Here is a 56,726-nt window from a genome sequence, read left to right as displayed (position 1 = left end):
GGTGATGTACATTCCGCCGGTGATAATGTCGAAGCGCCCTGCCTGAAGCCCGGGTATCAAGCCACCCCAATCGGTCACGACTGGCTCGATATTAGTGTATCCCATCGACTTTAGGACGCCGACCGCCAGTGCGTTCGCGAATCCCAGCGGTTCGTTCTTGTCGCCCGGGTAAGCCCAAGGGATTTCGTGAGCAAAGCCAATGCGTATTGGTTTTCCAGCTTTAGCGCTGTCCGTCAGCCCGTCAGCGTGAGCGACGCCGATAAATAGAGCAGCAGTCGCGGCGATTGCAGCCAAGATAGCTTTCATTTTCATCCGTTCCCTCTGTTTTTGGGTTTATGCAGAATTGCCCTACGAGGTATACCATTGCGCCAGAGGGGCCGCAAGGGGATATTCCCGTCCCGTCGAAATTTCCTGCAAATTTGGGCAAATGGCGCCGACTCTGGAAAATTGCTCTTGTCATTTTTCGCGAGTGACGGTACGAGAGGTATACCTATTTCCGATTTGAAAACTGGATACAGCACCCGAGGGCGTCCATGACCTACCTTTCACCCTTTCCAAAAGATGAGCTTGATCGTCGCATACTGAATGCGCGTAAGGCTCTCAAAGAGAACAACCTTGATGGCATCTTGATTGCCGTTCCTGAGAACATTTATTACCTGACCGGGCTTGATCACTGGGGATTCTTCGCCGCGCATGTGCTCGTTCTGAATCAAAGCGGAGAGATGGGCCTCTGCTGCCGCGCAATGGAGCGGATAACGGTAGAGAACCAGGTCCGAAATGCGAGATTCTACGGGCACAAGGATCACGAAGAGCTTTCAGACTACGTCCATCAGGCCATGAAAGACCTGGGTCTGTCGGGTGGCCGCGTCGGGATCGAAAAGCGTAGCCTTTTCCTTACAGCGCGACACGCTGAGCGCATTCAGGATGATCGTTTCGGCAGAACCTGGGTAGATGCTTCCGGAATTCTCGACGACCTGCGCCTGGTGAAATCTCCGCTCGAAATGGAATACACTCGCAAGGCGGCGCATGCAGTTGACCTAGGCACGCTGGCCGCAGTTGACGCGGTGCGCGACGGCGCAACCGACTACGAAGTTTCCGCGGCTTACCACAGCAAGATGATATTGGAGGGAAGCGAGTATCCCGGTTTCGGCCCGTTCATTCGTCCGACCAGTCGCCTAGGTGAAGAACATACCACCTGGCGTGGCGAGGTGTTCCGAAACGGCGATGCAGTTTTCCTTGAAACCTGCGCTTCATATCGCAAGTACCAATCTCCGATGGGCCGGCTTGTCTACGTCGGTAATGCGCCCAAGGGTGTCGAGGAGTCTGCCGAGCTTGCAATTCGCGGCATGAAGGCAATTTGCGAAGCCCTTCGTCCGGGCGCAGATGCGGGTGACGCCTATGAGGCTTGGCATGAAGTGGCGGCGAGCGCCGGCCTTGTTGATTACCATCGCCATCATTGCGGTTACCTTGTAGGGATCGGTTTCCCTCCGAGCTGGACGGGCGGCTCTATGGTGACGAGCCTTTTCCCGAAGTCGACCCGTAAGATAGAGGTCGGGATGGTCGTCCATGCACATTCCTGGTTCACCAACACGCAAGTCGCGGACTATTTCATTTCCAACACCGTGATGGTGACCGAGAACGGCGGGGAGGTCCTCACAAACAAAACACCCGAAACTCTGATCGTCCGCTGATTATCATGGGCCGTCGCTGGCGGCCCTGGTTGAGCAGAACGCTCTTCGCGATCGTTGTCCGAGGATTCTCATGCAGAAACTCACAAAGGCTACGCTAACCGGCATATGCACACAGATGGCATCGCATTGTTGGTCAGACGACGAAATAAATGAGCTGGTCGATCCCCGGCTGGGTATCATTACCGGGTTTCAAGATCTGTTGAATGAGCTTGAACAGCTGAGGAAAATTGACCTGGGGACCACGCCACCGGCTATGAGCGTCCAAGGCGCAGATAGGCATGAGTAACAATATAGCATTTCAAAGCGTCAAGAGCCTGAGCTCGATGCTTCAGCGCGGGGAGATAACCCCAGTCGAGCTTGTGGATACATTCGCCGAGAGGATCGAACGACACAATCCACAATCAAAGGCGTTCATCACGACGACGATTGATACTGCGCGAGAACAGGCGTCACGGCTCTCGCGTGATGATTTGACCGGCTCCTCGTTCGCCGGAATTCCCTACGCCTCCAAGGACCTGTTCGACGTGCAGGGTGTTCGAACGTCGGCCGGGTCGCGGGTCTTCCACGATAGAATTGCCAAAAAGGATGCTTTTGCAATCGCCAAGCTGCGGGCAGCCCAGGCGCTTAGTCTTGGCAAGACGAACCTGCATGAATTCGCATACGGCGCAACGGGCGAAAACGAGGTTTATGGGACGGCTGTCAACGCTTACGATCCGACGCGTCTTGCGGGTGGCTCGTCGAGTGGCTCAGCGGCCGCGGTGGCTTTTGGTCTCGTGCCGGCGGCACTTGGAACGGACACCGGTGGGTCCGTCCGAGCGCCCGCTGCGTTGAACGGGCTTGTCGGCTTTAAGCCTACGATCGGGCGTGTCCCCACTTCGGGAGTGGTGCCGTATTGCTGGACGCTGGATCACGTCGGGTTGATGACGCGCACGATTGCCGACTGCGCTGATCTGCTGAGCATCGTGTCAGGTTATGATCCAGGCGATCCCGCTTCAGTCAATCGGCCGGTTGAAAATTACACTGAAGCGCTTGATCAGGACGTCTCGGGATTGCGCGTCGGTATTCCGAGCAACTTCTACTACGAGCGTGCGGACGACGAAATCCTGGAAGCTCTTGAACGTGTGAAAGAGTATCTCGTCGCAAACGGCGCAATGCTGGTGCCGGTGACATTCCCGGATATGGAACATAGCCGTACAGTCTCCCTCACCGTGCAGATGCCGGAAGCGCTCAGTGCACATTCGGCTTATTTGCAGGAGCGCGGCAATCTCTATTCCGCGGATTTCCGGGCTGGTTTGGCGTTGGGGCAGTGCATTCTGGCGGAGCACTATGTCAAAGCGAAGCGGTTCATCGAGATCTACCGACAGCAGACGAATAGGCTATTCGACCAAGTCGATCTGATCCTTACCCCGGCCACTCCCGAAATCGCCCAGAAAGTGGGCACGGTCAAGGTGACACGAAACGGGGTCAACGAAGCGATCGGCAACGCGATCACTCGGTTCACGACATTTTTCAATATGACCGGTCACCCGGCGCTGACAATGCCATGCGCGATGCATACGCAGGGTCTCCCGATCGCGCTCCAATTGGTGGGCCGGTATTTTGACGAGATGACTGTCTTGCGTGCCGCACACGCAATTGAGCGAAGCGACCAGTTCTCAATTTCGCTGCCGAAAGTAGACGTCTGAGATGGCACATAACGTCCCGAAGATATGGCTTCTCACGACATTCTGCCGAACCTGGAAAGGCTGCGCGGATGCGTATCGCATCGCGTGTGATTGGACCCCGCTTTGACCAAACGACGGTTATTGGCATCGCTCCTGCAAGCGAGCAAAGCGTCCATTTCCCGGCCGCGCTCCTAGAGGGAGAAATATGGTGTTTGCGCTTCTAAAGTACGGCTTTTCAAGACGTTATCCCCAACGCAATGAGATACCGCGCACTCCGGATCTGCAATCCCACTACGACGTCGTCATCATCGGCGGCGGTGGTCACGGAGCCTCATTGGCTTACCACCTGGCAAAGCACCATGGGATCACCAATGTCGCGATTCTGGAGAAGGGTTATCTTGGAGGCGGCAACACCGCGCGCAACACCACGGTGATCCGCTCGAACTACACGGATCAGCGCTCGATCCGGTTCTATGCGAAGGCCCTGAGACTTTATGAATCCCTGGCCAATGAGCTCGATTACAACATGATGTATTCCCGGCGGGGACAGCTCACGTTGTCCCACTCGGACGGCGTTTCGCGTTCGCTTCGCCTGCGCGCCGACGCCGGCGTCTTTTGTGGTGAGGCTAACGAGATCGTTGATCGCCAACAGATCAGAAGCTTGGTGCCTTCGCTCAATCTCGATATCAAGGGTATGCCGATCCTTTGCGGTCTTTGGCACCCAAGCGCGGCCATCGCACGTCACGACGCAGTCGTGTGGGGATATGCCATCCGCGCGTGTGAGCGTGGGGTCGAGCTTCATCAAAGGACGGAAGTCCTGGGGATGGAAGTCTCCGGAAATAGAGTCACACGCCTGCGCACAAATCGCGGGGATGTTTCAGCCGGGACCGTGGTGCAGTGCGTCGCCGGTTACTCCTCGGTCGTAGCGAAGATGGCCGGTTTGAAGCTGCCGATCCGCAGCTATCCACTTCAGGCAATGGTGACGCATCCTGTCAAACCCTTCCTGGATCCGATGGTGTCGTCAACCGCTCTGCATTGCTACGTTTCGCAATCGGCGAGAGGCGAACTCGTCATCGGAGGCGGCTCGGACCCATACGAGCTTTACAACACACGCTCGACCTTGGAGCTCAAGGAAAGTCTTGCTGCTTCGGCGTTGGAGATGTTTCCGTTCATTGGAGAACTCAAGATCTTGCGCCAGTGGGCCGGGATCACCGATATGACGCCGGACTACAGTCCGATCATGGGTCAGGGTCCGCTCTCGAACTATTGGCTGGACGCAGGTTGGGGCACCTGGGGCTTCAAGGCGACCCCCGCCAGCGGATTCTTCTTGGCGAAGGCCATTTCGGAAAACCGCATTCCTGACGAGATAAGGCCATTTCAGTTGAGCCGGTTCCACAGTTTCGATCTGGTCAACGAGATGGGCGCTACCGCTGCAAGCCATTGAGGACCCGAACGTGAAGTTGATGACATGCCCTCTGAACGGGCCACGCAACATAACCGAGTTCCAGTGCCACGGAGAGGTGCATCGGCAACCTGAGCCATCCGGCGCGAGCGACCACGAGTGGGCCGAGTACGTCTGGATGTCCAACAATACGGCGGGCGTGGTGCGTGAGTGGTGGTGTCACACGCCGACAAACTTCTGGTTCCTAGCGGAACGCAACACAGTGACCGATGAGATTCTGGCCACATTTCCCGTTCCGGCAGATGGACCTTTGGGAGAAGCGTCATGAATAGCGCGACGCCACGCAAGGGGCTGCTAATCGACGCATCGACAAAACTCAAGTTCACGTTCGACGGGCGAGAGTTTGAAGGCGTAGCCGGGGATACAATCGCGTCGGCGCTTGCAGCTAACGGCGAATGGATATTGTCACGTTCATTCAAGTATCACCGACCACGCGGTATCCTGACCATGGCCGCTCAAGACGCGAACACGCTTGTCCAAATCGGAAACGAGGTAAGCGTCTTTGCTGATCGTCATCCGATATCGGACGGTCTGGCGGTACGGGCCCAAAATGTTGGCAATTCGGCACGCGGGGATAGCGGGTTCGTCATGAACAGGCTTTCGCGCTTCATGCCGGTCGGATTTTACTATCGAACCTTCTACAAGCCCAAAGGAATATGGGAGAAGGTGTGGGAGCCCATCATTAGGGCCAAAGCCGGGCTGGGTAAGCTCGACGTCACAAAACCCACCGAAGGGTATTACGACAAAGCCTATGGCTGGTACGACGTGGTCGTCGTCGGTGCGGGACCCGCTGGTATGGCGGCGGCGATTGCCGCGGCTGATGCGGGCGCATCAGTCCTGCTGGTGGACGAGAATGCACGGATCGGCGGGGCGCTGAACTATGCGCGACTGGCAAGCGAAAGGGACCTTGTCAGCGAGGTCAAAGGCCACAGCAAAATAGAGATCTGGACCGACGCTATCTGCAATGCGTGGTATGCTGATAACTGGCTGCCGGTAATTCGCGGTAACCGACTATACAAGCTGCGGGCCAAACAGGTCATTTTCGCGACCGGGCTCATAGAGCAGCCGTCACAGTTTCGAAACAATGATTTGCCCGGCATCATGCAGGGCTCGGCGGCTCAACGGCTCATTCGGCTGTTCGGTGTGAAGCCTGGTAATCGTGCAGTCATACTCGCTGCCAACGATGACGCCTATGGCGTGGCGCTTGACCTTCTTGAAGCCGGCGTCGGTCTGGCGGCAATTTGCGATCTCCGTAAGGCCGGCCACCACGGACCGTTGCGTTCGGAGATAACGCAACGAAAGGTCTCAATTCTGGATGGATGGTGCCTCCATGAGGCACAACCGAAAAAAGGGCATTCGCACGTCCGTGGGGTAGAGCTTGCCGAAATCGATGCGGAGGGCACTGCAGGCAGGAGGCGCCGAAGGATCGATTGTGACCTGGTCTGCATGTCCGTCGGGTATGTTCCCGCCTATCAGCTGCCACTCCAGGCGGGTGGCAAGCTCACTTACGATGACGTGGCCGCGCAGTTCACCATCGACGGGCAGGGCAAAGGCGTTCTGCTTGCCGGATCGGTCGACGGATTTTTCGACCTGGAAGGCTGCATAGCTCATGGCGCGGGTCAGGGCTTGGCGGCCGCGATCAATTGCGGCTATCAAAGCAAACGTCGGCCAGCGCTTCCAGTTCGGGATCGAGGTTCCCAAAATCATCCTTGCCCGATCTTCCCGCATCCGAAGGGAATGGACTTTGTCGACTTTGACGAAGACCTTCAGGTCAAGGACATCAAGAACGCCATTGCGGACGGGTACCGCGAGCTTGAACTCGTAAAGCGGTTTTCGACCGTCGGCATGGGGCCAAGTCAAGGCCGGCATGCTGCACTGGCAACGGCAATGCTCGTATCGAAATACACAAATCGGACAATAAGTGAGGTGGGCGTCACCACCGCCCGGCCGCCGGTTACAACGGAAAAAATCGCGATTTTGGCTGGTCGAAAGTTCACGCCATTTCGTCAAACACCGATGCATGAACAGCATACCGCTCAAGGAGCAGCATGGCTGCTTGCGGGAAACTGGCTGCGCCCTGCCTACTATGGTCATGAACGCGATGCCAAGAGGCTCATTGCCGAAGAGGTTGTGAACGCAAGAAACAACGTCGGCATGATCGATGTCTCGACTTTGGGCGGGTTAGATGTGCGGGGGCCCGATGCGGCCGAATTTCTAAATCGCATGTACACGTTTGCGTATGTGAAGCTGCCCGTTGGCAAGACGCGTTACCTGCTGATGACAAATGAGGCGGGCACGGTCATTGATGACGGTGTCGCGTGTCGGCGCGGCGAAAACTATTTTTATGTCACCGCAACCACCACGGGCGTGGATCGAATATACCGCAACATGCTGTGGTGGAACGCCCAGTGGCGCCTCGACGTGGATATCGCGAATGTTACGGCCGCATACGCGGGAGTCAATCTGGCAGGACCCAATGCCCGCAAGGTACTTGCACAACTTAGCGATGACATTGCCTTGTCGCCGCATGACTTCCCATACCTGGCTTACCGTGAAGGGACGGTAGCGGGGATCCCCGCACGGGTGTTCCGAGTGGGTTTCATCGGCGAGCTTGGTTACGAAATACATGTGCCCTCACGCTTCGCATCAGAACTCTGGCGGGCCGTCGGTGATGCGGGGCGAGCTTCCGACATTCGCCCGTTTGGCCTCGAAGCCCAAAGGCTCATGCGGCTTGAGAAGGGGCATGTGATTGTCGGTCAAGACACTGACGGCATGACCACGCCTGAAGAGCTCGATATGAGCTGGGCAGTCGCCAACTCGAAGCCGTTTTTCATTGGAAAGCGCAGTTTGGAAATCCGGAACAAGACGTTGTCGAGCCGAAAGTTGGTCGGGTTTGTGCTCGACCGGATGCCGACGGCTGGGCTCCAGGAGTCTAATCTGGTTGTGAAGAATGGATCCATAGTAGGGTTCATCACCTCAATCGCTTTTTCGCCGAGTTTGGGACAAGTCATCGGTCTGGCCTATGCCGACCGCTCGGACGCCAATCTTGGAAGCCGAATTGTGCTGCGTGCAAGCGACGGAAGCGAGCACCATGCGCAAGTTGCTTCCCCTCATTTCTACGATCCGGAAAATCTACGGCAGGAGATGTAAGGTGGGCGCCATTGCTAGAAGTCCGTTCGCTCACCGCTTGACCGGCGCGAGCCAGACCCCGCAGAACGAGAATGTCGTCATCCGTGACCTGTCGACGCTGCCGCGGATCGGCTTCAAGGGTAACGGGACAACGAAATGGCTGAGCTCAAAGGTCAGCGCTGTCCCGCACGCTCCCAACAAAGCCATCACCCTGTCCGATGGCTCTCTCATCGCGCGGCTCGGTAAGGAAGAGTACCTCGTCCTGCCTGACCCCGACGCGGTAGGTAATGTGTGCAGCGACCTGGAGGCAAGCTGGAATGCCGACGACGCCAAGGGTGAGCTTCGAATAGGATACCCGCTTCCTCGTGCTGACAGCCATAGTTGGCTCTGTCTGGAGGGCAGGTGTGTTGCGCGAGTGATGGCGAAGATTTGCGGTGTGGATTTGCGCAGCGATCGTTTTCTCCAAGGTGAGGTCCTACAAACGGTCGTAGCGCGGATCAGCGCGGTTTTGATCCGCAAAATGAACGACGGGCCCTACGGCCTGCACATGCTGACTGATTTCGCCTCGGCCGACTATCTATGGGATGTGCTCCAGGATGCTTCCACTGAGTTTGGCGGCGGCTTTTCTTGGAAACGGGAGGATCTAAAATAGCAACTTATCACTTCAATTCAGACAACGGCGCGCCGGTCTGCGAACAGGTGATGAACGCGCTAGTCAACTGCAACCGAGGCGTCGAGGTGGCCTACGGAGCAGATCGATTCACCGCAACTTTGGCACAGGCCTATTCGACCTTTTTTGAGCGTGAGGCCTTTATTTTTCCAGTGCCTACGGGCACCGCGGGCAATGGTCTTGCGCTTGGCGCCATCACGCCGCCGTATGGCACGATCTTCTGTCACAAGGGCTCCCATATTGTGACGACCGAAGCTGGCGCGCCCGAATTCTATAGCGGTGGTGGCCGCATGACCTTGCTGGCAGGTGAGCACCACAAGATATCGCCTGCCACATTGGAGGACGGCCTACAACGTCACGGTATCGGCAACGTGCATCATATGGCGGTCAGCGCACTCAGCCTCACCCAAGCCACGGAAGCCGGAGTCGTTTATGAACTGGACGAATTACGAGCGCTGAGTGCGATAGCGCATAAGGCAGGCATGAAAGTCCATCTTGATGGGGCACGCTTGGCGAACGCTATAGTGCATCTGGGCGCAACGCCGGCCGAAATGACCTGGAAGGGTGGAGTGGACATTCTCACCTTCGGGACCATCAAGAACGGAACCATGAATGCGGAAGCGGTGATCACCTTCGATCCTGAAATCGCAAAGATACTGAGCTTCATGCACAAACGCGCCGGGCACCTGTGCTCAAAGATGCGCTACATATCAGTGCAGCTCTTGAGCTACCTGAAAGATGAGCTCTGGCGCCGAAATGCTCTGCAGGCGAACCGGAACGCCGCACGAATAGCAGATGCTTTAAGACCGTGTCCGGGTGTTGAGCTGGTTCATCCAGTGCACATTAATGAGGTGTTCGCCATTCTGCCGCCGAGCCTTCTGGAAGCACTCCGGGACAAGGATATCAACCTAAGGCCGTGGAGCTTTCCTCGCAAAGGTCAAGGCTTCCGCATGGTGATGTCCTACTGCGACAGCACAGAGCAAATTCAGCGATTTGAACAGGTTTGCCGCGAGCACGGACCTTCCAAGGCTTAGAGCCCACCCCGGGTTCACCCGCTGATTGCGCGATGTGATCAACGAGCGGCAACGAGAATTTACTAGCTCCTAGTTGGAAAGCAGCGCGATGCTCGAATATGAAATGATTGTTCATGCCGCCCGGGTTCTCGAGGGCGTAACACGGGTTACGCCTTTGCTCGAATCCGAACTTCTCAATCGCCGTCTTGGTTTCCGCTTCCTCGTAAAAGCCGAGTGCTTGCAGCGTACCGGATCGTTCAAGATTCGTGGAGCTTACGTCAAGATCGCGTCGTTGAGCAAAAAGGAGCGCGCGGCGGGTGTCGTGGCCTTTTCATCCGGCAACCATGCTCAAGGGGTGGCTGCCGCGGCTGCGGAAATGAATGTCCCATCGACCATAGTCATGCCGCAGGATGCACCGGCCGTGAAACTGCGCAACACTGCCCAGTATGGGGCCAAGGTAATCACATATGATCGCGCAACCGGCGACAGGGCCAAGATTGCACTAGATGTGGCCGAGCAAACGGGGGCGACGTTGATTGCCCCCTATGATGATTATGTTTTGATGTCGGGGCAGGGGACCGTTGCACTGGAAATCGTCGATCAACTGGCGAAACTGAAAACGTCCGCAAACGCTCTGGTATGCCCCGTTGGTGGTGGAGGGCTGATCGCTGGCATCGCCACCGCCATGGCAGAGCTGTCCCCGGCGACCACTATCTCCGCGGCTGAGCCGGAACATTTCGATGACACCAGGCGATCGTTGATAGCAGGCGAGCGCGTTGGAAATGGACCCGGGTACAACTCGATCTGCGACTCGATTGTAACCCAAATTCCAGGTGAGAAGACCTTTCCGATCAATCAGAAACTTGTCTCCCACGGCTGCGCAGCATCGGAAGCTGACGTCATTTGCGCGATGCAACTATTGGCGGATGAGATGAAGATCGTTGCCGAACCCGGTGGAGCAGCTGCGGTTGCCGCGGTCCTGCGGCACCGCGAAATGTGGAGCGGCAAGACGGTCGTTGCAGTGGTATCCGGGGGGAACGTGGACCTGAGCGCCTGGCGCGAATTTCTGAATGGGCCTCCTGCCGCCGCTGGATCGCATCGTTGTCCTGATCGGGTGCAATAGGCCGCCCGAAAAGCCACAAGCCATTTTAGCGGCCAACTTCCCGCTTCACAAAGACCGGGACCCTTCCCGAAAACCTGTAAAGGCAACGAATGACCACTTTTATCTTGACGGCAACGTGTCAATCAACGCGAGGAATAGTAGCCGCCATCTCCGGTTTTCTCTGCGAAATGGGCTGCAATATCGTCGATAGTTCGCAATTCGACGATCTCAGCACTGGTCGCTTCTTTATGCGCGTCTCCTTCATATCAGAGGAAGGGAAAGGAGCCGAAGCGCTTGCCGAGGGGCTAAGGCCGATCGCCGAAAAATTTCACATGGAAGCAGAGCTTCACATCCAGACGCAAAGGATGAAAGTGCTGTTGATGGTCTCGGCGTTTGGGCACTGCCTCAACGACCTTCTGTACCGTTGGCGGATCGGGGCACTGCCGATCGATATCGTCGGCGTCGTCTCGAACCACTTCGACTACCAGAAGGTAGTGGTAAATCACGATATTCCCTTCCACCACATCAAGGTGACGAAGGAGAACAAACCCCAGGCTGAAGCGCAGCTCATCGATCTTGTCGAGCAGACGGGTACCGAGCTGATCGTTCTCGCCCGCTACATGCAGGTTCTTTCAGACGCAATGTGCCGCAAGATGTCGGGCAAGATCATTAACATCCATCACTCCTTCCTGCCGAGCTTCAAGGGAGCTAATCCCTACAAGCAGGCGTATGAGCGCGGCGTGAAGCTGATCGGTGCCACGGCGCATTATGTGACGCCGGATCTTGATGAAGGGCCAATCATTGAGCAGGACACGGTGCGCATCACGCACGCTCAAAGCGTGGAAGACTATGTCTCAATGGGCCGTGATGTTGAAAGTCAGGTCCTGGCACGCGCGATCCACGCCCATATCCATCACCGCGTCTTCATGAACGGCAACCGCTCTGTCGTCTTCCCGGCGAGCCCAGGAAGCTACGCATCGGAGCGCATGGGTTAAATTCGGCCCCGCCTGAGGGCGCCACTTTTCGTGAGAGGGACCGTCCACAGCCTATTTGCCTGCGATTCATGCCTCGCGCTGGGCTGTGCCTCTTCCTGCGCTGCAGAATGCGCCTTTATTGCTGATGCGGCGATGCTGTTCGCCAAAGAATCGTCGGTTCAGAAATAAACGTGCCCAAGAGGGAATGTCGTTCCACATGCTTGAGAGATCGCCCAGCCCATCCGGAAATCTTCCAGCACAGTCCAGATGAGCAGGCGTCAAAGGTCTTGATTCCGACACCCGATTGTATCGCAATGGTGGGCCTGGATCGGGGCGGAAAACAGTGTCGTTCCTGGCGCATTGTTCGAGCGAACAATTTCGCTCCTTAGATTTCGAACTGTTGCTTGCATCAAGCGATCTCGTGGGAGGTAACGAAATGGGGGCGGGCAGTCTTATCCCAAAGAGTGAATTCATCGGACTTGAGAACGTGACCCACCTGGCCGCGGGTGGTGAAACGCCGGTTCTGATCAGCAATGCTGCAGCGGTGACACGATTTATGGTCGACAAGGGTGTTGGCATGCCGGGGCGCGATCGAATGTTTGCGACCGCGACCAGGGCAAGGGAGCGCCTGGCCAGCCTCCTCGGCGCTAGATCGCAGGAGATTGCGCTCCTGTGGAACGCAACTGCGGGCCTCCACGCGGTCGCTATTGGAATAGACTGGCGTCCGGGCGACAACGTCGTCGTCGGTGCAAGTGAATTCGCATCTCTTCTTCACATTTGGCAGGCTGCTGGGATCGAACTGAGGAGAGTTGGGGCCGGCCCTTGCGCCACATTAGATGAGGTTGCCGATGCGGTGGATTTACATACACGAGCAATCGTAGTCAGTCACGTTAGCTACCTTACCGGAGTGCGAAGCGATCTTGCTGCTCTAAGAGAGATTGCCGACAGGTGTGGAGCGCGGCTCGTTGTCGATGCATCGCATTCGCTCGGCGTCGTTCCTGTAGACGGTTCGCTTTGCGACGTCGTTGTTTCCTGTTGCTATAAGTGGCTGCTGGGAACGCATGGGGTCGGAGTGTTCTTCGTAAACTCCAAACGATGGCACCAACTCGAACCAAAGGCAGTCGGTTGGAACTCGGTTATCCACGAGGCGGACTGGCGCCAACGGACCAGCTTGCACTTGAAGCCTACAATAGAGAAATTCGAAGGAGGCAACCCCAGCTTTATGAGCATCTACTATCTTGAGAACGCGCTGGTAACGCTCGAGGAAATCGGAATCTCCAGGATTGAATCGCATGTTCTTGAGCTTGGCCGAGCGCTGCTTGACGGGCTTAATCGTTTGGGCGTTGATCAGCTCACACCTGCGAGACCAGCGGAAAGGGCCGGCAATATATCGATTGCAACGCCCCATTCCGAACAATTGGAAGCGCGGTTGCGCGAGCGCGGAGTTTTGACCTGGGGCGGCGATGGGCGACTGCGCATCTCGGTCCACGCCTACAACGACCTGGCAGACGTGGATCGCGTGCTGGAGGAGATAGAGGCGCTTGGACTATTTTCCTAAGTGTCTATCGATGGGAAGCGCGTCCTTCGTTCCTCTCACGCATATAGGTTCGCATAGGCGCTCGGCCTTAGCCAGAAGACCAAGCTCGCCGAGGCGATCCGGTACACGCTCTCCCGATGGGAAGGACTCACACGATTCCTCGATGATGGACGCATCGAGCTCGACTCCAATACCGTCGAGCGGTCGATCCGCCCAATCGCAATGCCTGATTCATTATGCTGCTCCTTTTTTAATGGCGGAAAACAGGGATTTCTGGTCTTGGTCGGTGACGCGACACGGGCCTTTAGTGAGCGATGCGGGCGCAGGTGCGGCGTTCGGCCTTCCAGGACTTCGCCTTGTAGTGGGTCTCGGCATAGCCGCGCAGCAATGGCTTGCGCTCGAGCGCGCGGCAGGTGCGGATATCGTCGGAGATCTGGACACCGGACGCTGCTCATGAGGCTATGCGTGACCTGATCCGCGCCCGCGAGGCTGCGGTGAAGGATCGAACCCGCAAGCGGCAGGAGATTCGATCCTTCCTGTTGCGACATGGCAAGATTTATCCGGGCTTGAAGGCCTGGGGAACGAAGTATCTCAAATGGCTGCATGGACTGAGTTTCTCATACCGCAGTCAGCAAGCTGTCCTGCAGGAGTTGATCCTCGCAGAGTCGCAGTGCCGGGAAAGAGTAGCACGCCTGGAAAAGGCAATCGAAGACGGCCTGCTCGACTGGCCACTCGCGCCGGTAGTCGAACGCTTGCAGGCTTTGCGTGGGGTCCAGCTCATTTGTGCGGCTACCTTCATGGTCGAAATCGGCGATGTACGCCGCTTTGCCAACCCGCGACAACTGATGGCTTATCTGCTTATCTCGGACTTGTCCCCTCGGAGCGCTCGACCGGGGACGCCGTGCGACGGGGCGGTATCACAAAGAATGGGAATGCCCGAGTGCGCCGCGTCTTGGCCGAGAGCGCCTGGACTTAGCGCTATCCGGCCAAACTGTGGAAAAGGAAATACTTCGAAAGCCGCCACATGCCTGAAGTCGTGCGAGACATAGCGTGGAACGCACAGGCGCGCTTGACCAAGCGCTACAGGGCCCTGATCGCGCGTGGCAAGCGCAGCACCGTGGCCGTGACCGCAATAGCTCGGGAACTCGCTGCTTTCATGTGGGCCATCGCCCGAGCGGATGAGCAGCAGGCAGGAACCTGATCCTCGGTCGCAACGAAATAATCATCGCGCCTATCGGCGGGGACGTGGCATTGAATGGGGAATTCCCGGCACCGCTTTGTGGCCGGCAATGCCGACGCCCGTTGTAAGAGAGGACCAGCCCCGGACGGATACATGGACATGCGGTAACCAACCCGCGCATCAGAGCTTGTTCACCTGCGTCCCAGGCCACGTCTCCACCGATAGGCGCTCAATCAATGAGAACCCGACCGAGCAAATCGGTGTCGGGTGGATTACTGCGCAGATCGCGCCTTGCAAAAGGACATCAGAGCGGTGCGCCAAGGCACCTTTCCCGAAATCGTCTTGATGGTTAAGTCGCTCGTTGGTCGGCGCGCCGGCGCCGATCACTGTGGGTTGTAATGGGTGACGTAGTGGAGTTCGCAAACTACCTGGCTCTCTTTTGTCGCAAGCGTTACAAATTTTCGCTGTAGTGCCTGCAGGAACGGGCAAGTAGATGCCAAGCCATTCAAACAAAACCGATTTTTGATCTGGCACGACTTTTGCTGTTTGGACGGTGCTCGTAACTCCTAAAAAATAATTGGAGAATGTCCATGACCAAACCCGATCTCGACGACAGGCTTCGCGCGCAACGCCAATCCTTCGACAAAATACCTGTTGTCGATGTAGGGCCGCTTCTGGATAACAGCGACGTTCTGGGCGTGGCAAAGGCAATCCGCTGGGCCTTTGCGAACGTTGGCTTTATGTACGTAAAAAACCACGGCCTGCCAGCACAATTGGCGGACGATACCTTCGCGCAAGCCCGCGCGTTCTTCGACCAGCCGCTTGAAGAGAAGATGAAACTTCACATGGTCAATTCGGGAGTTGCATTGCGCGGTTACGTGGAGATTTTTGGCGAAAACACAGATCCGACGAACACAAAAGATTTTAAGGAGTGTTTTGACATCGGCCCTGAACGATCTACCCTTGAGCGCCCCTTCTTCGGTCCGAACCAGTGGCCGTCGGCGCTACCGGGGTTTCGTGAGACTGTATTTGCGTATCACCAGGCAATGAAGGACTTCGCGACAGAACTTCTAAGAGGAGTCGCGCTGAGTCTCGACCTTCCCCGGGATTTTTTTGATTCCAGGGTAACGGATCCGATTACCTATCAACGTTTGCTTCGCTACCCGACGCAGTCGGGGCGGGTGGAGGAGAAAGTCATTGGCATTGGCGCGCACGTCGATTACGGAAGTCTCACGATACTTACCCAGGACAGTGTCGGAGGGCTCCAGGTCATGAATCGTGAAGGGGTCTGGGTTGAAGGAGTGCCTATTGCCGGGACTTTCGTCATCAACATCGGTGAGCTTTTGCAGATACTAACCAACGACCTGTACATCGCCAACTTTCATCGGGTGGTGAACACGTCCGGGCGGGAGCGTTATTCGATACCGTTCTTTATCGACGCAGATTATGATGCCTTGGTAGAGCCGCTTGAGAGGTACGTGTCTCCATCGAACCCTTCGCGCTATTTGCCCGTCACCTGCGGAGCGCATAAATTCAAACGGTTCGTAAAGACCTTTCCACATCTGGAAAGGGTGGGCCTTGAACAATGAGGAGAGGGTTTTGAGCTCCATCGGCGGATCTTGCATGGCGGCGACGAGCAGCCACAAAACACTACGGCTGAACCAGTTGAGTATATGGTGAAGTTGCAGCCGGCCGCGGCTGGGAATGCGTTGACTACGTCTCCCTGCCGCCCGTCAAGGTAGCTGCGGCCCATGCGTCGCTCGACTTTGATATGGCCGCTGACGGCTTGATGGCGGAGCGGCGGTGCATTTAGCGCTTGATGGCCGGGGTGATGCGGCATTTCTAGCCGTTGGTCAAGACTCCAAGTTTTGACTCTGCGGCCCGTAATAGCTGAGATAGACGGCGCCGGCAGGGGCTCGGCTGATCTCGTTGCCGATGGTCCATTCGGGATGACGAGCGTGTGCGGCCATGACCTGCCACGGTTAATTCCCTCGATCTGAAACTAAATTTAGTGTTCGACCTCGATTGAAGGACGAACTGATGAAGAGAAAGCGGTTTACGGAAGAGTGGATCATCGCGGATCTGCGCGATCATAAGGGCTGCGCCAGCGGCACCAGCTAATGGTTTATGTTGATGGCCTGATCAGAACCGCGTGCGTCACGCCGTAGCGCCAAATATACTGGCAGTTACGTTATCGTACATAGTTCGCTGGTTATTTTGGAGATATCTTTTTGAACAGATACAACATTACAGAGGTTCCGGAATTAGTAAATCAGAGCCAAAACAGCGGCCGAATGACAAAGACCGATATTTATCATGCACTACGGCACCGGATCTGTTTTCTCGACAACCAGCCCGGCTGCCGGTTGAACGAGCGCGAGCTCGCGGCTGAATTCGGAGTCAGCCGCACGCCTATGCGTACCGTCTTGCAGCGCCTCGAGTACGACGGCCTTATAGTAAGCCAGCATGGAACCGGAACGGAGGTTACATCCATCGACCTAAGTTCGATCCGCGATATATACGTCGTCCGAATGCGACTGGTGGATGCTATGGCGGAGTCCGAAGCGCTTCCTATTACTAGCCAAACTCTTCGAGACTTCAACGAACTAGAAGAATCTTGCCGTGCGCTTCTTCATCAGGGAAATAAGCGGCAGTTCGCCGACATTATCATTCGTCAGCATGGTATCCTCCATGGCCTGAGCCGCAACGCACCCCTTAGGCATTTTAGCGACATTTTGTTTTTTCGGTCGGCACAATTCTGGTTCCAATTGCTCGAACGGATGGACTTCGCGCGACAGGTTAGTGATTTGCTGAATGAGCTTCGTATGATCCGCACCGCCCTTGAATTGCGGGATGTGCGGCTGGTCGCGACCATTCACAAGGCGCATCTGGCAATAGTTCTATCACGATTAAATACTATGTATAGCGGTAAGGGTGAATTCTCCAACGCCTGAAGGCGGTGGCTTCAGGTTACGACTTAAAACCGGATCGGCCCGCCCTTGGGCAGTTGAGGCGGACAGGGAACGAACTCACGTCAGATTGAAGGTGTCGTCGCGCTTGGGTGGCAGTTGGCTCTCCTAAGCGGGCCTTCCAATTGTAAATCGAGGCATCGCTCACCCCGTGCTAGCGGCACACATCCGCGACCGAAACGCCGGCTTCCGATCATGCGAACTCGTCCGGACCGCGCCCTGCACCGAGCGCTCGCCATTCCGTGGGGGCTCAGCCTTAGGCAGCCGACTAACGGAAGTCTTTTTCGTCAACCCACATACGACGAAGTGTGACCGCCATCCGAGCGCGACCTTCGCACATCGGCACCCGTCCGAATGAACATCCTTAGGAATGCCCGTCTGACGCCGCTGCGTCGAGAGGAAACGGCGCTGTCGGTCATAGAAGGCAGCCTTTCCAAGCCCAGGCGGCGGTCACGGCGAAGGTCGTGGCGCGTTGGGTCGAGCGCTATAAAACTGAAGGCCGGGCCGGCATGTCCGACCGCTCGTCGCGGCCCAAGCATAGCCCTAGATGCCACCGAGCAGGGATCGTCGAGCGAATCGTGGCGCTGCGGCGTCAGCGCTTCGCCGGCCAGCACATTGCGCATGAGGTTGGCGTTTCGCCAGCGACGGTGAGCCGGGTGCTTGCACGCGCCGGCCTTTCGCGATTGGCGGACTTGGAGCCGGCCGAGCCGGTGGTGCGCTACGAGCGCGAGCAGCCAGGCGAAATGATCCACATCGACATCAAGAAGCTCGGCCGCTTCAAGCGCGTCGGCCATCACGGGTGATCGCAAAGGCCAGAGCCGCGGCGTCGGCTGGGAATTCGTCCACGTCGTCATAGATGACGCCTCGCGCATTGCCTTCTCGCAGATACTGCCGGATGAAAGAAAGGAGAGCGCCGACGCCTTCCTCCAGACGGCGCTCTCCTATTATGCCGCTCTCGGCATCGCCGTCGGCCGCGCCATGACCGACAAGGGCTCCTGCTACAGATCCAGGGCCTTTGACAAGGCTTGCCGCAAGCACGGCCTCAAGCACGTCAGGGCCAAACCCTATACCCCGAGAACCAAGGAGCAGGCATCACGATGCACCTTGTTGGAGTGGTTGAGCGACGATTAATCTGGGTGGACGACCACTATCGACTGCCGGCGCCTTTTTCGAGTCTGACGTTGCCCGGCGGTTCGTACAAGTATCGAATGTTGGTGGCGTATCGATGGGCTTGAGAATGCCCTTTCGCCCGAGTTGGTGAACGGTCGAGGCGCACACGCCTAGCCGCGGGGCTATTTCTTCGCCGGTCAGCATACCGCTTTCCCGCAGCCGTTCGTACCAGTTACCTGCGCTATTGGTACGGCCACAACCGCGACGGCTCGCCACGAGCCGCGGACCACCTGATTCGCGGCTGCGGACAGCGGCGGTGCTACAGCGACGCCCTTACGCGCTTTAGCCCTACTTGATTTGGTGGCTCCCCAAGGGAGGAAGGCCGTGATTTGGTTGGTTGTAGGGGAGGACCATTCGAGCTTCCCCCCTAAAGAGACAATAACAGACGCGGTATGGAGATGGACCTATGAAACTCGCTTCCGGATATAAGGCTTTTTGGGAAGCCGCCCACAAGAACTACCCGGATCAAACGAAGCCGGGTGGAAATCTTGATTGGATAATCGAAATTGGCAGCGTTGTGAATGCTGAGTGTTCCGACCGCTTTGCAAAGCCATCGGCACGAGGATGGAACTCGTATTTTCATGCAAAGCTTTTTCCTGACCGATCTACAAAAGTTGGGGCCTTGGCACAAACGTACAAAGGGTTACTCAATGTCAAGTCCCCTTTTGATCTACATTTGTATACGAGGCTTATTTGGGAACTTCAGCCGCAGACAATTCTGGAACTTGGTTCGCTTCAGGGCGGCAGCGGACTGTGGTTTGCTGATCAATTGTCTGTGTTATGCGAAAACAAAGGTCAAGTTCATTCTTTTGATATTAACACAGAATGTATCCACCCAGACGCAAATCATCCAATGCTTAAATTTCATCAAGTCGATCTCTCAAACGTTGCCAATTTCGACGAAAATCTTTTAATTAATCTGCCTCATCCGTGGCTTGTAATCGACGATGCACATGTACAGGTATTTCCAGTATTTTCCTACTTGGGACAATTCCTTGTATCTGGAGATTATTATGTGATTGAGGATGACCCAATGCGTGCAGATAAAGAGATTCTCGATGGCTTGGAGTTGGTCGAGAAATCTGGATTTCTAATTGATACTTATTACACCGACGCGTTCGGGACCAATTTAACTTGCGCTCCGAATGCATGGCTTCGAAAGTCGTAAGGCTGGGCTGATAGGTTGCCGGGTTAACAAGAGACCATGCTCTTCATTTTTTGCGTGGCAGGGTTTGGCTTTGGCTCGGCCCAGAGAGCACGTTCATTGAACCCGGAACCGGTTAGCGGATAGATCGGGATAGGGAATGGCTTGCGGCGCCGCCCCTCACACATCAGCGGGCATACGGGTCGGCACCACGCGATAGCAGCTTGCGGGCGAGCGCAACGATCATCGCCATTCGCGTGCGGGTCCGACCGTCAGCAGCGCGCTCCCGGTGCCACGCCAACCAAGGCGCTCTCCTTCTGGAAGACAAGAAACCGCCAAGCCAGTTGGACCATGCCCCTGCGGACGCGGGCATTGCCGGCACGCGATGATCCGCGCTGGTCGACGTGACCCCCTCTCGTCAGGAGATCCGGTAAGCTCGGCGTAGCGAGCGACAGCAATATCTGGTGAACCAACATGTCGGCCGTCTCAACGCCGACGGCTGGTTCGTCAGTGCGATCCTGGACCGGCCAAGCGGCCGAGTGGGGCAGAAATCCGCTTCCCCCTGCGCCGCCTGGTGCGGGCGATCCGGAGCAATTGGCCGAACTCCCGGATCCTGATCCGGGCCGATAACCGGTCCGCAGGTCATCGACTGGTGCCGCGCTAACGATGTCGACTTTATCCTCGGCCTGGCGCCCACCACGACCTTGAGCAAGCATGTCGCGGACCTGGAGACCAGCACGACAGCGCGCTTCGAAGGGTCGGCGAAGATGGGCAAGGTCCGGAGGTTCAAGGAGTTCATTGACGGCGCCCCCGGCTGGAGCCGCGTCGAGCGCATCATGGCGCGGGTCGAGGTCGGCGCCCAAGGTGCCGATACCCGACTTCATCGTCACCAATCTGGCCAGCGTGCCTCGAGGGCAATAGCGGTCGGCTGCGCCTTCTCGAAAACTTCACCATCTCCTTGCGCGAGAGCTTCTTGCGAAGCACAGGCTGCTCGCTCGAATTCACGCCATGCAATTGAAAAACGTTCTTTGACGCATCCATACCAATTCGGGTAATCTCTTCCACGGACGGTTTCCCTCGATTGAGAACTGCAACGAACTCAATCTGGCACATCGCGATGCCGTTGGAGCCGTCCAACCCCAACATGTAAGGAACTGTGGGCGGTTGGTGACGGAGGCTCTCTGAACGGGCCGCAACCGCGCCACAGAAAGTGCCCGTTTGGTAGGTCGCAACGTGACCGCCCCTCCTCAGTTCCTCATGCTCTCCTGATAAGATCGCTGAGCACCGAAACGCGGCTCAGCGCAAGGCTCACTAGAACTTGCCGGTTTCCCTGACCACTTCGAAGGTTGCGCGGATGTGGTCCGCTACTGCCTTGACCGGAGCGCTGGCATCCGGCGCCACTACCATGGCGAGATTGTAGGTGCCGATATCCGGCATGCCATCCTTCGGGCAGAGCTCGACCATGTCGTTGCCGAGGAAGGATTTTGGCAGCGGCGCGACGGCAAGGTCGGCCATGATGGCGGCGCGCTGGCCGGCAGTGTGCGCGCTCATATAAGCGATGCGATAGTTGCGGCCCTCGCGGCCAAGCGCCTCCAGGGCGCCGGCCCGCCAGGCGCAGCCTTCTTCCCACAGCGAAACCGGCAAGGGTTCGCGCAGATGCGCGCAGCCGCCCTTGGCGCCGGCCCAGACGATCGGCTCAGTGAGCAGCACCTCGACGCCGAGCGTACTGGTCTTGTATGAGTTGGTGAGCAGCGTGATGTCGAGTGCCCGATCGTCCATGCGCCGGCGCAGGTTGACGCTCTGGTCGATGGTGACGTCGACCGCGATGGAAGGATGCGACTGTGCGAATCGCTTCAGCACATGCGGCAGCACACGTTCGCCATAATCGTCCGGCGAGCCGAGCCGCACCACCCCGACAATGTCTGGAATGATGAACTTCGACACCACCTCGCGATTGATCGACAGCAGCCGGCGCGCATAGCCGAGCAGCATCTCGCCATCGGTGGTCAGCGTCACCGAACGGGCGTCGCGCGCGAACACCGAGCGGCCGAGAATGTCCTCCAGCTTCTTGATCTGCATGGAGACGGCCGACGGCGTGCGGAACACGGCATTGGCGGCCATGGTGAAGCTGCCGGTCTCGGCAATGGCCACGAAAGTGCGCAAGACATCGAGATCGAGTAGCGGCAGTGGATCATTGAGTGGGGCGTTCATTGGGACCAGACTTCAATTTTTCTGATGCGAACGGTCATTCCGTTTCGTTTGATTGAACGTCGCTTTGGGAGGATAGTCAACTCCATCGAAGGAGCAGGCATCGATAGCGGCCATGAAACGACCACGGCACAGACGAGCAATAAACATGCCGGCCCGCCGCGACCCAACCTGAAGGAGAATGAAATGTCTATCCTGTCATCCCTTGGCCGCCTTGTGACCGAATTCAGCGCAGCCCGTGCCCGCTACCAGACCGAGCGTGCCATCCATTGGTTGCCGATCGAACTGCAGCAGGACATCGGCTGGCCCGAAGCCGCCAACACCAGGACAGGTGCACGCAGGTGGCGTTGGTTGGAGCGCAGTAAATCGTGCGTACTGGCTTAAGGCAGATTGCTATCAACCTGGAGGAGAGGAGCACAACGACTTGTGCTCAAAGCCGCCGGAAAACCAGATGTATGACCGCCCAGCTAGCAGAGCTTGACGCTGAACCAATTCCTGGAAAGGTGGCGGGCGTCGACAGCTAGGCGCCGGTTGTCGAGTATGCGACGCAATGATTTCGGCTGGGCTCTCGCCGCAATCGCATGTAAACCATTGATAGCAATGGAGAAAAAATCCCATGCTGTTTCTGCGCGGCTGGCACGACTTTTGAAGCTCCTTCGTCGCGGCATGGCTACCTGTCGGGATCACATCGCGATCAAAGGAGCGAAGGAAGGAAAGCAGCATGTCAGATCCGTGTCAGATAGTCGGCTGTGACCCCAAGGCCACTGGGCAGTCAGGGGAATGATGGCGCCATCAGGTGCAGGGCGCGCCAACATTCAGGGGGCGAAGCATGATTTCGCGGCAGCCTATAATTCCAGGTGGCCGCACGCCTATTTTCGCGCGCATCTGTCCTTAGACTATGTGATTCCAGATCGGGCCAAGCCCGTTTTCGAAAGGATCTTCGCCGATTATCGACGCGTTCGAAAGAAAACCAAGTTGAAGATTATCGATGTCGGTTGCTCCTATGGCATTAACGCCGCCTTACTCCGCACCGATCTCAATCTCGACGATCTGTATGCTGCCTATCTGAGACCTAGCGGATCGCTCTCGCGCCGGCACGAGATCGAGCATCGAGCCTTCTTTCGCAATCGCGGCCTCCGTGACGACATCCAGTTCGTCGGCGTGGACCCATCGTTCCGGGCTGTTCGCTATGCGCAAGTTCTGGGCCTGCTGGAAGCCGGTATCATGGCTGATCTGGAAACCCGTGACTTGACGGTCGAGGAACGCTGCGATCTCGCGGGTGCGGATATCGTCATCAGTACAGGCTGTGTGGGTTACGCCACAGAGCGAACATTTGCGAGCGTGTATGAGGCGTCGGCGACGTCACGCCCGTGGGTCGTTGCCTTCGCAATGCATCCCTTCAGCTATGACAATATCGCAATGGCCCTTCGGGATTTCGGACTGGAAACCAGGCTTGTAGACCGCTTCAGACAGCGCCAGCGCCGCTTCTCGACAGTGAGGGAACGTCGGGCCATCCTAACCGCAATGACCAAGCTCGGCATGGAGGATCGCTTGGAGCGCACGACTGGCTATATTTACGCGTCCTGCCATATTTCCGCACCGCCTAGCGAATTGGTCTGAGCCCTGTCAACGGGCACGAGCGCTAGTTCAGCATATTCTTGCAGGTTCACGCTCCTCTCCCCACGAACCTGATCGGTTATACAATCGATTCAACCGGCCGCCCAGTCCTCGACTTATCCTCGGGGTCAAATCGACCAACGGACAGTCCATTCGGAGGCGGAATTTAGGTTCAGATGTCAACAATTCCAAGTTTCAATGCTTTTACAACCGCAGCCGTTCTGCTGGTACAATTCAATTTGTTCATAGCCTTTTTTATATGGAAGTTGACAGTGTTTTCGGAAATGCCGAGTATTGTTCCTATTACAAAGGAGGACCTCCCCCTCGAAATCCAGATGATACACTCCTTTTCTCTTGCAGATAGACAATGAACTTCTTGGTCAACGCGCCGAGACGCCTCATATTTTTCAATTACAAGGCGGAAATTAAATGCAGACAACTCCAAGTATTTTACAATTTTTCTCGGCATGTCGTAGCTCGAGCTTTGAGCAAAGCTCATCATGGCCAACTTTCCGTTGGGACCGTGTGATGGAACCGTAACGCCGGCCCTCAGGCCAAACATGGCAGCCTCGTCGAAAATTACGTCGTTCATCTTCAGTGGTAGTAGCATCATCGTACACGTCCTTCCAATGAAGGGCACCGAGTCGCTGTCGGATTTTCTTGATGATGGGATCTATCTTGTAATACCCCATGTCGAAATACCGCTTCTGCCATTCGTTAGGATAATTTAGCATAATCGTTGGATCGCGGCAGAGCTGCTCTAAGGTTTGTTGGCCGGATGTAAGAGGGCGATAAGCGATCCAAGGGCAGTTGAGATTTTGCGCAAAAGCAGCCAGCAGATCGAATATTTCTTGAGGTTGAGCAACACCATTCGTTCGGTCGAGATATCGACAGAATTCAACCCCGGCACCTTCTTAGCGGTGTTCGGGAAAGGCATTGTTGGGGCACATGAAAACTGTTCTGACACTCTATTTCGGCGCTCCAACTACATTTGTTGTGGCTCCCTACGTGCGATCAAACGACCGTCCCTCGATGGAAAAGGTCGCAATGTTTTGTCAACGCCAACAAAGCGGTCGCTGGAAGATGTTTTGTGCGCAATCGGTCGGCGTTCTTTCCGCCGCCCAACGAGGGGAGTTCAAAAGTCGTGCCAACGCGGCTCGGTTAGTGGAAGCCGAAACGCGGCCTTACGCCGCCGCGCGCTTCGAAACCATTTCCATCAGCGCGTGCGGGCGTTCGATACGGATATGACGTGGCGTCACCGTTACCAGCCCTTCCTTTTGGAAGCGCTTCATCATCATCATCACCCATTGGCGTGTGGAGCCGACCATGATCGGCATCAAGCTCGCCGCCGGCCATCTGCTTGCGCCAGGCATAGAGCTGTGACGGAGCTACGCCGAACGCCTCCGCGACCTCGGTCACCGACGACCCCGCCGCGCTCGCCAGGTCGACCAACGCGCGGTTCTCGGTGCAACTCCACAGCCTTCGTTGCCGCACGCGCCCGCGCACCGTTGTAAGCTCTTCGGCCGCCGCGGCGCCGCTTAATTCGGCGACCATATCGCCCGTAGCATGTTCCAATGTCATGGCTCGAAAACTCCATGTTCATCGGCCTATTGCAAGGTGCCTTGGCGCATCGCTTACCCTGAAACAGCATTGCCTGCATCTGCTTCACAGCGACAGGCGAGGGGATACTTTGCCCCGGCTTTCTCCCTTGGGCTTGTGAGTGAGTGTCGAGGCAGTCTCGACAGTCGCCATCCGGCCTGGAAGATCACAACGGGTTCATGAACTTGGGAATCTTTAGACTCCGTATTCGTCCTTAGAATTGGCCAAGATCACAGATTGGGCCGATGACCCAATGCCTGTCGCAGGATGAGGAAACTTCGAAGCTCGTACTTGCGCGACCTGACCATACGAAAGAAGTCGCCCGAGAATGCGATGTGATGGCATGTGGACCCGATTCCCGGAACGCTGGTCGTCAATATCGGCGCAGTGCTCGAACTGGCGTCGAATGGCTATTTTGCGCGCGACCGTGCATCGGGTCGTGACGCCGCCGCCGGCGTCCAGGGGCTTCCGTTCCGTTTTTCTTAAGCGCGGCGGGAATGCGACCATGCCGCTTCTGAGCCTGCCGAAAGAATTGGCGGCCGAGGCCCGCGGACCGGCAAGTGGTCGGGGCACTGTTGTTCCGACATGTCGCCTGAAAAGCCGACTGCGTTCGTATGCCGATGTGGCACGCCGGTACTATGCCAATGTTCAGGTTTGCGGTCGGAGCACGAATCTTTCCCGTTTCGCGCTTTCTTTGGAATGTCATCCGTCGCCAAAGCCGTGAAATGAGCGCAGAAAGGCAAAATCGTTCGGCGGTTTTCCTCCCATTCCGCTAAACGGTGTTCCCCTCTGAAGGCTTTGACCTTCAGCCGGCCGGGCCCATTCGAGCCCGGCCTTTTTTGTTCGACGGGCTGCTTTGTTCAGATCTGCTGGAACGCGTTTCGCTGGGTCGGTCTTTCGGAAACAAGACGGTTTGCATTCGCAGCCGGATGTTACTTACGCGTCATGCGAAATCTGGCGGTCGACCCAGGATTGCCAAGTCCGCTCGCTTCGCTAAATTGAGGCGCTAGAGCAGTCCAATCGGGAAGCCATTCTCGGAGCCCAAAGGATGGCCGTAACCTCTAGATATCCCGCCCAAACCCCTAATGGCCCAGCGTTACGACATAGAGAAGACGCCCGAAGGCACGTGGGACATTATCGACGTCTTCACGGGGCTGCCAGTCGTCGAGGTGGGCGTCCCTTTAATCGACATGCCTATCGAAGAGGCCGACGACTTGGTCGACCTTCTCAACTGCCGCGACAGGACACGGCGGGGCGATATTCAGGCTCTCTCGTAAGTGGCAATTTCATCAACCATTCCTTTAGCCAGTTCGACGCGGTCTCGAACATCAAATTGATTTCGTTCACGCAGAGGACCAAGATCGGATGTCGTTGGCGTCCTTTGAGGGTGGGTCGCATGAGCATCGGCTCAGTTCTTACGGCAGAACAGGCCGGGCGATGCTCCGCCAAACCACCTGCCGCATCATCCTTCTCGGCAAGCCAGCTAACCCGGCCATACAGGCGTCCTGAGAGGGCACGTCTCCTTCAATACCGGTCCTGTTTCCACTTATGCGGGCCACCTGAGGAGTTGCTCAGCGGCACATTGAATTTCCGATTTTTTACGGTGTTGTCTGGTTCGTCGTCCGCACGCCGGCATGGCCGAAGAGGCGGGCGCCATCGGCGTCCGCCTTCAATGTTTCTGTTCAGCTATTGGGCTTCGGCAGGCCGGGCGGGTTGGTGCGCGACTGGTCGATGGCTTCGGCGGTAAGCTCCACTTCTTCAGCACCTCGCCATATTTGCCGCGGGCGATCAGCTCGTTGATGGCGAGGGTGACGGCAGCCGAATGAAATTCGGATCGGAGCGGTCGCGAGACACTGCATCGCGTCGTGCGTGACGAGCACGGCGGTGGTGCCCTCGTGTCGGACGATCCGCTGAAGCTCGTCCTGCAAGCGCAGCCGGGTCAGCGGGTCAAGGGGCCCCAGCGGCTGGTCGAGCAGCAGAAAGCGCGGCTTCGTGACGAGCGCACGGGCGATTGCCACACGCTGTGCCATGCCACCAGACATTGGGCGGGATAGGCTTTGGCGAATGGATCAAGGCCGACGAGATGCTGCCGCAATCGGAGGATCCCACGATGCTGACGAACTCGCCCTCGTCGACTGCAAGATGGATGTGCGACAGCGCCTGGACCTGACGGCCGGCGATACTGAACCTCTTGCTGACGTCAGCAATCTCCAATGCGTGGTTTTGGCCACGTCCCCGTTCGGAAATGGCGACAGGGCCGCTCATGGGATCCTCCAGCGCAGAAAGCGATGCTCTAGGGAGCCGGCGATGACGTTGAAGACGACGCCGACACCACCGAGGAGGAGAATTCACAGCAGCAATAGATCCATGTGGAACAGGCAGCTTGCGACGGTGGTGGCCGAGCTGCTCAACATCGCACCAGGTATCGGCGGCCGCATGAACGAGGGCCAGCACCATGCAGATGGTCACGAACGAGTTCGTCCCGTTCGGCGGCACCCAATCGGCGTTGGCGCAGCACGCCGCCGCGAATTGCCCTAGACATTGAGCCAGGGCAAAAGCCTATGCTCCTGGAAAACGATCGAGCGGTCGAGACTCGGCCGTTCCACCCTCGGTCCATCGACCCGGATGTCGCCGTCGTAATCAGTGTCGAGGCCAAGCACGAGCCGCAGCAAGGTGGACTTGTGTCCAGGCATAGATCAGAGCGGCATGAAGGCCGGTGAAGATTTGCGGCAGCGCACCTGGAATGGCGATGATCCGGGCGAAGTCGAACCAGCCGAAGGTCAGCACGTCGGCAAGCTCGCGATAGCTGCGCGGGATGCCAGACACGCCTTGCCAGGGGTTGATCAAGGTCGGCTGGAAGGCCGCCAGCGCGATGAAGACGCTTTGCCGGCCTCGCCTCCGCCGAACCACACGAGATGAGCGATTATCTGGGGTGTCAAGTTGCATTTGCGAACTCTTTGCGCTCGGCATTGCTGATCGGCGGCGAAGGAGTGGCCGGACGGAGCGCGGATCGCCACGATCAAGTCTGGCCGGTCTGCGCCCGCGGTTTGCCGCCAATCGGACGTTACAGCCAATGCTAATGAGGTGTCACCACGCCGATTTTCTCACCGGTCTGGAAAAATCGAAAGATAATTCCTTATCTCTATAGATTTGGTCGAATATCGTCCGATCCCGACTTGGCAAGCGGCCATTCGCTTGGTGCAACAGGAGATCGACGACGTGGCAAGAATTTCGGTTCTCGGCATATCGGGTGGCGTAAGTACGCCATCGCGCACGACTGCGGTGGTGAGCGCGCTGGTCAAGGCAATCGCGCAGCGCACCCCGGCAGACACCGGCCTGATCGAAATCACCGAAGCGGCGCCCTCGCTGTTTGTGGCGCTATCCCGCTACGCGCTCGGCGCGTCCGGCGAAGCGATCGTCCAGCGTGTCGAGAAGGCCGACCTGCTCGTGGTCGGGACGCCTGTCTACAGGGCTTCCTATACGGGCGCGCTCAAGCACCTGTTTGACCTCGTCGACTATCGGGCGCTGGCCGGCAAGACCGTGCTGCTCGCGGCGACGGGCGGAAGCCCATACCATGGCCTGGTTCTCGAACATCAGCTCCGGCCATTGTTTGGCTTTTTCGGCGCCGTCACCGTCCCAACCGGCGTCTACGGCGCGCCCGATGATTTCATCGATGCCGAAATCGTCGGCGCGGCGATCATCGAGCGCATCTCACGGGCCGCCACCGAAGCGGTCTCCTTGCTTAATTCCAGTCATGCAAACACTGCCGTCGCCACGCGCGTCGGCTGAGCCAATCAAAGGGGAAACGACGACATGACCTCGCATTCCGACAACCTGAAATTCGCCTACTGGGTCCCGAACGTCTCGGGCGGCCTTGTCATCTCCAACATCGAGCAACGGACAGGCTGGGATATCGACTATAACCGCAAGCTTGCTCAGATCGCCGAGGCCAACGGCTTCGACTACGCGCTGAGCCAAATACGCTTCACGGCCGGCTATGGCGCCGACAACCAGCACGAATCCGTATCGTTCAGCCACGCCTTGCTTGCGGCGACCACAACGCTGAAGGTCATCGCGGCGATCCTGCCCGGCCCATGGAATCCAGCGCTGGCGGCCAAGCAGATAGCCACCATCAACCACCTGACCAATGGCCGTGTAGCCGTCAATGTCGTGAGTGGCTGGTTCCGTGGCGAGTTCGCCGCCATTGGCGAGCTGTGGCTCGACCATGACGAGCGCTATCGCCGCTCGGAGGAATTCATCCGTGCCTTGCGCGGCATCTGGACCGAGGACAATTTCACGCTGAAGGGCGACTTCTATCGCTTCACCAACTACTCGATGAAGCCGAAACCGATCGATCCCCAGCCGGAGATCTTCCAGGGCGGCTCATCGCGCGCCGCTCGCGACATGGCGTCTCGTGTCTCCGACTGGTATTTCACCAACGGCAATACGCCGGACGAGATCAGGAAACAGGTCGACGATATCCGCGCCAAGGCGAAGGCCAATGGCCACAAGGTCAAGATCGGCGTCAACGCCTTTGCCATTGCCCGCGAAAGCGAGCAAGAGGCGCGCGCCGTGCTGGACGAGATCATCGCCAAGGCCAATCCGGAGGCGGTTCAGGGTTTCGCCGATCAGGTCAAGAATGCCGGCAAGGCCTCGCCGGAAGGCGAAGGCAACTGGGCGAAATCCTCCTTCGAGGATCTTGTCCAATACAATGACGGCTTCCGCAGCAATCTCATCGGCACGCCGGAACAGATTGCCGAACGCATCCTCAAGCTGAAGGATGCCGGCGCGGATCTGATACTGCTCGGCTTCCTGCATTTCCAGGAAGAGGTCGAGTTCTTCGGCAAGCGCGTCATCCCTCTGGTGCGCGAACTGGAAGCGGCGCGCGACAGGGAGCTTGTCGCCGCGGAATAGGACAGGCACGGCCTTCGGGCCGCTGCCAGCACGCCTTCAAAATCAGGGACGTTTCATGATTGGTGCTTCGCTGGGAGCCGCCGCATACGAGCGCGCGCCCGAAATTTCCGGCATTCTTGCTGGTGCTGGTCCCGTCGAGGACACGCGCCCGGCGCGCCTGTCGGCAAAGGCTGATGCGATCCTGGCGCTGGGCGGGATCAGCATTTCCTTTGGTGGCGTCACGGCACTGCGGGATGTCGACCTCGAGGTCAAAAGCCGCGAGATTCTCGCTGTGATCGGTCCCAACGGCACCGGCAAATCCTCGCTGATCAACATCATCAGCGGCCTCTATCACGCCGATCAGGGCAAGATCGCGATCGATGGCCAGTCCTTCTCCCGGGTGTCGGCCAGCCGTCTGGCACGGCTCGGCGTCGCGCGCACCTTCCAGAACTTGGCACTGTTCGGTGGGCTTTCAGTGCGCGACAACATCGCGTCGGGCCGCGTCCACACCCGGCGCGCCAGCTTCGTCGAACATATTGCCGGTCTGCCGCGCGCCCGGCGCGAAGATGCCGCGATCGCTGAAAAGGTCGACCAGACAATCGCCTTCCTGCATCTCGAGGCCGTCGCCGATCGCCTGGTCGCGACGCTGCCCTACGGCCTGCAGAAGCGGGTCGAACTGGCGCGCGCGCTGGTGGCCGAGCCGAAGATCCTGCTGCTCGACGAGCCGATGGCCGGCATGACGGCGACCGAGAAGGCCGAGATGGCCGGTTTCGTGCGCGCAGCGCGCGACCGGCACGACGTCACCATCATCCTGATCGAACACGATATCGGCGTGGTCATGGGGCTCTCCGACCGCCTCGCCGTGCTCGACTACGGCCGCAAGATCGCCGACGGGACACCGGCCGAGGTCAGGGCCAATCCGGCGGTGATCCGGGCCTATATCGGCACCGCCGAAGGCGAAGATGGCGAGGGCATCTGATGAGCTACTATGATTTCCTCTTCCTCATCGAGGTGCTGGTCGGTGGCTTGCTCTCAGGCGTCATGTATTCGCTCGTCGCCATCGGTTTCGTGCTGATCTACAAGACGTCGGGCGTGCTGAACTTCGCGCAAGGGTCGATGGTGCTGTTCGCCGCACTCACCTTGGTCAGCCTCGTCGAACGCGGCATCCCGTTTGCGCTTTCGCTGCTCATTACCTTCGCGGTCATGGTTGCGCTGGGCTTCACCATCGAGCGAACTGTGCTGAGGCCGCTGGTCAATCGCTCGCCGATGACGCTGTTCATGGCCACGCTTGGGCTGTCCTACATCATTGAGGGCGCTGCCCAGTTGGTGTGGGGCACGCAGGTGCACGGGCTCGATCTCGGCATAGACGACACGCCGTTCGAGGTCGGCGGCATCTTGATCTCGTCGTTCGATCTTCTTGCTGCAGGCATTGCCGCGGCGATGGTCGCCGGCTTGAGCGCATTCTTCTATTGGACCCGCATCGGCCTAGCGTTTCGCGCCGTCGCCGACGACCAGTTCGCGGCGCTCGCCGTCGGGCTGCGGCTGCCCCGGATCTGGGGAACGGTGTGGACGGCCGCGGGGTTCGTGGCGCTGGTCGCGGGGCTTTTGTGGGGCGCGCGCCTCGGCGTCCAGTTCTCGCTGTCGCTGATCGTGCTGAAGGCGCTGCCGGTGCTGGTGCTTGGCGGCTTCGATTCTATCCTCGGCGCCATCGTCGGCGGCCTCATCATCGGCGCCAGCGAGAAGCTCGCCGAGGTCTACCTCGGACCCTTTGTCGGTGGCGGCATCGAAGGCTGGTTCGCCTATGCGCTGGCGCTGGTCGTCCTGCTGGTGCGCCCCTCCGGCCTATTTGGCCAGAAGACTGTCGAAAGGGTCTGACCGATGGCTGTGCAAGCGCTCGATGCCGCAAGGCTTCCAATCGACTGGCAGAAATTCGCGCTGCCGGCCGCCCTGATTGCCGTCGCCTACGGCCTGATCCCAGCTTATGCGTCGAGCTATCTCGTCGAGGCGATCCTGTTGCCGTTCCTGGCGCTCAGCCTGGCGGCGGTCGGCCTCAACCTTTTGACCGGCTATTGCGGCCAGCTTTCGCTGGGCTCCTCCGCCTTCATGGCGGTCGGGGCTTTCGCCGCCTACAATTTCAACCTTCGGGTCGAAGGACTGCCGCTGGCTGCAACCATGATCCTGGCCGGGATTTCCGCGGCCGGCATCGGCGTCGTGTTCGGATTGCCTAGCCTGCGCCTGCGCGGCTTCTATCTCGCCGTCTCGACGCTCGCCGCCCAGTTCTTCGTGCAGTGGGCGCTGACCAAGTTCGGCTGGTTCTCCAACGACAACCCATCCGGGGTGATCTCGGCGCCGCACCTTGCCGTCGCCGGGCTGTCGCTCGACGGCGCGACAGGCCGATACCTGCTCTCGGTCACCACAGTCATCGTGCTCACGGTGCTGGTCTGGCGCCTGGTCAACAGCGCGACCGGCCGCAATTTCATCGCCGTGCGCGACAACGAAACCGCCGCGCGGGTGATCGGCGTCCCTGTGCTGAAGACCAAGCTGCTGGCGTTCGCCATCTCGTCCTTCATCATCGGCGTCGCCGGCGTGCTGTGGGCCTTCACCTATCTGCGCACCGTCGAGCCGGCCGGCTTCAATCTAGACCGCTCGTTCCAGATCCTGTTCATCATCATCATCGGCGGGCTGGCCTCGATACGCGGCGCCTTTCTGGGGGCGGCGTTCATCGTCGTCTTCCCGCTCTTCCTGTCCCGGCTCGGCGCCTTCCTGTTTGGCGGCCTGTTCGATTCGGGTGTGCTCGAGATGAGCCAGCGCATCGTGCTCGGCGCGCTGATCATCATCTTCCTCATCGCGGAACCGAACGGTCTGTCGGCCCTCTTCGACCGCCTGAAACGACGGATCGGCTCAAGGTCCAGCTGAGCGCCGCTCGACATCCTCTCACGGACCACAACCTCAGGAGACGCAATCCATGACCTTCTTCAGTCACCTACGAAAAGCGGCGACCGCCACGGCCTTCGTCCTCGGCGCGACGGCGGTTCACGCCGACGAACAGTATTTTCCCCTTCAGAGCTACCGTGTCGGCCCTTACGCCGCCGGCGGCACCGGCTTCTTCGGCGGTTTCATCGACTATCTCAACCTGATCAACATCCGCGACGGCGGCGTCAACGGCGTCAAGCTGACCTGGAGCGAAGGCGAGACGCAGTATGAGGTCGAGAAGGGTGTCGAGGTCTACGAACGGCTGAAGAGCAATCCCGGTATTGCCGCCTGGAACCCGCTTTCGGTCGGTATCGCCTACGCCATGATCGACCGCATCACCGATGACAAGGTGCCGCTGATCACCATCAACCACGGCCGTACCGACACGACGGACGGGCGCGTGTTCCCTTACGTCTTCCCGCTGCTGCTCAATCCCTACAGCGAGACCTCCGGCATCGTGAACTACATCGCCTCCAACGAAGGCGGCCTGGACAAGCTCAAGGGCAAGAAGATCGTGGTGCTCTATCACGGCTCGCCCTACGGCAAGGAGACGATCCCGATCTATGAATTGCTTTCGCAGAAATACGGCTTCGAGCTGTCGCAGATCGAGGTCCCGCATCCCGGCAACGAGCAGCAGGCGCAGTGGCTGACGATCCGTCGCGAGCATCCCGACTATGTCGTGCTGCGCGGCTGGGGCGTGATGAACCCGGTCGCCCTGAAGACCGCCCAGAAGACCGGCTTCCCGGCCGACCACATCATCGGCAATGTCTGGTCGAACTCCGAGGAGGACGTCATCCCCGCCGGCGACGCCGCCAAGGGCTATACGGCCATCACCACCCAGGCATCGGGCGAGCAGTATCCGGTGGTCCAGGAGATCGTCAAAACGGTCTACGACGCCGGCAAGGGCAACCTCGAAGACAAGAGCCGCATCGGTTCGGTCTACCACAATCTCGGCATCGTCAACGGCATCCTCAATGTCGAGGCGGTCCGCATCGCGCAGGCCAAGTTCGGCAACCGCACGCTGACCGGCGATGAAGTCCGCTGGGGCTTCGAGCATCTCAAGCTCGATCCGGCGCGCGTCGAGGCGCTCGGCGCCAAGGATCTGTTCCATTCCATCAACGTCTCCTGGGACAATCACGAGGGTGATGGCTACGTGACCTTCCAGCAGTGGGACGGCAAGAAGTGGAATGTCGTTTCCGACTGGATCGCGCCCGACTGGAAGCTGCTGCGCCCGATCATCGAGAAGTCGTCCGAGGCCTATGCCAAGGAAAAGGGCATCAAGATCCGCACGGCCGAAGATGCCGAAGCGGTGGTCAGCAACTGAGTTTCACGATCTAGCGGCCGGCCCATTGGCCGGCCGCTCCATCCAGGCGCCAAGTGGAGTCATCGATGTCCAATCCGGAAACCTCGATCCTGTCGGTCACCCGCGTGGAGGCCGTCTACAACGGCGCCATCGCCGCCCTTCACGGCGTCGATCTGTCAGTCGGCAAGGGCGAGATCGTCGCGCTGCTCGGCTCCAACGGCGCCGGCAAGACGACGCTTTTGCGGGCCGTATCCAATCTCCTCCCGGCCGAGCGCGGCGCCATCACCTCCGGCCGGATCACCTTCGAAGGCGAGGATGTCTCCAGGGCAAGCCCCTCGCATCTCGTTCGCCGCGGCCTGGTCCAGGTTCTCGAGGGACGGCACTGTTTCCGCTCGCTAACGGTCGAGGAGAACCTCTTCACCGGCGCCCTCGGGCGCTCGTCCTCCCGCGCTGGCGTCAAGGCCGACCTCGACCGTGTCTATGCGCTCTTCCCCAGGCTCGCCGAGAAGCGGCGAACCCGGTCCGGCCTCACCTCCGGCGGCGAGCAGCAGATGACGGCGATCGGCCGGGGTCTGATGTCGCGGCCGAAACTCTTCGTGCTGGATGAGCCGTCGATGGGGCTGGCGCCGTTGATCATCGAGGAGATTTTTTGCGCTTTGAAGCGGCTCAACCGCGACGAAGGCCTGTCGATCCTTGTCGCCGAACAGAATTCGGCGGTTGCGCTGAAATATGCCGACCGCGCCACAGTGTTCGAAAATGGAAAAAGCGTGCTGGAAGGATCGGCTGCCGACCTGCGCCAGCGCGACGAGATCAAGACCTACTATCTCGGCGGCGCGCCGCTCCCATTGCAACACCTTCCCCAGGAGACAGCAGCATGACCGTCCAATCCAAGCAGCCGTCCGACGCGCGTGTCGCCGTGCCTCCGGTCGAACGCCCCTCAGCCAGAGCGCATGTCGTCAAGACCGACGCCGAGGCGATCGCCGTGGCGGAAAAACTGGCCGCAGACTTCGCCAAGGACGCCTCCAGGCGGGACCGCGAGCGCATCTGGCCGAAGGAAGAGCTCGATGCCTTCTCGCAGAGCGGCCTGTGGTCGATCAACGTGCCGAAGGCCTATGGCGGACCGGAACTCTCCTATGTGACGCTGTCGAAGGTGATCACCATCATCTCGGCGGCCGATCCGTCGCTCGGCCAGATTCCGCAGAACCATCTCGGCGTCGTCGCCGCCATCCGCACCGTCTCTGACGAGGCGCAGAAGAAGCTGCTCTTCGCCGAGGTTCTGTCCGGCACGCGGTTCGGCAACGCGTTCTCCGAATTCGGCTCCAAGCGGGCGGCTGATTTCGAGACGAAATTCGTCGACGCTGGCGACCACGTCGTGGTCAATGGCCAGAAATTCTATTCGAGCGGCGCGCTGCTCGCCCATCTGGTGCCGATCGTGGCGCTCGATGACGAAGGCCGCGCCTGGTATGCCATCGCCGACCGCGGTGCGCCCGGACTGACGGTCATCGACGACTGGTCGAGCTTCGGCCAGAAGACGACGCTGTCCGGCACCGTTCTGCTCGAGAATGTCAAGGTGCCGAAGACCCATCTGGTCCCCGGCTACAAGGGCTATGACCGGCCGACGGCCGACGGCGCCATCTTCCAGATCATCCAGGCCGCGGTCGATCTCGGCATCGCCAAAGCGGCGATCGACGAGACCGTCAACTTCGTGCGCACCAAGTCGCGTGCGTGGATCGACAGCGGCGTCGATCATGCCTGGCAGGATCCCTATACGATCCAGGCGATCGGCGACCTCCGCCTGCGCGCCAATGCGGCAGAGGCGGTTCTGGACAAGGCCGGCCTTGCGGTCGATCGCGCTGTGCTCGACCCCAACGAGAAGACCGTCGCGGAAGCGCAGATCGCTGTGGCGGAATCCAAGATCCTTACCACAGAGATCGCCATCAACGCCACCAACAGACTTTTCGAACTCGCGGGCACGCGCTCGACATTGGCCGAGCACAATCTCGACCGGCATTGGCGCAACGCCCGCACCCACACGCTGCACGATCCGGTGCGCTGGAAATACGCGATCCTCGGCAACTACTACCTGAACGACGTCAATCCGCCGTTCCATGCCTGGAGCTGAGCGAGACGCCGTCAAGTCATAGAGGACTATTCATGAGCATTGCCATCCCCGACAGGATCAAGGTCCTGTGGTTTCTCCCGACCCATGGCGACAGCCGCTATCTCGGCACCTCCGAGGGGGGCAGGGCGGTCGATCTGCCCTACCTCACCCAGGTCGCCAAGGCGGCCGACGCCATCGGCTACTACGGCGCGTTGCTGCCGACCGGGCGCAGTTGCGAGGACAGCTGGGTGGTGGCGTCGGCGCTGGCGCCGCTGACGCAGCGGTTGCGCTTTCTTGTTGCCGTCCGTCCCGGGCTGCAGTCGCCGACGCTCGCGGCGCGGATGACCTCGACACTCGACCGCATTTCGGGCGGGCGCCTGCTCATCAACGTCGTCACCGGCGGCGACCCGGTCGAGAACAAGGGCGACGGCATCTTCCTCAGCCATGACGAGCGCTATGAGCTGACGCGGGAATTCCTCGATATCTACAAGGCGGTGCTCAGCGGCGAGACCGTCGCCTTCGAAGGCAAGCATTTCCGCATCGAGGATGGCAGGCTGCTGTTCCCGCCTGTGCAGACGCCGCATCCTCCGCTCTATTTCGGCGGCTCGTCGGAGGCAGCCAATGCGGTCGCCGCCGAGCAGATCGACAAATATCTGACCTGGGGCGAACCGCCGGCCGACGTCGCCGCCAAGCTCAACCATGTGCGCGGCCTTGCCGAGAAGGCCGGACGCCAAGTGAGTTTCGGCATCAGGCTGCATGTCATCGTTCGCGAAACCAATGACGAAGCCTGGGCCGATGCCGACCGCCTGATCAGCCGCCTGGACGACAAGACGATCGCCGAGGCGCAGAAGGTTTTCGCGCGCATGGATTCGGTCGGCCAGTCGCGCATGAGCCGGCTGCACGGCGGCAGCCGCGACAAGCTGGAAATCAGCCCCAACCTGTGGGCCGGCGTCGGCCTGGTGCGCGGCGGCGCCGGCACCGCTCTGGTCGGCGATGCGGCGACGGTGGCGGAGCGGATCGACGAATACCGGCGCATCGGCATCGATACCTTCATCCTGTCCGGCTATCCGCATCTAGAGGAAGCCTATCGCTTCGGCGAACTGGTGCTGCCGCTGTTGCCGCTCGATCACGAAATCTCGACGCGGCCGACGACCGTCAACATGGGGCCATTCGGCGAGACAGTGGCCGGCGACCATCGGCCGTCGTCGCTGCGCGCGAGCCAATCTTGAGCGCCAGAGAACCGATCATAGCGATTGTTGGCGGCGGCTTTTCAGGCGCGGCGACCGCCTTTCACCTGGCGCGGCTGCTGCCGGCCGGCGCAGCCGATATCGTGGTCGTCGAACCCCGCGAGGAGCTCGGTCATGGTCTGGCTTATTCGACGGCCGATCCGGCGCATCGCATCAATGTGGCGGCGTCGAGGATGACCCTGATCTCCGGTCACAACAGCCACTTTGCCGATTGGCTGGAGCGGACCGGCGCCGTTCTGAATGACGCCGAGGCGATCACTGCCAACGGCGCTGCCTATCCACAGCGTCGCGTTTTCGGCCGTTATGTCGAATCCCACCTTCAGCCATTTTTGCAAAGCAGGACGATTCGGCACGTCAGATCCGCCGTCGCGTCGGTCGAGCGTAACGGCGACGGATATCGCCTGATCCTTGCCGACGGCGGAACGCTCGCGGTCGATGCATTGGTTGTCGCAACGACTCATCCGCCGCCAGCCTTGCGCGCTATGGCCGGCGCCGCCGGTCTGGTCGCCAATCCCTATGACCTCGAACGACTGGAAGCGATCGAGCGCGACCACCATGTCCTGGTCGTCGGCACCGGGCTGACCTCGGCGGACGTCATCGCCACTCTCGACCGCAGGGGGCATCGCGGCAGCATCACAGCACTTTCGCGCCATGGCTACCGCTCGCGCAGCCATGCAGCCTCGCGTGGCGATCCGATCGGCGATTTCACGACCCTGCCTTCACGCAGCGCGGCGGCACTGTTCAGGCGCATCCGGGCCACGATCCTTGATGCCAAGCGTCAGGGCGAAGACTGGCACCCGGTGCTCGATGCCGTCCGGCGTCAGGGACAGGCCATCTGGCAGGCCTTGCCGCTAGCCGAGCAGCGCCGCGTGGTGCGCCATCTTCGTGCGCTGTGGGATGCGCATCGCTTCCGCATCGCGCCACAGATCGCGGCCGTGCTTGATCGCCGCGTTGCCGAGGGCAGGCTTGCCTATCGCGCCGCGTCGATTGTCGGCGCCGAGCAGATCGACGGGCGCATTCGCGTCGGGCAGCGGCCTAGGCGCGAACGCCGCCTCCTCGTCGAGACTTTCGATAGCGTGATCGTGACGACCGGGCCGGCGCATGCCGATATCTTCCGGACCAACACGGCGATTGGCGCGCTCCGACAGTTGGGCCTGGTCCGGCTCGACCCGATTGGTCTTGGCTTGGAGACCGATCCGCAAAGCCGTGCGGTCGGCACATCCGGGCGCCCGACCGACAGTATTTTCGTCGGTGGGCCACTGGCGCGCGGCAGCGTCGGCGAATTGATGGGAATTCCCGAAGTCACCGCGCATGCCGAGCGCATCGCCGTCGAAATTCACCAATGGTTGGGATACCAAACGGCGTTGCGTCGCAAGGCGTCGTGAAGTTGCAAACACGATGAGGCTATCCAGATGACACTGACCGAACGCGTTCCCTTGGATGAAACCCGGGTTCCCCTGAAATTTGCGATGCGACATTTGGCCGGAGCCGTGTCCGTCGTCACCGCGGGTGTCGGCGACGAACGGACGGGCGCAACCGTTACCACCGCCCATTCCTTGTCGGTCGAACCTGAGGTGATGGTCGTCAGCATCAACCTAAGTTCGTCGACATGGGCCGCCATCAGCCGGCATCGGCACTTCTGCGTGAACGTACTGCGCGCCGACCAGATCGCGATTGCGGATCGTTTCGCCGGACGCGGTGGCCTGAGGGGGGCGGCGCGTTACGAGGGCGCCCGCTGGTCTAGCCTTACAAGCGGCGCATTGGCACTCGACAGCGCGCTCGCCGCGGTCGACTGTACGGTCGAGGACACGATTATTCGCCACAGTCACGCGCTGATCCTCGGCAGCGTCCGGCATGTGGTGAGCGGAGAGCCCGGCCCGGCGCTGATCTATCATCACGGCGCATACGGATCATCGTGAGCTTGTTGGGTTCGGCTCCTTTCAAACAGCTTGATTAAGCTAAACCGCGCGGAGCGATGTAAAGCGCCATCAGCCTGGCATTGGGCCACGGCGCGCCATCGCGCGAAGGGCAAGGTCGAAACCTTCGTCCACCTAGTTCACGATCCGGCCACTCAAGTCGTATCCAGGCAGACGTCGGGATAGCGGGGCAGGAAGAACTGGATCGGCATGCGCGACACCTTGCCATCCGGGTGGTCTGCGCCCTCGATCCTTTCGTCAGCGAGTGCGTTGAACGGACCTACGACAGCGGCGAGCCAGACCAAGAGGGTGTCATGCACCCTGTCGTGTCGCCTCCGAAACTCGTTTACCCGAAGCTCGCTCGATCCGGCGGTCGAGCCAACCGAGATCTTCCAATTTGAACTGAGTTCCCCGCAGCCCCGGCTGCCATACCGCTCTTGTGGCGGACGATGTGATCACGTCTGCCGCTGACAAGAGCAGGGTATTGCCGCCCGTTCTCCCTCATCCGGCGAACAATTCCCTGTAACCGGTCGTCACGATCCAGTTCGCCCGATCGAGATGGCTTCGCGCGGCTTTCCGGGCGCGCTCTGGTTCTTGCACCGGATCGATGCCGAGGACGACCTGCGCCATCTCCTCATAGCTCGCATTGTCAGCGGATGCATCCAAGAACCTCAGATAGGTCGTGAAGTGCTCCTTGTCGTAGGCGGTCAGGCTGTCGGACCAGGGGACTTCGTCTTTAAGACCCGGTTCAACGTCTGGGTATTTCATCACGATATCGGACTCCGGAACCAAGTAATCGGAACTTTTGTTTTCGACGAGCTACCTAAGCGGATGGAAACATCGTCCCCAAGACGACATTCCGATCATCATCCGCAAGTGCCCGCTCGAGGCGATAGCACCTTCTGGGCAATTCAACTCCAGGTTAAGAATGAATTGCAAAAAGCTCAAGACCGTCCGGCTGCACATCGGTTTCAGGCGGACTGCTCGGCCATCAATTTCACATTCCCAAAGAAAGGATGGCGAAACAGAAACCGCCCGGTTTCGAGATCACTGACAAGTTCGACCCAAAGCTTACGACCGAGACGCGCGTCGCAGCAGGCTGCCGTCATGCCTGAATATGCGCCAAGCACCGCGGCACGGTCGCCAACTGTCGAGCAGCATGGATACGGACTTGCAATAACCGAGATGGATCGCATCGCGATTGGTTGGCCTTCCCGCGACAGCGGAAAGCCTGATAGAGAAAAGGCCATGATATCCATGATGCGGGGACTTCGCGAGCCGCGGAATATCGACGTCGACACTTCATGGGCGTCGCGAAACATCTTCGGCGCTTGCGTCGAAGTGGATCGGGATGCCAAAAACCAAGCTTCGCCCCAGTCAAGAGGCAGCCGACACTGAGCAACAACACGCGCACGACGGCGGATGCAGCGCTATGGTCCTCGGTGCCGACGAGCATCGCGATAGTCCTGCCGGGCTGTATTTGCTTCCAGCGCCAACCGCCACTATGAAGCAACCCTTCGCTGACTGTGTTTCACGCCGCCTGGAGAGTTTCATGACAGAAGAAGCCGACAATAACATGGACAACCTCATCGAGCTCACCGCCGATGTCGTCTATGTCTCCAACAATCCGATCCCGGTGGGGGATCTCCCTGCCCTGATCGCTCAAGTGCACGCGGCACTGAAAGGGACGGCCGGAAGCGTCTCCGCAGAAGAGCCGGGGGTCCTTAAGCCTGCAGTCCCGATCAGGAAGTCGGTGACACCGGACTACATCATCTCCCTTGAGGACGGGAAGAAATTCAAATCGCTAAAGCGCCATCTGTCGACCCACCATGGGCTGACGCCGGATGGATATCGGGCCAAATGGGGCCTGCCGGCGGATTATCCCATGGTCGCGCCGAATTATGCTGCCGCGCGCTCGGCTTTGGCCAAGACGATGGGGCTCGGCCGCAAACCGAAAGCGCCGGAAGCGCCGGCGCCGACGAAGCGAACCCGCAAGAAGGTCGCAGCTTGATTTCGGCAATCGAGATTCGTTCTGGAGCGTTGCAGCCATCGGCTTAATCTGCGCGTCATATAAAAAGGCTTCAATGCGGCCGTAGCGCTTCAATTCGCTGGAATCGCTGGCCGGCGGGCGCAAACGCCACGCGATGTCGTTCACGCTGGGTCGTCGGGACAGAGCCTGGATCGAGAGTTGATTATGCGGCGCAACTTCGCACGCGGATATTTCTGGAAATGCAACGATAATCGCGGCCTTTGGCGCTCTCCACATAGTAGCAGGCAACATTGAACGCTGTCCGTCGAAAGTTGCCCCGGCCGAGCGAGGGATAGTCGCGGAAGCGTTCTATGTCCTCTTCGCCGATCGCTCGGACCTGTGACTACCGCATGTCCGGGCAAGAGGCTTCCATTGGCGAGGGAGGGCGGCAAGAACCTCGGACTGTTTCGATATAGAACGGTCCAAAATTTCGCGAGCGCCGAACTTTTCCGACCGGATCCGCGCCAAAGAAAAGGGCGGCATTGCTGCCGCCCTTCCGAGATTGTTGAGATGCGTGGATTAGAAATCCATACCGCCCATGCCGCCGCCGCCCATGCCGCCAGGCATGCCGCCAGCCGACTCCTTTTTCGGAGCCTCCGCGATCATGGCTTCGGTGGTGACCAGCAGGCCGGCGACCGAAGCCGCATCCTGGAGAGCCGTGCGCACGACCTTGACCGGATCGACGATACCCATGGCGATCATGTCGCCATATTCGCCGGTCTGGGCGTTGAAGCCGAAGGTCGGGCCCTTGTTGTCAAGGATCTTGCCGGCAACAATCGATGCTTCCGCACCGGCGTTCGAGGCGATCTGGCGGGCAGGAGCCTGCAGCGCGCGACGCACGATGGCGATGCCGGCCGTCTGGTCGGAGTTGGCGCCGGTGACGGTGATGGCCAGCGAAGCGCGCAGCAATGCGACGCCGCCGCCGGGCACGATGCCTTCTTCGACGGCCGCGCGGGTCGCGTTCAGCGCATCATCGACGCGGTCCTTCTTTTCCTTGACTTCCACTTCCGTCGCACCGCCGACGCGGATCACGGCAACGCCGCCCGCCAGCTTGGCGAGACGTTCCTGCAGCTTCTCCTTGTCGTAGTCCGAGGTGGTCTCCTCGATCTGCTGCTTGATCTGGGCAACGCGGCCCTGGATCTCTTCCTTCTTGCCGGCGCCGTCGACGATGGTGGTGTTCTCCTTGGAGATCGACACCTTCTTGGCGCGGCCGAGCATGTTGAGGCCGACATTCTCGAGCTTGATGCCGAGGTCTTCGGAAATGACCTGGCCACCGGTGAGAATGGCGATGTCTTCCAGCATGGCCTTGCGGCGATCACCGAAGCCCGGCGCCTTGACGGCAGCGATCTTCAGGCCGCCACGCAGCTTATTGACGACCAGCGTGGCCAGGGCCTCGCCTTCGACGTCTTCCGAGATGATGACCAGCGGCTTCGAGGTCTGCACGACAGCCTCGAGGATCGGCAGCATGGCTTGCAGGTTGGAGAGCTTCTTCTCGTGGAGAAGGATGTAGGCGTCTTCCAGATCCGCAACCATCTTCTCGGCGTTGGTGACGAAGTAGGGCGAGAGATAGCCGCGGTCGAACTGCATGCCTTCGACGACTTCAAGCTCGGTCTCGGCGGTCTTGGCTTCCTCGACGGTGATGACGCCCTCATTGCCGACCTTCTGCATCGCTTCCGCGATCATCGAGCCAACCGAAGCATCGCCATTGCCGGCGATGGTGCCGACCTGAGCAACTTCTTCCGAGGTCTTGATCTTCTTGGCGTTCTTGATCAGCGTCGCGACGACGTCGGTTACCGCGAGGTCGATGCCGCGCTTGAGGTCCATCGGGTTCATGCCGGCGGCAACCGCCTTGTGGCCTTCGTGGACGATCGACTGCGCCAGAACGGTCGCGGTCGTGGTGCCGTCGCCGGCGATGTCGTTGGTCTTCGAAGCGACTTCGCGGACCATCTGCGCGCCCATGTTCTCGAACTTGTCCTCAAGCTCGATTTCCTTGGCGACGGTGACGCCGTCCTTGGTGATGCGCGGTGCGCCGAACGACTTGTCGATGACGACGTTCCGGCCCTTGGGGCCGAGCGTGACCTTCACTGCGTCGGCGAGGATGTTGACGCCGCGCAGCATGCGCTCACGGGCATCGCGGGAAAATTTTACGTCTTTGGCAGCCATTTTTTACTCCTGGGCATTTCGCCCGAAATTCAGATTGGATGGTGCGGGTGAAAGGCGGCAGCGTGTCAGCCGATGATGCCCATGATGTCGGATTCCTTCATGATCAGAAGGTCTTCGCCATTGAGCTTGACTTCGGTGCCCGACCACTTGCCGAACAGGATGCGGTCGCCGGCCTTGACGTCCACCGGGACGAGCTTGCCAGCTTCGTCACGAGCGCCCGAGCCGATGGCGATGATCTCGCCTTCCTGCGGCTTTTCCTTGGCGGTATCTGGGATGATGATCCCGCCGGCGGTCTTCGCTTCGGACTCGACGCGGCGAACGACCACGCGGTCATGCAGCGGCAGGAAATTCGACTTTGCCATTTTTGGATGTCCCTGGTGCTGTTGAACGGTTCTCCGTTGCCGGAGCGTGGTTAGCACTCGCCTGTGGCGAGTGCTAACGCGACCGTGAGATAGGTAGTAGGTTCGTACTAGTCAAGACGGAATAGGGACGGCCGAGGAGCAAAAGATTTGGAATCGGCGCGGAAGCAGCAGGCCTCTTTATGTCAGGAGAAAGCTCTTTCTGCATCTTTGCTGCCAGTAGCTCGTCCCCTCCGGCTCAAGACATCTCCGCCAGCGGCGCCTGCCTGGTGTGGCCGGAGGGAAGGGCCTGAACGGCAGTTCGCCCAGTGACTTTTCGGCGAAGAGCGCCGCGCGGATATCCTCCGGGTCGGCGCGCATCAGGAAGCAGATCATGCTGCTCTGACCCCTGAAAACTGGACTGTTCGAAAGTGGAGCTTTCCGCGGTAGCGTCCCTTGGCGGGGAGGAGCGGAGAAGGCATCGAAGTTTTCGGACGCGCAGAAGGCGTTTATTTTGAAGTAGGGAGCGGACGGGATTCCTGTCGCGGAGATCTGTCGGCGGGCGGGAATCAGCCAGACGACCTACTTCAACTGGCGAGGTTGGCCGGACACGCCGCAGCCGGGGCGCGCGGCCGCAAAGGAGGCAGGAAATTCGCGCTCGCCAAGACGGATATTCGCCCCGCGCAGTCTGCTATGTGGCTCAATGCGACACTTCCGACCCCGATCTCTGCTAAGAACTCGGGATTGAGCGCGTCATCTTAAACCGATATGTCGGGCCCAAGGGTGAACTTAGAGCATGCGGAAGCGAGTGCTCGGTCATGCCTGAAAGTACTGACGCATTGCTCAACATCGTAAAGACTAAAAGGCAATAGTGGCAGCCGTGTTAAACAATCGGCTCCTCGAAGGTAAAAAAACGTGCAGCACGAAAATCCTCATCCGTCCGTTCCAACGACGCTCGCCCCGCTTCGGAACCAGGTATTTCGTTCGATCTGGATATCTACACAGATATCCAGCCTGGGATGGCTCGTGCAAACAGTCGCCATCAGTTGGCTCATGGTCACCATTTCGGCTTCGGATCTGTTGGTCGCGCTCGTGCAGGCCGCATCCACATTACCGGTATTCTTCCTCTCAATCCTCGCGGGAGCCATCGCCGACAACTTCAGCCGCCGATGGGTGATGTTTGCGGGGCACTGCTTGATAGCATTGGCATCAACGACGCTGATGGTTTCAGTGGGTCTGGGATTTGTCCATCCTTGGCTGATACTCGGATTGGGTTTCCTGGCTGGCTGCGGCTTCGCGTTAACTGATCCGGCCTGGCATGCGTCCGTGGGCGATATCCTCCACAAGCGCGACATTCCGGCTGCTGTGACACTTATGTCTGTCGGATACAACATTGTGCGCAGCGTTGGTCCGGCTTTGGGGGGCGTGATCCTGGCCTTCTTTGGACCGCTGGCCGCTTTCGCTTTGGCCGCGCTGAGTGATGTGGCGCCTCTAAGCGCAATATGGCGCACCAAATGGCAAGTTCGCTCTTCGCCTCTCCCTCGTGAGAGAATGACGATGGCGATTCATGACGGAGTGCGCTTCACGGTGATCTCCCTGGAGATCAGGTCGGCGATCGCCCGTGCAGCCCTTTTCGGCTTGGCAAGCATCTCCATCCTCGCGCTGCTGCCTCTCGTCGTCCGGGACAAGCTGGCAAGCGGGCCGATCGTCTACGGTATTCTGTTGGCCGGCTTCGGCATAGGCGCTTTCATCGCGGGCATGAGCAACGGCTTCCTGAGGCGGATCACGTCTCAAAACAGGCTGGTGGCGTTCGCCTCTGTCGCTTGCGCAGCATGTTGCCTTTCACTGGCACTGACCTCGTCGGTCGCTGTGGCAGCAATTTTTATGGCGCTCGGGGGCGCGGGTTGGCTGATCACCTGGACGGGCATTGACGTGTCGGTGCAGTTGGCAAGCCCAAGGTGGGTAGTCGGCCGCACGCTCTCGATCTACTACGCCTTGAGCGCTGGCGGTATGGCCGCCGGCAGCTGGATCTGGGGGTCCGTCGCGCAGAACTACTCCTTGACCTGGGCTTTGGAGGGTGCCGCGGGGGCTCTGTTGCTGGTTGCAGCAGCGGGGATACTGTTGCCGATACGTCCATGGGAAGAAACGGATCAGGAAAGTTCGGATTTTCCCGCACCCGAGCTGGCACTCGATCTGAAGCCAAGGAGTGGCCCGATCGTTGCCAAGGTCGACTATTTCATATCCGAGAAGAATATCGACGCCTTTCTCGGCTGCATGCGCACAAAGCGGCACGCTCTTAGCCGTGCCGGCGCACGAAACTGGACGCTCCAACGAAACCTTCAAACGCCTTCGGTTTGGACAGAGACATTCCGCACGCCCACCTGGATGGACTTTCTGCGTCTGAACCATCGGCTCACGGCCGCGGATAAGGAAGCAGACGAACATCTTCTCGCGCTGCATGATGGCGAACTCCCTCCGCACACAGTGCTTTCGATCGAACGAACGACCGAGGCAGCTCGTACCCGCTCAACAGTCTTTTCTCGTCCCCCGAGGTGACGTCGTGATGAGCTGTTAGCCGATGAACAGACGCGATCACCCCTGGGCTTTGGCCTTAACGCGCGCCAGTGAGCGTGACACGCACTAACGTTTGATCTCGAGCGTTGCTGGCGGGCTCATCTCGAACCTGCCCTGTTGGGCCGACCTCGCTGAAGCGAGGCAGGGCCATAACCGCGAGCTTCCCAGTATTTGAGTTCGCGTTGAAATGGTGCGCGTTCGACGGCTGGGCCTGCTTTGTCGGCGAAATGTCTGATTTGACTGGCTTAAGCCAATGCCGCTCGTACCACACAAAGGCTGTGGGAGAGGCCCTTGTTGCTGACCTATCAAATCGTTGATGTTTTCACGCGAACGCGGTTCGGCGGCAATCCGCTAGCAGTGGTGCTCGGTTCGGACAACTTGACAACTGATCAGATGCAGGCGGTTGCACCGGAGTTCAACTCCTCCGAGACGAGCTTTGTCTTGCAGCCGGCCGATGCGCACCACACGGCTCAGGTGCGTATCTTCACGCCGACGCTGGAGGTGCCGTTTGCGGGTCATCCGACTATCAGCGGGGCTTTCGTGCTGGCCGGTGCGGGCAACGGCGCCAAGGGGAAGAGTTTGTGTCCGAGGAGAAAGCCGGCTGGTTCATGTAGGCATCGTATGGGACGGTGTTCGCCAGCTGAAGACAGCCGAGGACCTGGTCGCCGAGAGCAGGGGTGCATCGTTGTGTCTCGACATACGCGGCCAAATGCATCGCCGCCAACGCCTCGATCCGGGTGTTGCGGCGCACGGGACGGGAAAAGCGCAGCACCCAATCGGAGTGCGTCTGCGCCATCAGATTGGCAAGCTCGATGCTTCGCGCGGAGGCCGTCACCAGATGCAGCGCCAGGTTCTGGCTGACCTTCGGTTGCGGGGAGCGAAGCAGGGAAATGTCCAGCACGGCAGCCAATCCGCCATTGGTGTCGAAGATCGGCGCGGCAGTGCAGGAGAGCGGCGTATGGGTCGTATCGAAATGGCCAGTCTGATGGATGGTCATCGCCTCGCCGGTGCTGATGCAGGAGCCGACGCCGCATGTTCCGGTGCGGCTTTCCGACCACTCGGAGCCGAGATAGAGCCCCGCCGAGCGCAATTGTCCATGAAGAGCGGATCGCCGAGGAAGTCGACGGTTACGCCCTTTGCGTTTGCCAGGAGCAATACAATACATAGTTCTGGCCCGCCACCTGCTTGAAAAGCGTTTCCAGGCCGCTACGGGCGATCGCGATCAGTCTTTCGGACTGCTCGCGATGTTCGCGAAGCTGTGTTTCGGGAACGATATAGGCTTCCGCGGGCCGGGCTGGGCCAGCCACGCGTCCTCCTCCCAGACAAGGCCTACTCGGCCCGAAGCTGATGAGGTGGAACGGCCCTTCTCAAACGGCATCGAATGCCTAACGTGGTCGTGTTGAAACGCCACAAAAAGGAAGGACCGCCCCATGGAGAAGATTACCACAGTCGGGCTTGATCTGGCCAAATCCGTTTTTCAAGTTCATGGCATAGCCGAAGAAGGACCCGTGATTGTACGCCGTACACTGCGTCGGTCGCAGGTTCTGGACTTCTTTCGCAAGTTGCAGCCTTGCCTCGTGGGTATGGAAGCTTGTGGCAGCGCGCATTATTGGGCTCGGGAAATTCAGGCCCTGGGTCATACGGTTCGGATGATGCCACCCGCATACGTGAAGGCCTACCTCAAACGCAACAAAACCGATGCTGCAGACGCTGAAGCTATCTGCGAGGCAGTCACGCGGCCGACCATGCGCTATGTTCCGGTAAAAACACAGGACGAGCAGGCTGCCGGAATGGTGCTCAAAGCGCGAGATTTGCTTATCCGCCAGCGCACTCAAACAATCAATGCCCTGAGAGCTCATCTTGCCGAACTGGGCATTGTCAGGGCGACCGGTCTGGTCGGAATCGTCCGCCTTGCCGCCATAGTACGCGACGACAGTGACCTGAGATTGCCGGGTGCAGCGCGAATGGCTTTGGAAGAGCTCGTTGAGCAAATCGAGACCGTGACGGCACGCATTGAAAGGCTCGATCGAAAAATCCTTGAGGCTATAAGAAAAGATGACAACGCCCGACGCTTGACGGCGATCCCCGGCGTGGGTCCGATCATTGCGGCGACCGTCCGGGCAGTAGTCCCTGATCCTGCCGGCTTTAAAACCGGTCGGGACTTTGCTGCCTGGATTGGGTTGACACCACGCGCACATTCCAGCGGAGGAAAAGAACGGATCGGTTCGATCTCAAAGCGCGGAAACCAGCAATTGCGCACGCTGCTTGTCGCTGGAGCAACGTCGGTCCTCAAGCTCGCCCGTCGTGGCCTCCAGGCATCACCATGGATAGCGGCGATGATATTGCGCCGCCCGTTCAAGGTTGTCGCGGTCGCTCTCGCAAACAAGATCGCGCGCATCATCTGGGCTCTTCTCGTTCACGGCGATAACTATAGAGGAGCGAAGATGATCGCCCAAGCTTAGGTTTTAGAGCTTTCTGGCCAGTCGGTCGGAGAGGCAGGCAAGGTGCCAATTGTGATGACCCAACGGGACGACATCCCGAAGCAAATCAGACCGCAAAATCGCAGGCGCGTTACAGCGCGAGAAGCTGATTAGGCGATTTGCTCCGCGGATCTCATCGTGACCGTGGCTGCCAGAAAACAGGCCGGACATATGACTGCACCGTCCATATTTGGGAAATACATGAGGAAATATCTTGCCAAGCGGGCCGTTCCACATATGCGATTTTGGCCAACTTGCGGAACAATCGGAGAACTTCACGGCTTGCTCTCCTCGGGTTGGAGGAGCATGGCGACATTTTCGGGGGCAAATTTGAATCCTCTGCGGTCGGGAATTCGCTCAGCGGAGATCGAGTAGCGTGGCCGCTTTGGATCGATGCCGTGATCCGGAACCGTTCGCTTCCAGTGCGGAACTCGCGTCCGAAGTCCGAAGGGGCCAATCCGAATTGCTCTGCGAGAAGGGATGGTTCCGCAGCCACCTGGCTGCATTATCGACGCTGGGGTCGTCCAGAATGTCGACAACCGAGCGACGCTCGAGATCGACCATGATGGTCCCGTATCGTGTCGCGCGTCGCCAGCTCCAGTCATCGATGCCAACCACCCGGATCTCGGAGGCGCAGTGAGCAACCGCGGCATCACGCTTCAGTTGCCGCAGGATGGTGTCGTCGCTGACCGGCATGCCGAGCCGTTGCATGAGGCGCTCGCCAGGACGGCCGCCCGTGCTATGGCCGAGCAGGCCGACAATCTCCACGACCCTTGTCGTCCGGCGCGCATAAGGGGAAGCAACCGTCGGCAGTCGGTCGGTGAACGTTTGTCATTCACATTTCTCATGTGCGCATCGCCAGCGGCTCAGCAGGAGCCTCACCGTCACAGCCTTACCCTGGACCGGAAGGTCCTGAAGGCTGCGGCTGGACCACCCATGCCGATTTCGGCTTCGCCGTCCGCAATCGGGGCAAATGCCGATCGCTGGTCCGGCAGCGGAAACAACCCAACTGTCATCATCAGTGAGCTCGACGCCCAGAACTTTGACCCCTGGGCCGGGCGACCATTTTGATTTCGTTCGCATGCCCGCCCATTAGCGATCTTGCCGCTAACAGCCGATGAACCACACAAAGTGAGAGCCAACTCGCAAGGGCGCTGCGGGAACTGTGCAGGATCGAGCGATCCATATTCATGATTGAATGGTACTCAAGCCCGGCACGCTGCCAAGCCGGCCTCAACAAGGGCGAAGCAGCACACAAGCTCAAGCGCGCCGTGTTCTTCCATGAGCGAGGCGAAATTCGCGATCGTTCGTTCGAGAGCCAGGCGTTCCGCGCATCCGGACTCAACCTCGTCGTCAGCGCGATCGTACACTGGAACACGGTCTATCTCGACCGCGCGGGCCACACAGTTGAAACGAGGGGGGCGAAACATTCCAGATAGCTGTTGAAGCATATCTCGCGCTGAGTTGGGAACATATCAACCTGACAGGCATCTACACCTGGGACACCGAGCATCAGATGCCCGAAGGCTTTCGAACCCTTAGGCTACCGACCCCAACCCGGCGAGCCATGAGTCCACAGGGATCGTATGCGCCGGTTTCCGCACTATGGCATAGTTCACGCTCTGTTCCCCGTTAGCGTACGAGATTTCGCACTGCTCTTGTTCTGCCCCCATTCTGTTGCTCCGAAATGATTTTTCCGCTTGGCATGTTACATGCTTGTCATCGACAAACGCGCTCACACTGAGCAGAAATTGTCCATGACCACACAAAAACGGACCATTCCGGTCTGCGAGGCTACTCATGTGTAATCAGGCTGTTAACAGCTTATGGCTCGATCGTTAAATTGGCTGCGTCCACCTAAACAGAAGGACTCAAAAAATGACTTATCCCGTGGGTTCGCCGTCGGATGGCTCTCTGAAAGAATCTATCGAAGCAAATGGCCATCATAATCCTCGATTTCATGGCATTGATCACATAGCTTTGGCGGTTCATAAACTAGACGACGCTATCGACCTGTTTCAAGATGTCCTTGGTTTTAAGCTTAGGCGGCGATTGCATATAAAAGGTAAGAAGACTGGGATGGTGTGTGCGGACATGGTTCGGAACGACATGTGCTTTGTGCTTTGCCAAGGCACAGAGCCAGAGTCGCAGGTGTCTCAACTTGTCCAAAACTACGGGGTTGGTCTAGCTCATGTTGCATTATCTGTCGACGATGTGTCGGCGGCGGTCAATACGCTTAGAGCGCGGGGATTGTCGTTCGACACGACTATTATTGAAGGACCTGGCCTAACACAAGCATTCTCTTCTCGATGCGCTAATACGGGGATAAGTTTTGAACTCATCCATCGGAACGGAGAGGAAGCATTTCTTGAAGACAACGTACAAGAGCTTTTCGAGCAGCTTGAGCAGTCGGGAAAATACTGATCAAAGAGGTGTGGCCCCCCGGGTTTCGCGATCCGACTTCAGGCGCGCCCGCCGGCCTACCAGGGTCCCGCAAGACTGATCGAAGGTGGCATTCCAACTGGACGAAAGGAAAGCGTCACCTGATCTGCGCCAGGCACGGTGAGCTGCCACTGAATTTCATTCAGCGGCGATCCCCGACCTGTTACGCCGTGGGCGCGGGTTGAGCAATCGGCGAGGACTTCGATCAGCGTACCTCCACCGCCCGGATCGCCACGGTATCACCTTTAGAGCTTTCTGGCCTGATCCTGGCATCGTCCTGTCCGACAACCCGCCCGCGCGCGACAAACTCGAACCTTCCTCAGATGCTTACGTCCAATGTCCGACAATGTCGGACACTAGTCATCTTAGTAGCGCCACGTAATTGTTTCGGCACGATTTTTCCTTTGGCACGGCACTTGCGTGGACATGTGTATCTGGGTCGCGGTTGAGGAGAAAAATCCAGTCAGCTCTAGGTGTGCGTGGACGCAGGTTGCCAGCTTCATAGGGTGCGAGTCCTCTCGCTTTGAGAGGCGGCTCAGCTTCGAAGACATGCACTCAGGCGCGCAGCATGGATTCATCAATCAAACGATGGGTGCTTTTTGATCAGCTTGATCATTCTGGCGAATAAACCGTGAAAATGCGTGAGCCCTTGGGCCTCAATGATGTCGTCGCTCTGAGACTGGTGTGGTCCTCAGCTCGCCGATAGTCCTACGCAGGGTTCGATGTTGGATCACAGATCGCAATGTTCAGTTATGAATTTTTTGAACGAAGTCTCGAGTGCGTTTCCCTCGGCAGTCTCGCTGGCGTCTGGCAGACCCAGTGAGCGGTTCTTCGACAAGCTCGACCCCCAGGTGCTGTTGAATGCGCTAGTGGTATATGAACGCTATTCAGCTGGCGGTCACGGGGGCGGGCAATTATTGTCGCACTTGCTGCAGTATGGACGAACCGCCGGCATTATCGGCGAGCTCGTTGCGCAACAGGTCCGGTCTGATGATGGGGTTCCCGCGAGGGCGGATCGCGTACTGATCACCTCAGGATGCCAGGAAGCGCTCGCACTCTGCCTCGCCGCGCTGTGCCCTGAAGCTGCGGATGTGCTCCTAGTCTGCAATCCCACGTATATTGGTGCGACCGGTGCAGGTAAGGCCGCAAGGGTCGCCGTTGCAGCATTGTCCAACTCAGCGCCTTGCGTTGCAGAGGCAGTCGAACTCGCCGTCCTACAATTGCGCCGGAATGGTCGGAGGGCCCGCGCTCTATACCTCATTCCCGATTTTGACAATCCGACCGGGCGCGTCCTCGATAAGGCCTCACGATGCGATATCCTTCAAGTGTGCGCAAGAAATCGGATTATCGTTCTGGAGGACAATCCATATCGGCTATTTCGGTATGAAGGTGATGAGATCCCTCCGATGGCCGCTTTGGATGAGGCAGGAAGTGTTATTTACCTGTCCACATTCTCCAAGACCTTGAGCCCAGCTCTCCGCGTGGGAGCTGCGATACTGCCCGATACAATATTTGGAGACGCGCGCGCTTGCCGGGCACTTTGGGAAAACCTGGTCCAGCTCAAGAGTTTCATTACCCTCAATACAAGCCATATTACACAAGCGATTGTAGCGGGACTCTTGATGGAGCAGGCAGTAAGCTTGCGTGGCTGGATTCGCCCCGCGCTGGATTGGTATCGTTCAAATCGCGACGTCATGGTGCGTCAGCTGGACAGTGTGTTTTCGCCTTTCCCCGAGCAGATACGATGGAATCGACCCTCTGGCGGCTTTTTCCTGTCTCTTGATCTTCCTTTCAGATTTGGCGCGGACAGCGCGGACGAGTGTGCAAGGTGTTACAATGTCATTGTTATGCCGATGAGCTTCTTTGCGTTGGATAACTCTCAAGACTGCCGGATTCGATTAGCATTCAGCGCGGTTACTCCCGAGCAAATCCGAACCAGTGTGACAGGTTTAGGCCGCTATGTGGCGCGGCGGTTGGGGAGGGAACTGCCCAGCTTAGTGGATGGACTGGCCGAGGGATGAAGATGGCACCTCACTCTTCACCGGAGCGCGCAAGCGCTTGCGAACCAGGCGATCGGGATAGGCCACAACCTGCAGCGCGATCAATCTCCTCCAGCGTCTTTGTTGGCAATGGTACGCTTGCTATCAGCTGCGCGCAGCTGGCAATGGAGGTGGGCCACGACATTCGCGTAGTGCTATGTGGCGACGCTATATTCGCGGATTGGGCGGCTCGCGCCAATATCCCGTGTATTGCGAGTGTTGACGAGCTCTGCTCTCTTCTGAACGCGGAGCCGGTGGATTGGATTTTCTCCGTTGCCAATCCGCTTATATTGCCACCGGGCGTGTTTGGGCGAGCGCGACAAGGTGCTTTCAATTTCCACGACGGTCCACTGCCACGGTATGCAGGAACTCACGCGACGTCCTGGGCGCTGCTGGCCCAGGAGAGCGAGTATGCCATCACGTGGCATCGTATCGATGATGGTGTTGATACGGGTGACGTCGTGGTCCATCGCCAAGTGCTGATTGCGCCCACCGATACGGCACTGACCCTGAACCTCAAATGTTATGAGGCCGCTGTCGAGGGATTCCGCGAGCTTCTAACTGGTTTGGCGAAGGGAGAGCTTACCGCCTATCCGCAAGCGCTGGTGAACAGAAGCTATTTTCCAAGACGTCGACGCCCAGATGCGGCAGGCTGTCTGCGATGGGATCGATCCGCGCAAGACCTGTCAGCGATGACGCGTGCCCTAGACTTTGGCCCGTATCATCCCAATCCATTGTGTCTGCCCAAGGCGCTCGTAGGCGATGAGGTTGTCACAGTCAGACGCCTGGAGGTGTTGCCTCGACGCTCGGGCATTCCGGCAGGTTGCCTGCTTGAAATCCACTCCAGCCACTGGCGGGTGGCGACGGGTACGCAGGATGTTGAGGTTTGCTTTGGCAGCTCCGATGGTCAGGCGCTGGACGCGCGAGACCTCGCCAGGCATTCCAATCTGAATGAAGGTGATCGCCTGCCAATTTTGAGCGATGAACAGGCGCAGAGCATAACTGCCGCCCATGAATTGCTGGCGCCTTCAGAGGATTTTTGGCGACAGCGGCTTGAGCAGCTTAGAATATTGCAGTTTCCTTTCCTGTCGTCGTGCGTAGCTGGGGCGCCGCCCAAACGGCAGTCGAGTTCGTGGTTCATTGCAAGTGCGTTGGCTAAGCTGTCGCCAAATGATCGCACGGAATACTTGGTAACGGCTTGGCTGATCTATCTCGCCCGCATCACGGGAGAAACAGAGCTTCAACTGGGATGGACGCCTGCATCGGATAGATCGCAAGCCGGTTTGAAAGCGGTGGAGGTGCTTATCGCCTCTGTCGTGCCGATGGAAGTTACCATTGATCTTGCACATGATTTTGAGGAAATGCGCAAAGCTGTGGCGGGCGAATGCGCTCAGCTGAGGGCGCACGCTAGCTTTGCCCGGGATCTTATCGCGCGCTGCCGGACAGTGCGAGGTGTGGAGGCGCTACGGTCGCACCGGCCCTGGCCGATTGGCATCACGATTACAGCAGATAGCTGTTCTGCCGCTGGCGATCTAGCTTCGAACGCGAGTTCTGAGACAACCCTATCCGGTGATTTGCTGACATTCGAGCTTTGCGCTCTGGATGGGAGCTTTCGATGGCATTTTGATGCAAGTCGATTGGCACCGGAGCAGATCGACCGCATGACGCAGCACTTACAAACATTGTTGCATAGTGTGCTGGCCGATGCAGGCCGGCCAGTGCGCGATCTGGACATCCTGCCGGCTGACGAGCGCACCTACCTGTTGGAGGAGTTGAACCGGACGGCGGCGGCCTATCCGTCGGACATGTGCATCCACGAGCTGTTCGAGGCGCAGGTGCGCCAGGCCCCCGATGCGGTGGCGGTAGTCTATGAGGACGAGCGCCTGAGCTATGGCGAGCTCAATGCCCAGGCCAACCGGCTGGCCCACCATCTGATCGCCTTGGGTGTAAAGCCGGATCAGCCGGTGGCGATCTGCCTGGAGCGCAGCCCGGCGATGGTGCTTGGTGTGCTGGCGATCCTCAAGGCCGGCGGCGCCTATCTGCCGCTCGATCCGGCCTATCCCTGCGCGCGGTTGCGGCAGGTTCTCGATGATGCCGCACCCAAGCTGCTGCTTTGCGACGCGGCCGGCCGCGCTGCGCTCGGCGCCGAGGCGCTGGCCGATGTGAGCGTGGTCGATCTGGAGACGGCGACACCAGCCTGGGCCGAATTGCCCGCCTGCGATCCCGAGCCGCGCGCCATTGGCCTGACCGCGCGCCATCTCGCCTATGTCATCTACACCTCAGGCTCCACCGGAACCCCAAAGGGCGTCATGGTCGAGCATGGAAGTCTGGTCAATCTCGGGTTGGCTCAGATCGGGCTTTTTGGCGTCTGTTCGAATAGCCGTGTTGTGCAGTTCGCCTCCTTCGGCTTTGATGCAAGTGCTTGGGAGCTTGTCATGGCGTTTGGCTCAGGCGCCGCATTACACTTGCCTGCGGACGAGCTCCGCCAGGCGAGTAACAAGCTATCGGATTACCTGCGAAGCGAAGCCATAACCCATGCGACATTACCTCCAGCCTTGCTTCAGGCAAGCAGGGATCCGGGATGTTTGGCATCGCAAGTTCTCATTCTTGCTGGCGAACTGCCGAAAGCTGAACTCGTCCGAAGTCTGGCCTCGGCATCTATCGTCAACGCCTATGGCCCGACCGAAGCAACAGTCTGCGCGACGGTTTGGAGTTGTCCCGATGACTTTGATGGGTCAGTTGTCCCGATCGGGCGTCCGATTGCGAACACGCGGGTGTACCTGCTGGACGGTCATGGTGCGCCCGTCCCGTTCGGGGCGGTGGGGGAGCTCTATATCGGCGGGGCGGGCGTTGCGCGGGGCTACCTGAACCGGCCTGATCTGACGGCGGAGCGGTTCATCGCCAGTCCCTTTGTGGAAGGCGATCGGCTGTATAAGACCGGTGACCTGGGGCGTTATCTGCCGGATGGCTATCTGGAGTTCCTGGGCCGCAACGATGACCAGGTGAAGATCCGCGGCTTCCGCATCGAGCCGGGCGAGATCGCGGCGCGGCTTTGCGAGCATGCCTGGGTGCGTGAGGCGGTGGTGGTGGCGCGCCAGG

General features: G+C 59.0%; 48 protein-coding genes and 15 pseudogenes (1 of these 63 running past the window's edge). 44 read left to right on the top strand and 19 right to left on the bottom strand.

Going from position 1 to position 56,726, the window contains the following annotated elements; all coding sequences use genetic code 11:
* Window positions 1-306, bottom strand: the 5' end (the start) of a protein-coding gene (gene ehuB, locus NKJ84_RS22460) for an ectoine/hydroxyectoine ABC transporter substrate-binding protein EhuB (RefSeq protein WP_352508283.1). 528 nt of this gene lie to the left of the window's left edge; 306 of the gene's 834 nt are visible here — the first part of the coding sequence; the start codon lies at window positions 304-306; its stop codon lies beyond the left edge, outside the window.
* A gap of 227 nt (window positions 307-533) precedes the next feature.
* Here ehuB and NKJ84_RS22455 point away from each other — a divergent pair, with 227 nt between their 5' ends.
* The 15 genes and pseudogenes from NKJ84_RS22455 to NKJ84_RS22385 all read left to right on the top strand — a co-directional run bounded on the left by NKJ84_RS22455 (window position 534) and on the right by NKJ84_RS22385 (window position 17,376).
* Window positions 534-1,691, top strand: a complete 1,158-nt coding sequence (locus NKJ84_RS22455) for a M24 family metallopeptidase (RefSeq protein WP_352508282.1) — start codon at window positions 534-536, stop codon at window positions 1,689-1,691.
* Window positions 1,692-1,969: 278 nt separating this feature from the next.
* Window positions 1,970-3,376: an amidase gene (locus NKJ84_RS22450; protein ID WP_352508281.1), complete on the top strand. Its 1,407-nt coding sequence runs from the start codon at window positions 1,970-1,972 to the stop codon at window positions 3,374-3,376.
* Between the two features lie 184 nt (window positions 3,377-3,560).
* Window positions 3,561-4,799 carry an FAD-dependent oxidoreductase gene (locus NKJ84_RS22445; RefSeq protein ID WP_352508280.1) on the top strand — a complete coding sequence of 413 codons (1,239 nt, stop codon included), beginning with the start codon at window positions 3,561-3,563 and terminating at the stop codon, window positions 4,797-4,799.
* A gap of 19 nt (window positions 4,800-4,818) precedes the next feature.
* Window positions 4,819-5,085: a sarcosine oxidase subunit delta gene (locus NKJ84_RS22440; protein ID WP_245951940.1), complete on the top strand. Its 267-nt coding sequence runs from the start codon at window positions 4,819-4,821 to the stop codon at window positions 5,083-5,085.
* Window positions 5,082-7,967 (top strand): 2Fe-2S iron-sulfur cluster-binding protein, encoded by a 2,886-nt coding sequence (locus NKJ84_RS22435; RefSeq protein WP_352508279.1) that lies wholly within the window; start codon window positions 5,082-5,084, stop codon window positions 7,965-7,967. The genes NKJ84_RS22440 and NKJ84_RS22435 overlap by 4 nt, the downstream gene beginning before the upstream one ends.
* 1 nt (window position 7,968) lies before the next feature.
* A complete protein-coding gene (locus NKJ84_RS22430) occupies window positions 7,969-8,598 on the top strand; it encodes a hypothetical protein (protein ID WP_352508278.1) in 630 nt (209 codons plus the stop codon).
* Window positions 8,574-9,650 carry a threonine aldolase family protein gene (locus NKJ84_RS22425; RefSeq protein ID WP_352508277.1) on the top strand — a complete coding sequence of 359 codons (1,077 nt, stop codon included), beginning with the start codon at window positions 8,574-8,576 and terminating at the stop codon, window positions 9,648-9,650. Before NKJ84_RS22430 ends, NKJ84_RS22425 begins: the two co-directional genes overlap by 25 nt.
* Before the next feature lie 88 nt (window positions 9,651-9,738).
* Window positions 9,739-10,752 (top strand): threonine/serine dehydratase family protein, encoded by a 1,014-nt coding sequence (locus tag NKJ84_RS22420; RefSeq protein WP_352508276.1) that lies wholly within the window; start codon window positions 9,739-9,741, stop codon window positions 10,750-10,752.
* Between the two features lie 89 nt (window positions 10,753-10,841).
* Window positions 10,842-11,726: a formyltetrahydrofolate deformylase gene (gene purU / locus NKJ84_RS22415; protein WP_352508275.1), complete on the top strand. Its 885-nt coding sequence runs from the start codon at window positions 10,842-10,844 to the stop codon at window positions 11,724-11,726.
* Window positions 11,727-12,048: 322 nt separating this feature from the next.
* Window positions 12,049-13,263 carry an aminotransferase class V-fold PLP-dependent enzyme gene (locus NKJ84_RS22410; protein ID WP_352508274.1) on the top strand — a complete coding sequence of 405 codons (1,215 nt, stop codon included), beginning with the start codon at window positions 12,049-12,051 and terminating at the stop codon, window positions 13,261-13,263.
* A gap of 66 nt (window positions 13,264-13,329) precedes the next feature.
* Window positions 13,330-13,467 (top strand): annotated as a pseudogene (locus tag NKJ84_RS22405) (IS66 family transposase); the annotation flags it as partial.
* Between the two features lie 236 nt (window positions 13,468-13,703).
* Window positions 13,704-14,048, top strand: a pseudogene (locus NKJ84_RS22400) (IS110 family transposase); the annotation flags it as partial.
* A 95-nt stretch (window positions 14,049-14,143) separates the two neighbouring features.
* Window positions 14,144-14,218 (top strand): hypothetical protein, encoded by a 75-nt coding sequence (locus NKJ84_RS22395; RefSeq protein WP_352508292.1) that lies wholly within the window; start codon window positions 14,144-14,146, stop codon window positions 14,216-14,218.
* Window positions 14,219-15,012: 794 nt separating this feature from the next.
* Window positions 15,013-16,011 (top strand): isopenicillin N synthase family dioxygenase, encoded by a 999-nt coding sequence (locus NKJ84_RS22390; RefSeq protein WP_352508273.1) that lies wholly within the window; start codon window positions 15,013-15,015, stop codon window positions 16,009-16,011.
* A gap of 705 nt (window positions 16,012-16,716) precedes the next feature.
* The gene (locus tag NKJ84_RS22385; RefSeq protein ID WP_352508272.1) at window positions 16,717-17,376 is read left to right on the top strand and encodes a GntR family transcriptional regulator; all 660 of its coding nucleotides are present in this window, start codon (window positions 16,717-16,719) and stop codon (window positions 17,374-17,376) included.
* 94 nt (window positions 17,377-17,470) lie between these two features.
* Here the strand turns inward: NKJ84_RS22385 and NKJ84_RS22380 are convergent.
* A pseudogene (locus NKJ84_RS22380) lies at window positions 17,471-17,581 on the bottom strand (transposase); the annotation flags it as partial.
* Between the two features lie 164 nt (window positions 17,582-17,745).
* On the opposite strand from NKJ84_RS22380, the pseudogene NKJ84_RS22375 reads away from it, so the two are divergent.
* A pseudogene (locus NKJ84_RS22375) lies at window positions 17,746-18,507 on the top strand (DDE-type integrase/transposase/recombinase); the annotation flags it as partial.
* 460 nt (window positions 18,508-18,967) lie between these two features.
* A complete protein-coding gene (locus NKJ84_RS22370) occupies window positions 18,968-19,729 on the top strand; it encodes a CmcI family methyltransferase (protein WP_352508271.1) in 762 nt (253 codons plus the stop codon).
* 163 nt (window positions 19,730-19,892) lie between these two features.
* Here NKJ84_RS22370 and NKJ84_RS33290 read toward each other — a convergent pair.
* A pseudogene (locus tag NKJ84_RS33290) lies at window positions 19,893-20,202 on the bottom strand (IS110 family RNA-guided transposase); the annotation flags it as partial.
* On the opposite strand from NKJ84_RS33290, the pseudogene NKJ84_RS22365 reads away from it, so the two are divergent.
* Window positions 20,194-20,602 (top strand): annotated as a pseudogene (locus NKJ84_RS22365) (transposase); the annotation flags it as partial. The pseudogenes NKJ84_RS33290 and NKJ84_RS22365 overlap by 9 nt on opposite strands.
* Window positions 20,603-20,609: 7 nt before the next feature.
* Here the strand turns inward: NKJ84_RS22365 and NKJ84_RS22360 are convergent.
* A pseudogene (locus tag NKJ84_RS22360) lies at window positions 20,610-20,770 on the bottom strand (IS110 family transposase); the annotation flags it as partial.
* A gap of 246 nt (window positions 20,771-21,016) precedes the next feature.
* Window positions 21,017-21,916: a LysR substrate-binding domain-containing protein gene (locus NKJ84_RS22355; RefSeq protein WP_352508270.1), complete on the bottom strand. Its 900-nt coding sequence runs from the start codon at window positions 21,914-21,916 to the stop codon at window positions 21,017-21,019.
* 183 nt (window positions 21,917-22,099) lie between these two features.
* Here NKJ84_RS22355 and NKJ84_RS22350 point away from each other — a divergent pair, with 183 nt between their 5' ends.
* Both NKJ84_RS22350 and NKJ84_RS22345 read left to right on the top strand, forming a co-directional pair.
* Window positions 22,100-22,297, top strand: a complete 198-nt coding sequence (locus tag NKJ84_RS22350) for a hypothetical protein (RefSeq protein ID WP_352508291.1) — start codon at window positions 22,100-22,102, stop codon at window positions 22,295-22,297.
* Between the two features lie 396 nt (window positions 22,298-22,693).
* Window positions 22,694-23,533 (top strand): hypothetical protein, encoded by an 840-nt coding sequence (locus NKJ84_RS22345; protein WP_352508269.1) that lies wholly within the window; start codon window positions 22,694-22,696, stop codon window positions 23,531-23,533.
* 169 nt (window positions 23,534-23,702) lie between these two features.
* Here NKJ84_RS22345 and NKJ84_RS22340 read toward each other — a convergent pair whose 3' ends face one another.
* The 4 genes and pseudogenes from NKJ84_RS22340 to NKJ84_RS22325 all read right to left on the bottom strand — a co-directional run.
* Complete coding sequence (locus NKJ84_RS22340) at window positions 23,703-24,143, bottom strand: helix-turn-helix transcriptional regulator (protein WP_352508268.1); 441 nt, start codon at window positions 24,141-24,143, stop codon at window positions 23,703-23,705.
* Window positions 24,144-24,177: 34 nt separating this feature from the next.
* A pseudogene (locus tag NKJ84_RS22335) lies at window positions 24,178-24,366 on the bottom strand (autoinducer binding domain-containing protein); the annotation flags it as partial.
* A 348-nt stretch (window positions 24,367-24,714) separates the two neighbouring features.
* The gene (locus NKJ84_RS22330; RefSeq protein ID WP_352508267.1) at window positions 24,715-24,867 is read right to left on the bottom strand and encodes a helix-turn-helix domain-containing protein; all 153 of its coding nucleotides are present in this window, start codon (window positions 24,865-24,867) and stop codon (window positions 24,715-24,717) included.
* Between the two features lie 19 nt (window positions 24,868-24,886).
* Window positions 24,887-25,084 (bottom strand): annotated as a pseudogene (locus NKJ84_RS22325) (transposase); the annotation flags it as partial.
* Between the two features lie 390 nt (window positions 25,085-25,474).
* Between NKJ84_RS22325 and NKJ84_RS22320 the strand changes: the two are divergent.
* Window positions 25,475-25,615 carry a hypothetical protein gene (locus tag NKJ84_RS22320; RefSeq protein WP_352508266.1) on the top strand — a complete coding sequence of 47 codons (141 nt, stop codon included), beginning with the start codon at window positions 25,475-25,477 and terminating at the stop codon, window positions 25,613-25,615.
* A gap of 599 nt (window positions 25,616-26,214) precedes the next feature.
* On the top strand, window positions 26,215-26,406 hold the full coding sequence (locus tag NKJ84_RS22315) for a hypothetical protein (RefSeq protein ID WP_352508265.1): 192 nt from the start codon (window positions 26,215-26,217) through the stop codon (window positions 26,404-26,406).
* A gap of 405 nt (window positions 26,407-26,811) precedes the next feature.
* Here the strand turns inward: NKJ84_RS22315 and NKJ84_RS22310 are convergent, their stop codons facing one another.
* Window positions 26,812-27,159, bottom strand: coding sequence for a hypothetical protein (locus NKJ84_RS22310; protein WP_352508264.1), 348 nt, complete (start codon window positions 27,157-27,159; stop codon window positions 26,812-26,814).
* Between the two features lie 277 nt (window positions 27,160-27,436).
* On the opposite strand from NKJ84_RS22310, the gene NKJ84_RS22305 reads away from it, so the two are divergent.
* Window positions 27,437-27,667 carry a hypothetical protein gene (locus tag NKJ84_RS22305; RefSeq protein ID WP_352508263.1) on the top strand — a complete coding sequence of 77 codons (231 nt, stop codon included), beginning with the start codon at window positions 27,437-27,439 and terminating at the stop codon, window positions 27,665-27,667.
* 102 nt (window positions 27,668-27,769) lie between these two features.
* Here the strand turns inward: NKJ84_RS22305 and NKJ84_RS22300 are convergent, their stop codons facing one another.
* Window positions 27,770-28,075, bottom strand: a complete 306-nt coding sequence (locus tag NKJ84_RS22300) for an ABC transporter permease subunit (protein ID WP_352508262.1) — start codon at window positions 28,073-28,075, stop codon at window positions 27,770-27,772.
* A 282-nt stretch (window positions 28,076-28,357) separates the two neighbouring features.
* Here NKJ84_RS22300 and msuE point away from each other — a divergent pair, with 282 nt between their 5' ends.
* From msuE to NKJ84_RS22245, 11 genes are all read left to right on the top strand, one after another.
* The gene (msuE, locus tag NKJ84_RS22295) at window positions 28,358-28,918 is read left to right on the top strand and encodes an FMN reductase (protein ID WP_502904038.1); all 561 of its coding nucleotides are present in this window, start codon (window positions 28,358-28,360) and stop codon (window positions 28,916-28,918) included.
* A 24-nt stretch (window positions 28,919-28,942) separates the two neighbouring features.
* A complete protein-coding gene (gene sfnG / locus NKJ84_RS22290) occupies window positions 28,943-30,043 on the top strand; it encodes a dimethylsulfone monooxygenase SfnG (RefSeq protein WP_352508260.1) in 1,101 nt (366 codons plus the stop codon).
* Between the two features lie 55 nt (window positions 30,044-30,098).
* Entirely contained in the window at window positions 30,099-31,001 is a 903-nt protein-coding gene (locus NKJ84_RS22285; RefSeq protein WP_352508259.1) for an ABC transporter ATP-binding protein, read from the top strand.
* Window positions 31,001-31,897 carry a branched-chain amino acid ABC transporter permease gene (locus NKJ84_RS22280; protein WP_352508258.1) on the top strand — a complete coding sequence of 299 codons (897 nt, stop codon included), beginning with the start codon at window positions 31,001-31,003 and terminating at the stop codon, window positions 31,895-31,897. Before NKJ84_RS22285 ends, NKJ84_RS22280 begins: the two co-directional genes overlap by 1 nt.
* A gap of 3 nt (window positions 31,898-31,900) precedes the next feature.
* On the top strand, window positions 31,901-32,938 hold the full coding sequence (locus NKJ84_RS22275) for a branched-chain amino acid ABC transporter permease (protein ID WP_352508257.1): 1,038 nt from the start codon (window positions 31,901-31,903) through the stop codon (window positions 32,936-32,938).
* A 49-nt stretch (window positions 32,939-32,987) separates the two neighbouring features.
* Window positions 32,988-34,319, top strand: a complete 1,332-nt coding sequence (locus NKJ84_RS22270) for an ABC transporter substrate-binding protein (protein WP_352508256.1) — start codon at window positions 32,988-32,990, stop codon at window positions 34,317-34,319.
* Between the two features lie 65 nt (window positions 34,320-34,384).
* A complete protein-coding gene (locus NKJ84_RS22265) occupies window positions 34,385-35,176 on the top strand; it encodes an ABC transporter ATP-binding protein (protein ID WP_352508255.1) in 792 nt (263 codons plus the stop codon).
* Complete coding sequence (locus tag NKJ84_RS22260; protein ID WP_352508254.1) at window positions 35,173-36,420, top strand: SfnB family sulfur acquisition oxidoreductase; 1,248 nt, start codon at window positions 35,173-35,175, stop codon at window positions 36,418-36,420. Before NKJ84_RS22265 ends, NKJ84_RS22260 begins: the two co-directional genes overlap by 4 nt.
* Window positions 36,421-36,452: 32 nt before the next feature.
* Complete coding sequence (ssuD, locus tag NKJ84_RS22255) at window positions 36,453-37,628, top strand: FMNH2-dependent alkanesulfonate monooxygenase (RefSeq protein ID WP_352508253.1); 1,176 nt, start codon at window positions 36,453-36,455, stop codon at window positions 37,626-37,628.
* Window positions 37,625-39,031 (top strand): FAD/NAD(P)-binding protein, encoded by a 1,407-nt coding sequence (locus NKJ84_RS22250; RefSeq protein ID WP_352508252.1) that lies wholly within the window; start codon window positions 37,625-37,627, stop codon window positions 39,029-39,031. The genes ssuD and NKJ84_RS22250 overlap by 4 nt, the downstream gene beginning before the upstream one ends.
* A 27-nt stretch (window positions 39,032-39,058) precedes the next feature.
* Window positions 39,059-39,565 carry a flavin reductase family protein gene (locus NKJ84_RS22245; RefSeq protein WP_352508251.1) on the top strand — a complete coding sequence of 169 codons (507 nt, stop codon included), beginning with the start codon at window positions 39,059-39,061 and terminating at the stop codon, window positions 39,563-39,565.
* A 152-nt stretch (window positions 39,566-39,717) separates the two neighbouring features.
* Here the strand turns inward: NKJ84_RS22245 and NKJ84_RS22240 are convergent, their stop codons facing one another.
* From NKJ84_RS22240 to NKJ84_RS22230, 3 genes are all read right to left on the bottom strand, one after another.
* Window positions 39,718-39,882 (bottom strand): hypothetical protein, encoded by a 165-nt coding sequence (locus NKJ84_RS22240; RefSeq protein ID WP_352508250.1) that lies wholly within the window; start codon window positions 39,880-39,882, stop codon window positions 39,718-39,720.
* A 181-nt stretch (window positions 39,883-40,063) separates the two neighbouring features.
* Window positions 40,064-40,330 (bottom strand): DNA -binding domain-containing protein, encoded by a 267-nt coding sequence (locus NKJ84_RS22235; protein ID WP_352508290.1) that lies wholly within the window; start codon window positions 40,328-40,330, stop codon window positions 40,064-40,066.
* A 203-nt stretch (window positions 40,331-40,533) separates the two neighbouring features.
* Complete coding sequence (locus NKJ84_RS22230; protein ID WP_352508249.1) at window positions 40,534-40,884, bottom strand: hypothetical protein; 351 nt, start codon at window positions 40,882-40,884, stop codon at window positions 40,534-40,536.
* 230 nt (window positions 40,885-41,114) lie between these two features.
* Between NKJ84_RS22230 and NKJ84_RS22225 the strand changes: the two genes are divergently transcribed.
* Window positions 41,115-41,573: a Ros/MucR family transcriptional regulator gene (locus NKJ84_RS22225; protein ID WP_352508248.1), complete on the top strand. Its 459-nt coding sequence runs from the start codon at window positions 41,115-41,117 to the stop codon at window positions 41,571-41,573.
* A 537-nt stretch (window positions 41,574-42,110) separates the two neighbouring features.
* Here the strand turns inward: NKJ84_RS22225 and groL are convergent.
* Complete coding sequence (groL, locus tag NKJ84_RS22220) at window positions 42,111-43,754, bottom strand: chaperonin GroEL (RefSeq protein WP_352508247.1); 1,644 nt, start codon at window positions 43,752-43,754, stop codon at window positions 42,111-42,113.
* A gap of 65 nt (window positions 43,755-43,819) precedes the next feature.
* Window positions 43,820-44,116 (bottom strand): co-chaperone GroES, encoded by a 297-nt coding sequence (gene groES / locus NKJ84_RS22215; RefSeq protein ID WP_352508246.1) that lies wholly within the window; start codon window positions 44,114-44,116, stop codon window positions 43,820-43,822.
* A 397-nt stretch (window positions 44,117-44,513) separates the two neighbouring features.
* Between groES and NKJ84_RS22210 the strand changes: the two are divergent.
* From NKJ84_RS22210 to NKJ84_RS22195, 4 genes and pseudogenes are all read left to right on the top strand, one after another.
* Window positions 44,514-44,690: pseudogene (locus NKJ84_RS22210) on the top strand (transposase); the annotation flags it as partial.
* Between the two features lie 5 nt (window positions 44,691-44,695).
* Window positions 44,696-44,964, top strand: a pseudogene (locus NKJ84_RS22205) (hypothetical protein); the annotation flags it as partial.
* Window positions 44,965-45,007: 43 nt separating this feature from the next.
* Window positions 45,008-46,648, top strand: a complete 1,641-nt coding sequence (locus tag NKJ84_RS22200; RefSeq protein WP_352508245.1) for an MFS transporter — start codon at window positions 45,008-45,010, stop codon at window positions 46,646-46,648.
* A gap of 375 nt (window positions 46,649-47,023) precedes the next feature.
* Window positions 47,024-47,527 carry a PhzF family phenazine biosynthesis protein gene (locus tag NKJ84_RS22195; protein WP_352508289.1) on the top strand — a complete coding sequence of 168 codons (504 nt, stop codon included), beginning with the start codon at window positions 47,024-47,026 and terminating at the stop codon, window positions 47,525-47,527.
* Here NKJ84_RS22195 and NKJ84_RS22190 read toward each other — a convergent pair.
* Window positions 47,421-47,964 (bottom strand): annotated as a pseudogene (locus tag NKJ84_RS22190) (sigma-54-dependent Fis family transcriptional regulator); the annotation flags it as partial. The gene NKJ84_RS22195 and the pseudogene NKJ84_RS22190 sit on opposite strands and share 107 nt — an antisense overlap.
* A gap of 132 nt (window positions 47,965-48,096) precedes the next feature.
* On the opposite strand from NKJ84_RS22190, the gene NKJ84_RS22185 reads away from it, so the two are divergent.
* Window positions 48,097-49,128, top strand: coding sequence for an IS110 family RNA-guided transposase (locus tag NKJ84_RS22185; protein ID WP_352508243.1), 1,032 nt, complete (start codon window positions 48,097-48,099; stop codon window positions 49,126-49,128).
* Between the two features lie 293 nt (window positions 49,129-49,421).
* Here NKJ84_RS22185 and NKJ84_RS33285 read toward each other — a convergent pair.
* Both NKJ84_RS33285 and NKJ84_RS22180 read right to left on the bottom strand, forming a co-directional pair.
* A pseudogene (locus NKJ84_RS33285) lies at window positions 49,422-49,642 on the bottom strand (hypothetical protein).
* A pseudogene (locus tag NKJ84_RS22180) lies at window positions 49,624-50,229 on the bottom strand (transposase family protein); the annotation flags it as partial. The pseudogenes NKJ84_RS22180 and NKJ84_RS33285, both read right to left, overlap by 19 nt.
* Window positions 50,230-50,279: 50 nt before the next feature.
* On the opposite strand from NKJ84_RS22180, the pseudogene NKJ84_RS22175 reads away from it, so the two are divergent.
* The 4 genes and pseudogenes from NKJ84_RS22175 to NKJ84_RS22160 form a co-directional block, all read left to right on the top strand.
* Window positions 50,280-50,782, top strand: a pseudogene (locus tag NKJ84_RS22175) (Tn3 family transposase); the annotation flags it as partial.
* Window positions 50,783-51,024: 242 nt separating this feature from the next.
* On the top strand, window positions 51,025-51,570 hold the full coding sequence (locus NKJ84_RS22170; RefSeq protein WP_352508242.1) for a VOC family protein: 546 nt from the start codon (window positions 51,025-51,027) through the stop codon (window positions 51,568-51,570).
* 770 nt (window positions 51,571-52,340) lie between these two features.
* Window positions 52,341-53,609: an aminotransferase-like domain-containing protein gene (locus NKJ84_RS22165; protein WP_352508241.1), complete on the top strand. Its 1,269-nt coding sequence runs from the start codon at window positions 52,341-52,343 to the stop codon at window positions 53,607-53,609.
* Window positions 53,610-53,881: 272 nt separating this feature from the next.
* Window positions 53,882-56,726 (top strand): amino acid adenylation domain-containing protein (locus tag NKJ84_RS22160; RefSeq protein WP_352508240.1); only part of this gene is annotated, 2,845 nt, incomplete at its 3' end.

This window comes from Mesorhizobium sp. M0048 (assembly GCF_040323405.1).
In the GTDB taxonomy this organism is placed as follows: domain Bacteria; phylum Pseudomonadota; class Alphaproteobacteria; order Rhizobiales; family Rhizobiaceae; genus Mesorhizobium.
The sequence above is the reverse complement of the archived record's forward strand: the minus strand, read 5'-3'. Positions and strand labels throughout refer to the sequence as shown.

What these genes read in the sequence shown, in the direction of transcription:
- NKJ84_RS22165 (WP_352508241.1), top strand. Translation starts at nt 52,341, where the DNA reads ATGAATTTTTTGAACGAAGTCTCGAGTGCGTTTCCCTCGGCAGTCTCG.
- NKJ84_RS22185 (WP_352508243.1), top strand. Translation starts at nt 48,097, where the DNA reads ATGGAGAAGATTACCACAGTCGGGCTTGATCTGGCCAAATCCGTTTTT.
- NKJ84_RS22455 (WP_352508282.1), top strand. Translation starts at nt 534, where the DNA reads ATGACCTACCTTTCACCCTTTCCAAAAGATGAGCTTGATCGTCGCATA.
- NKJ84_RS22235 (WP_352508290.1), bottom strand. Translation starts at nt 40,330, where the DNA reads ATGAAATACCCAGACGTTGAACCGGGTCTTAAAGACGAAGTCCCCTGG.
- NKJ84_RS22315 (WP_352508265.1), top strand. Translation starts at nt 26,215, where the DNA reads ATGGCCCAGCGTTACGACATAGAGAAGACGCCCGAAGGCACGTGGGAC.
- groL (WP_352508247.1), bottom strand. Translation starts at nt 43,754, where the DNA reads ATGGCTGCCAAAGACGTAAAATTTTCCCGCGATGCCCGTGAGCGCATG.
- NKJ84_RS22245 (WP_352508251.1), top strand. Translation starts at nt 39,059, where the DNA reads ATGACACTGACCGAACGCGTTCCCTTGGATGAAACCCGGGTTCCCCTG.
- NKJ84_RS22310 (WP_352508264.1), bottom strand. Translation starts at nt 27,159, where the DNA reads ATGGCACAGCGTGTGGCAATCGCCCGTGCGCTCGTCACGAAGCCGCGC.
- NKJ84_RS22230 (WP_352508249.1), bottom strand. Translation starts at nt 40,884, where the DNA reads ATGTTTCGCGACGCCCATGAAGTGTCGACGTCGATATTCCGCGGCTCG.
- NKJ84_RS22345 (WP_352508269.1), top strand. Translation starts at nt 22,694, where the DNA reads ATGATGGCGCCATCAGGTGCAGGGCGCGCCAACATTCAGGGGGCGAAG.
- NKJ84_RS22170 (WP_352508242.1), top strand. Translation starts at nt 51,025, where the DNA reads ATGACTTATCCCGTGGGTTCGCCGTCGGATGGCTCTCTGAAAGAATCT.
- NKJ84_RS22270 (WP_352508256.1), top strand. Translation starts at nt 32,988, where the DNA reads ATGACCTTCTTCAGTCACCTACGAAAAGCGGCGACCGCCACGGCCTTC.
- NKJ84_RS22445 (WP_352508280.1), top strand. Translation starts at nt 3,561, where the DNA reads ATGGTGTTTGCGCTTCTAAAGTACGGCTTTTCAAGACGTTATCCCCAA.
- groES (WP_352508246.1), bottom strand. Translation starts at nt 44,116, where the DNA reads ATGGCAAAGTCGAATTTCCTGCCGCTGCATGACCGCGTGGTCGTTCGC.
- NKJ84_RS22450 (WP_352508281.1), top strand. Translation starts at nt 1,970, where the DNA reads ATGAGTAACAATATAGCATTTCAAAGCGTCAAGAGCCTGAGCTCGATG.
- NKJ84_RS22370 (WP_352508271.1), top strand. Translation starts at nt 18,968, where the DNA reads ATGAAACTCGCTTCCGGATATAAGGCTTTTTGGGAAGCCGCCCACAAG.
- NKJ84_RS22420 (WP_352508276.1), top strand. Translation starts at nt 9,739, where the DNA reads ATGCTCGAATATGAAATGATTGTTCATGCCGCCCGGGTTCTCGAGGGC.
- NKJ84_RS22385 (WP_352508272.1), top strand. Translation starts at nt 16,717, where the DNA reads ATGACAAAGACCGATATTTATCATGCACTACGGCACCGGATCTGTTTT.
- NKJ84_RS22350 (WP_352508291.1), top strand. Translation starts at nt 22,100, where the DNA reads ATGTCTATCCTGTCATCCCTTGGCCGCCTTGTGACCGAATTCAGCGCA.
- NKJ84_RS22260 (WP_352508254.1), top strand. Translation starts at nt 35,173, where the DNA reads ATGACCGTCCAATCCAAGCAGCCGTCCGACGCGCGTGTCGCCGTGCCT.
- ssuD (WP_352508253.1), top strand. Translation starts at nt 36,453, where the DNA reads ATGAGCATTGCCATCCCCGACAGGATCAAGGTCCTGTGGTTTCTCCCG.
- NKJ84_RS22275 (WP_352508257.1), top strand. Translation starts at nt 31,901, where the DNA reads ATGGCTGTGCAAGCGCTCGATGCCGCAAGGCTTCCAATCGACTGGCAG.
- NKJ84_RS22280 (WP_352508258.1), top strand. Translation starts at nt 31,001, where the DNA reads ATGAGCTACTATGATTTCCTCTTCCTCATCGAGGTGCTGGTCGGTGGC.
- NKJ84_RS22435 (WP_352508279.1), top strand. Translation starts at nt 5,082, where the DNA reads ATGAATAGCGCGACGCCACGCAAGGGGCTGCTAATCGACGCATCGACA.
- purU (WP_352508275.1), top strand. Translation starts at nt 10,842, where the DNA reads ATGACCACTTTTATCTTGACGGCAACGTGTCAATCAACGCGAGGAATA.
- sfnG (WP_352508260.1), top strand. Translation starts at nt 28,943, where the DNA reads ATGACCTCGCATTCCGACAACCTGAAATTCGCCTACTGGGTCCCGAAC.
- NKJ84_RS22355 (WP_352508270.1), bottom strand. Translation starts at nt 21,916, where the DNA reads ATGAACGCCCCACTCAATGATCCACTGCCGCTACTCGATCTCGATGTC.
- NKJ84_RS22285 (WP_352508259.1), top strand. Translation starts at nt 30,099, where the DNA reads ATGATTGGTGCTTCGCTGGGAGCCGCCGCATACGAGCGCGCGCCCGAA.
- NKJ84_RS22440 (WP_245951940.1), top strand. Translation starts at nt 4,819, where the DNA reads ATGACATGCCCTCTGAACGGGCCACGCAACATAACCGAGTTCCAGTGC.
- NKJ84_RS22225 (WP_352508248.1), top strand. Translation starts at nt 41,115, where the DNA reads ATGACAGAAGAAGCCGACAATAACATGGACAACCTCATCGAGCTCACC.
- NKJ84_RS22330 (WP_352508267.1), bottom strand. Translation starts at nt 24,867, where the DNA reads ATGCCGATCATGGTCGGCTCCACACGCCAATGGGTGATGATGATGATG.
- NKJ84_RS22305 (WP_352508263.1), top strand. Translation starts at nt 27,437, where the DNA reads ATGACGTTGAAGACGACGCCGACACCACCGAGGAGGAGAATTCACAGC.
- NKJ84_RS22340 (WP_352508268.1), bottom strand. Translation starts at nt 24,143, where the DNA reads ATGATGCTACTACCACTGAAGATGAACGACGTAATTTTCGACGAGGCT.
- NKJ84_RS22390 (WP_352508273.1), top strand. Translation starts at nt 15,013, where the DNA reads ATGACCAAACCCGATCTCGACGACAGGCTTCGCGCGCAACGCCAATCC.
- NKJ84_RS22265 (WP_352508255.1), top strand. Translation starts at nt 34,385, where the DNA reads ATGTCCAATCCGGAAACCTCGATCCTGTCGGTCACCCGCGTGGAGGCC.
- NKJ84_RS22300 (WP_352508262.1), bottom strand. Translation starts at nt 28,075, where the DNA reads ATGCAACTTGACACCCCAGATAATCGCTCATCTCGTGTGGTTCGGCGG.